The sequence below is a fragment of the Porphyromonas macacae DSM 20710 = JCM 13914 genome, from assembly GCF_000379945.1.
In the GTDB taxonomy this organism is placed as follows: Bacteria; Bacteroidota; Bacteroidia; order Bacteroidales; family Porphyromonadaceae; genus Porphyromonas; species Porphyromonas macacae.
Window position 1 is genome coordinate 1 of record NZ_KB904125.1, and the last position, 57,671, is coordinate 57,671.

Consider the following 57,671-nt stretch of genomic DNA (forward strand, 5'->3'; position numbering starts at 1 on the left):
AACGCGATAGAGACCTTGGATTGATTCTAAATTCAGCGAATCTACAATGCTGTTGACCAGGCGCACAGGGTCATTGGCATCAATATCTTGACCAAGTTCTGCAGGAAATAGCAGGATGGGGTCGGATATGTAAGGACGAAAGTGTAACTTTGTATTCATTAAGTAATTGATATTTGCTAAGTTACTCAAACTTAGTGAACGAACGAAGCCCTAGCTTGTGAAAGTTGGGGCTTTGTCGTTGGATGAGGAATAAAAAAAGGAGGCTGCCCCAAAAATGAATTTTGACACAGCCCCTTTTGTAACAGGGTTTCTATGGGGGGAGAGATGTATTTATTTTTCTCTTTTGAGATTCTATAATTAAAATGTTTGTTCCCGATTTTTCTTGTTGTTGTGTTGTTTTTTTATCTTATTTATCGTTCTTTTTGTTTGTTTTTGATGGTTTTTTTATGATGAAAGTATTCCACGCTTGCTTTTTTTCTATCAAACAACTATATTAGCTCCCAATTGTTGTTTTGGCTTGATTTTATTATTTGTTGAAAAACGCATGTGAATATTAAGAATAACCTTTTAATATGATGTTAAACTAATTAAAATGAGTATGAAAAGATTTACGCTATTCTTCGTGTGCCTGTTTTTGTCGATAGGTGCAGTAATGGCTCAGCAAAAGATCGTTTCGGGGGTGGTTATCTCGGCAGAAGATAATCAGCCTGTTATCGGTGCTTCTGTCGTAGCCAAGGGGTTTGCCGGAGTCGGAGCGCAAACCGATATCGACGGAAAATTCAGCTTCAATGCTCCTTCTGCTGCCACCACCATTGTGGTGAGTTATATGGGTATGCAGTCTCGGGAAGTTGCAATTACATCGAACATGAGAATTGTTTTGCAGCCTGACTCAAAACTATTGGAAGAGGTGGTGGTTACCGGATATGGAAATGTACGAAAATCGTCATTTACCGGTTCTGCCACAACGATTTCTTCAAAAACCATGAAAGATATTCCGACGGCAAAATTGGAGGATAAACTCTCCGGTGCCATTGCCGGTTTGAATATCAGTCAGAATTCCGGTCAGCCGGGTGGTACCGCTACCCTTAGAATTCGAGGTATGGGTTCCATTAACGCAGGCAATGAGCCTCTTTTCGTTATCGATGGTATCCCAATGATGAATGACAATGCTGCGGAATTCTCATACTCCGGTTCGGGAAGTAACATGTTGTCTATGATCAACTCGAACGATATAGAAAATATTTCGGTAATCAAGGATGCTGCTGCAGCTTCTTTATATGGTTCTCGTGCCGCAAATGGTGTGATCGTAATTACAACCAAAAGAGGACAAACGGGAAAAACAAGATTCAGCTTTAAGGCAGACTGGGGTTTCTCCGATATGGCTATCAACTACCGGCCGGTACTGGACGGTGAGAAGCGCCGGGAATTGTTGAAACTCGGTCTTGAGAATTTTATCCTTTATAAACAGGGAGGAACACCTGAGGATGCAAAAGCTTTTGCAGAGTCTAAGATCGAAAATTATGCACCCATGCCTTGGACCGGCAGTTATACGGATTGGAGAGATATACTTTTTAGAAAAGGCTTTACCAATAATTATGAGTTGAATGTTACAGGAGGAAATGACAAGACGAAGTTCTTTACCTCTCTTTCTTATATGGGACAGCAAGGTATAACCAAAGCTTCCGACTTCGATCGTTTTACCGGAAATGTGAATATCACCCATAAGGACGGACGGTTCGGTTTGAATGCAAAAACGATGTTCGCCCTGACCGATCAGAATGTAAACGGGGAAGGTACGGGATTTAGCAGTCCTATCATGGCGATAGCCATGTCCGTTTCTCCTTCTTCTTATCCCTATAATAAGGATGGAAGTTATGCAAAATACTTCCCGGCAATTAACGGGCATAATCCTTTGCAGGTATTGGATATAAATGTCAATAATAACAGAATGACCCGTATTTTGCCTTCTGTGGAGTTTACTTACGATATACTTCCCGGGCTTCAATTTAAGGAAGCTGTAGGCTACGATTATTTGTCTACCCAGCAAAAAGTGTGGTGGGATCCTCGCTTCGGTGATGGTCAAGCCGCTCAGGGGGTTATGCAACGGATAAATTCGGAATGGATAAAAACCAACACTCAATCTCAGTTGATTTTTAATAAGGATTTCGATAAGCATAATGTTAATGCTCTGGTCGGATTCGAATCTGAGGATAGAAGTTATAAATATATTTATGCTAATGGTTCCAAGTATCCTACCTATACCAAAAATGAGATAGAAAATGCGGGAGATTCAAGAGCGAGCAGCGGTACTGAAGGATTCCGAATGCTATCTTATTTGGGTAAGGTGGATTATAACTTCGATTCTAAATACTTTTTAGGTGGCTCATTCAGACGTGATGGCTCTTCGAGATTATCCAAAGATTCACGGTGGGGTAATTTCTGGTCTGTATCCGGCTCCTGGAAAATAAGCTCGGAAGAGTTCATGCAAGAGATGAAATCTGTTTTGGATGATTTGAGATTGCGTGCTTCCTATGGTATTAATGGTACATTGCCCTCCGGTAATTATGATCACATGTCTTTATATAAATTCGGTTATAATTACTTGGGAAAAGCAGGTATGCGCGAGACCGATTTGGGTAATAAAAATCTAAAATGGGAAAAAAACAATGCTTTTAACATCGGTTTAGACTTTAGCTTATTTAGAAGAGTTTCGGTTACATTCGATTTTTACAATCGTTTGACAACAGACCTGTTGATGTATAAACCCATATCTCAGACTACGGGATTTTTGAGAGAATTGCAGAATCTTGGCGAAATGCGAAATACCGGTTTTGAGTTGGAGATAAGAAGTCAAAACATCAATAAAGAGAACTTCCGCTGGAGTACGACATTTACGTTTGCTCACAATAAGAACAAACTGTTGAAATACGACGGTGAGCAGACTCGTATCAAGGATGGTCGAATCGTTCACGAAGTAGGTAAACCTTATTATGGTTTCAATCTTATAGAGTATAAGGGTGTGGATGAGAAAACAGGTATGCCTTTGTATGTAAAGAATACCGAAAATGCTGATGGAACTCTTGACAAATCTTTAACCACCAACGCAGCTGAGGCCCAACCGATCACCTTGGATAAGTATCCCGATCCTAAACTGACAGGCGGTATTATCAATACGTTGAATATGGGACCGGTGGATATGGCCTTTACTTTTACCTATTCATTGGGCGGGTATGTTTACGATAACGTACGCTGGATACACTCCGACGGCGGCGGTTTTATGTATTTTGGAAATATTCCTGATTCATACGATGTGGATAAGATGTGGAAAAAACCGGGAGACAAAGCAGAGCTTCCTGTGTTTATGTTCGGTAATCAGGATGTGCACTCCGATAGGTGGCTGTTTTCTACCAATCATATGCGTTTGAAAAACTTAACATTGGGCTATACGGCTCCGAAATCTTTGACAAACAAATTGGGTATTGAAAGCTTAAGAGTTTATACTTCGGCAAACAACTTGTTGACCTTCAAATCCAAGGGACTGAAAGCTGACCCGGAAGTGCCCATAGGCGGTTTGGTGATGTTTGAAACTCCTCCTTTGAAGACAATTACTTTCGGCGTACAACTTGGTTTTTAACATAACTTATTAAATAGAATATTATGAAACTGAATTTGAAATATATATGCTTTGCGCTGGGGGTTTCACTCATTGCTACTTCGTGCAGTGGATGGCTGGATAGAGAACCTTCGAACGCAACTCCTACGGATGAAGCGTTGAACTCGGTAGACTTGCTTGATCCTATGATCACCGGTCTTTTTGACAACCTGCAAGGCTCATCAAACTCTACGTCTTATTATGCCGCTTCATTTATCGTTTTTGGAGATGTTAGAGGCGATGATGTTCAAGCCACACAACCGGCCATGAGAACCTCTCCTCTTTATGAGATGAGATATGGAAGAAGTAACTGCCCGAATATGTGGGCAAAGCCTTATTCCGTAATCAGATCGGCTAACAGATTGCTTCAGGCATGTGATAACCTTCATAAAAAGGTGACCTTGGATGCTGATAAGGCACTCTTGAGCAATGCACGCGCTCAAGCTTTGGCAGTGAGGGCTTTGGCTCACTTTGACTTAGCCAGAATATACGCGCTGCCTTATTCTCAGACCAATGGAGAAACCATGGGGGTTCCTTTGGTTACTGAAGTTATAGAGAGTAAATCTTTGCCGGAAAGAAGTAAATTGTCCGACGTTTATAAACAAGTTATTTCTGATTTTGAGAATGCCTTGAAAGAACCCGGTTTTCCTGAAACTTCTTATGGTATGATGAGCAAAATGGCTGTGAGAGGTTTGCTTTCGAGAGTTTATCTCTATATGGATGGACAGGAGCACAATACAAAAGCACTGCAACTTGCGGAAGAGGTGATTAACAGTGGTAAATATACCTTGGCCAAAACGGTTGAAGAGTATAAAACCATCTGGAGTAATCCTGCGTCAAAAGAGATGATATTTACGATTGTTAACCAGGATACGAAGGACTGGGCAGACCGTGAGGCTTTAAGCTATTTGTATTCTCCCGACGGCTATCTTGATGCCCATATTACCAAAAAGTTTTATGATGAGTTGAATAGCGATCCTGAAGATATAAGGTTAAATGCATTCATTCCATCCGAAGGAACGGATGCCGAGGATCCTATTTCTAAATTGGGAATAGATGTTAAGGCTAAGATTTGGATTAATAAATATCCGGGTAAGGCCGGAATGGATGACGTTAGAACCAATGATGTGCCTGTAATACGTTTGGCAGAAGTTTATCTGAATGCTGCCGAGGCTGCGGTGAAATTGGGGAATACGGCAAAAGCCGAGAAATATTTGAATACAATTGTGATGCGTGCCAACCCCAAAAATAAAGTTGATGTTGGAAATGTCAATTTGGATCGTATTCTTGCAGAACGCTCTAAAGAACTCGTTGGTGAAGGATTCCGTTTCTTCGATTTGATGAGAAATAACAAGGAGGTCGTTCGTTATAAATCTATAAAAGAACCCGGATGGCATTATCCTTTGTCAAAAGAATCTGCTCAATTTGACAATAAATATTTCAGGGTAATTTTAGCAATTCCTGAAGATGAAATTAATGCAAATGAAAAACTTAAAAAGCAGCAAAACCCCGGTTATTAAATCTGTTTTTATTGAATTTGCGTAAAAAAAGATAGTATTTATAAGTCTTTATATGATCTGCAAGAATTATGTCGCTATACATAATTCTTGCAGATTTTTTTTGATGTTTGGAAAAATATCTGTTCAGTCTTGATTTGTTTAGGCAAATATATGCTCATGTTTAACTTCTGCTTGGATATGTCGAAATATTTTATATCCATGTTTGTATGTTTCACTTCAAAAGTTTATCTTCGTCCTTGCTTAAAATTATATACCATGAATAATTAGATTTTATGCACTCAAACCTTTTCAATTGCTATGAAAAAATATGTATATCAATAAGATTGTTAAACTAAATTAAATCAGTATGAAAAGATTTACGCTATTCTTTGCGTGCCTGTTCTTATCGATAGGTACGGCTTTGGCTCAGCAGAAAGTCGTTTCGGGTATAGTTATTTCGGCAGAAGATAACCAACCCGTTATCGGTGCTTCTGTTATAGCTAAAGGATTTTCCGGTGTCGGAGCTCAAACCGACATTGACGGTAAATTCAGTTTTACGGCCCCGGCCGCGGCTAAAACCATCGTGGTTACCTATATTGGGCTGCAAACACAGGAAGTTGCAATCAGTGCCAACATGCGTATTGTGATGAAGCCGGAAGCCAAATTGCTTGATGAAGTGGTTGTTGTGGCCTATGGTACGGTTAAAAAGCAATCCATGGTGGGTGCACAGTCTTCCGTATCTTCTAAACAGTTGGAGAAACGGCCGATAACGAACGTGAGCAATGCTCTTGGCGGTGTAGCTCCGGGGGTTCAGGTACTGACATCTTCAGGTCAGCCCGGTGCTTCTGCCCAAATCCGTATTCGTGGTTTCGGTTCTATCAACGCTTCTTCCGCTCCGTTGTACGTTGTGGACGGGGCTATCTATAATGGTGATATTTCCGATATTGCTGCTCAGGATATTCAGAGTATGAGTATTTTGAAAGACGCAGCTTCTACTTCTCTTTATGGTTCCAGTGCCGGTAACGGTGTTATTTTGATAACGACAAAGAGCGGCTCACGTGCTGCAAGCGGTAAACCCAAATTTACATTTACCACCAATTTGGGGGCAACCCGCAAAGGGCAGAAAAACTATGAGAAGGTAGATGCCATGCAGTATTATCCTTTGAGATGGCAACAGTGGTTTAATGAGCAGAAATACGTTCAGGGAAAGGATGATGAACAGGCTGCTTATTGGGCGAACTATTATGTTCAGGAAGATTTGAAGTATAACCCCTATGCCGGTATTTCTTCTTTGTTGGGGTTCGACCCCAAAACGAAACAATGGATTAAAACGAACGACCCCAAATATCCGGGTGGTGCAATTCCCTTGATTGTGATGCCTGACGGTTCTTTGAATCCCGAAGTTAAGGGTCTTCTGTGGGGAGATGATATGGATTGGGAAAAAGAGCTTTTCCGTACCGGATTCAGACAGGAGTATGTGCTCAGTGGCGGTTTGAATACGGATAAGATGAAGAGCTATATGTCTCTCAGCTATTTGGGTGAAGACGGTTATAAAAAACATACTTCTCTGGAACGTTATTCATCTCGTGTGAATCTGTCTTATGACATCACCAAATGGTTGACTTTGGGAACCAATACTTCTATCAGCCGTACACATACGGAGCAACCGAAAGCTGATGGAGGAAAAACCTCAAATGCTTTTAATTTTATGCAGTACATTGCTCCTATTTATCCGATCCATCAACATAACGATGATGGCAGTTATGTGTTGGACGGACTGGGGCAAAAACAATACGACTATAACCCCTTGAGACCGTATAGCGGTCGTTTCAATCCTGTTTATGAGCAGTTTCTGGATAAAAAATATGGGGATCGTGATGCCATCACGAGTCGTACTTTTGCCGAATTTAACTTGTATGAGGGTTTGAAATTCCGCACCAATCTTGCTTATGACCTGCTTAGAAAAACAGACAAAGTGAGATTTAACAACATCATGGGAGATCAGCCTCAGGGTTTTTTGAGAATCTCAAATGATAGATATACTACGATCACTTTCAACCAGTTGTTGGAATACGATACTAAATTGGGCGATCATCATATCAATGCGATGTTGGGTCATGAGAGTTATGAATACAATAGAGCACATTCTTTTCTTTCTAAAGAGAATATGTTCTTGCTTGGAATCGACGAAATGCCCAATCTTTTGAAGATGACGGATATGTCTTCTTATACTGACAAACATACCAAAGAGGGATACTTTGGGCGTGTAAATTACGACTATAAAGATTTGTACAATCTGTCGCTTTCTTATCGCCGCGATGGAACATCCCGCTTCCTTAACAACCGTTGGGGTAACTTCTGGTCTACCGGTTTGGGTTGGATTGTTTCAAATGAGAACTTTATGAAAGATGCCAAGGATTGGGTGACCTTTTTGAAGATCAGGGGCTCTATCGGCCAGACCGGTAATGATCTCATTTCGACCTATTATGCATACCAAACGCTTTTTGGCTTAGGTAACAATAATTTCGATCGAATTGGTTTGCGTGTTGCTAATCTTGGAAATCCTGACCTGAAATGGGAGAAACAAACCGCTTATGACCTGGCGCTTGAGTTCAATCTGTTTAACCGTTTTAACGGAACGGTTGAATTTTTCAATAAAGAATCCGATGATTTGTTGTTTGCATACGATCTGCCTGCATCGACCGGTGTTGCTTCAATAGATAAAAATATCGGTAAGATACGTAATCAGGGTATTGAAATGGATTTTCACTATGATATCTTCAAAAATCGTGATTTTAAATGGGGTGTTTCCTTCAACGGAACAATCTTCAAGAATAAGATCGTACGTTTACCTGAAGAGAATAGAAAAGATGGTATAGAGCTGGCTTATCATAAATATGAAGAGGGTAGAAGTGTTAATGAATATTATCTTAATGAGTTTATCGGTGTGGATCCTGAAGACGGATTGGCTATTTATCGTATCGATGATGTGAAATACCCGCAGTTGGCAGATCCGAATAATCCTGATTTTATCGGTATGGCGAAAGAGGGTGAAAAGGCCACTTGGACAAAGGATGGTCGTTATGTGAAAAAACATTTTGCCGGTTCTTCGATTCCGAAAATGTATGGAGGCTTCGGAACGGAAGCCAGTTACAAGGGCTTTGACTTCTCTATGCAGTTTGCATATCAGTTGGGTGGAAAAACCTATGATACAGGTTATCAGGGCTTGATGGGCCGAAGGTTGAAAGCAGGTAGAGCTATGCATATAGATATGTTAAATGCCTGGAAGAAGCCGGGTGATATAACCAATGTTCCCCGTTTGGATGCAACTTCTACCAATTACGATAATCTGACTTCAGACCGTTTCCTGATTTCTTCTAATTCTTTGTTGTTGAAGACTGTCAGTCTCGGTTATACATTGCCGCAGAAATGGGTTCGGCCGTTGGAGCTTTCCGGTGCCAGATTCAGCATTGTGGCGGAAAACCTCTTTTTCCTGTCCAAGCGTAAAGGTTTGAACCCCATGGGTAAGTACTCCGGGATAGCTTCAGCCATTGATTATGGCTTTGCAAAAGTAATTACAGCGAATATTACATTGTCTTTCTAATTTGATAAATCAGATATTATGAAAAGAATATCATATATAATTGCAGCCGTTTTTTTACTGGCTTTTGCCTTCGGTTGTAAAAAAAGTTTTTTGGATACTGCTCCCACCGATTCGTTGTCTGATGAAACTTTGAAGCAATCGTTGAAAGGTATCGAAGGTGTTCTTGACGGGATACATAACATGTTTTACATGTATTATTTTGGTCAGAGATTCGGCGATGGATCGGGTTGTTTGAATGTTCAACTCGATATGTTGAGCAACAGTCATGTTAACTCTTTGACGGCTCTTTGGATGGGCGTTTACCGCTGGACGGATCATCGTAATCCTAATGGTAATATAAACTATGTTACGTGGGACTATTATTATACGCTTGTTCAGCATGCCAATACCGTTCTTAAAATGAGTGCTGAAGCCAAGACGATCGCCCCTGAAGATATGAACCGCCTGAGAGGTGAAGCTCTTATTGTTCGTGCGTTTTGCTTCAATAATCTGGTACAACTGTTTGGCAAGCGCTATGTTCCGGGTGGCGACAACTCTTCTTGGGGTATTGTTTTGCGCTTGGAACCGAATATCGATCCGATGCCCAGGTCTACGGTGGCAGAAACTTATGCTCAGATCAATAAGGATATTAAAGAAGGTTTGGAACTTTTTGCCAAAGCAAAGATATCGGGCAAGAAAAATCGTCTTACTATGGGCACAGCCTATGGAATTGCTGCCAGAATAGCTATGGCGCAGCAGGATTACCCTCTGGCAGAGAAATATGCCAATGAAGCGATGAAAGCGACTAAAGCCAAGTTGCAGAGTGGAGACGAACTTTTGAATGGCTTTAACAATTATGAGGCTTCGGAATGGATGTGGGGCTATCGGCAGGCTGCAGATCAAAATAGATATTATGCCGGTTTCGGGGCGCACTACTCCTATAACTTCAAAGGAGGATGGAATGAAAGCCTCAGATATGCCATAAACCGTTCTTATTATGATAAAATGAATAAAACCGATGTTCGTAGAAAATGGTTTGTAGCCTTGGATCAGGGGGATAAAATACCTGATGATGCAGACCCCGGATATTTCCTGGTAGATAAAAATACAGGAGAAAACAAGTGGGAAACGACCGGTCAATGTATCAAGTTTGCTGTGGCTAATGACAAATCATCTTTTATCGATCAAGTGCTGATGAGATTGGGTGAGATGTTTTATATCAAGGCCGAAGCTCAAGCAAGACAAAATAATATACAGGGTGCTGTTGCAACGCTTGAAGAAGTTATGAAGACCAGAGATCCTCAATATACTGTTTCTCAAGATATGAAGACTGCAGATAAATTGGCAGAAGAGATTTTGAGGAATAAGTTTATTGACTTGTATTTTGAGGGACAGGCTTTCTATGACATCAAACGTTTGGGTATTGTTCCTAATCGTTTGGCCTCTACGAATGACAAGTACATGAACGAAAAGCAAAAAGCGATGTTCAAACAACGTAACAGCGGCAAGAATGTCGAAGGCTTGCCTAAGGATGCCAATGATAAAGTCTGGGAGTTTGTTATCCCTTACAAGGAGTTGGTAGGAAATAAGTTGTGCCAGCAAAACCCATTGTAGGTTCTTTCCTCTTTTTATAATCGACTGCCTCCACACAATCGTGGGGGCAGTTTTTTGTTTCTATATCTCTGTGTTTGTTTAACTTTGTGGTCATTAATAAAATATAAGAAAGTATGAGTCCGGTAAGAGTGCGTTTTGCGCCCAGCCCTACAGGACCTCTTCATATCGGAGGTGTGCGTACGGCTTTATATAACTATCTGTTTGCCAAAAGACTTGGCGGTACCATGATTTTACGTATAGAAGACACCGACAGCAACCGTTTTGTGCCCGGAGCCGAAGCTTATATCATAGAGGCTCTTCAATGGCTGGGTATCGGGATCGATGAGGGTGTCGGCCATGGAGGAGATCACGGCCCTTATCGTCAGAGCGAAAGGCGGGATATTTATCGTCCCTATGTACAGCAATTGCTGGATGCGGGCAAGGCTTATATTGCATTCGATTCGGCCGGGGAGCTGGATGCCAAACGTAAGGAAAACGGAACATTTCAATACGACGCCTCTACGCGTATGACCATGCGTAATGCGCTTACAATGTCTGCCGGAGAAGTGAAAAAACTTATCGATTCCGGTGAGCGCTATGTGGTGCGTTTCAAGGTGGAGCCGGGGGAAGATATCGTTGTAAACGACCTTATCCGGGGCGAGGTGGTTATCAATTCTTCCATACTTGACGATAAAGTTCTTTATAAAAGTGCAGACGATCTTCCTACCTATCATCTGGCTAATATTGTCGATGATCATTTGATGCAGGTGTCGCATGTAATCAGAGGTGAAGAGTGGTTGCCCAGTGCACCGCTGCACGTTCTTCTTTATCGTGCTTTGGGGTGGGCGGATACGATGCCTCAGTTTGCACACCTCTCTTTGCTGCTGAAGCCCGAAGGCAATGGCAAGCTGAGTAAACGGGACGGAGACCGGCTGGGGTTTCCTGTATTCCCTTTGGAGTGGCATGATCCCGAAACCGGTGCTATCAGCAGCGGTTATCGTGAGAGCGGTTATTTACCCGAGGCTGTGGTTAATTTTCTTGCTTTACTGGGTTGGAATCCGGGTGATAATGATGAGGTGATGGGCATGGCGGAGTTGATAGAGAAATTCCGTTTAGAAAAATGCAGTCGCAGCGGGGCGAAGTTCGATTATGAGAAAGGACTTTGGTTTAACCACCATTATCTGCAGGAGATGGATAATACGGAGATTGCAAAATTATTCAAACCGGTTCTGCAAACACATGATGTTACTGCCACAGATGAATATGTTGCCAGGGTGATTGCTTTGGTCAAGGAGCGTGTCAATCTGATCCCCCAACTTTGGGAAGAAAGTTCGTTTTTCTTTGAAGCACCTGATGTGTATGATGAGGCTACCGTGAAAAAACGTTGGAAAGAAGACAGTGCAGAACAGATGACAAAGTTGGCTGCCCTGCTCGGTGAGCAATCTTCCTGGGATGCCGAATCTTTGGAGGAGCATGTCAAAAGTTGGATTGAAGCCGAGAATTATGGTATGGGGAAGATTATGAATGCTTTCCGGCTAGCTCTGGTCGGCGAGTCGAAAGGGCCTCATATGTTTGATATTGCAGCTTTGCTGGGGCGGGAGGAAACGCTTCGTCGTTTACAACGTGCCGTAGAGATACTTGGATGAAGTTTTTGTATAGAATAGCCGGGCAGCTTTCCGGAGCTGCCATAAAGCCGGCTTCTCCGTTTAACCGTAAAGCCCGGAAGATGATTGCCGGACGAAAGGAGACTTGGGCGAGAATAGAGCAAAGCTTTGCCCGTAATACAGCTCCTGTCGTTTGGATTCATGCCGCTTCCTTAGGAGAGTTCGAACAGGGACGCCCTCTCATTGAGAGAATCAAACAGGATTTTCCGGATTATAAAATCCTGCTTACCTTCTTCAGCCCGTCAGGTTATGAAGTCCGGAAAGATTATGAGGGAGCCGATTGTGTGGTCTATATGCCTTCTGATACGGAGAGGAATGCTCGTCGTTTTGTTCGTGTCGTGAATCCTTCGGCAGTGTTGTTTATTAAGTATGAGATTTGGCCGAATTTTTTGCTGGCATTAAGGAGGCAGTCCGTTCCTGTTTTTTTGGTTTCTGCGATTTTCAGCAAAAAACAATTGTTCTTTAAGCCTTACGGTTTTTGGTATCGAAAACTTTTAACTCTTTTCGATTATCTGTTTGTACAGGATGAGGCTTCACGGGATTTGTTAAACGAATATGGCATTACTCGCGTTCGTGTGACGGGCGACACTCGTTTTGACCGTGTCTTAGCCATTCGAAACCAGCGGAAAAGGATAGATACCATAGAGCATTTCATTCAAAAAAGATCTTCCGAAGAGGTTATATTGGTAGCCGGCAGTTCCTGGCCGATAGACGAGGAGTTTATAATCCCGTATTTCAATAGCCATCCGAAGCAAAAGCTGATTATCGCTCCTCATGAAATTCATGAAGCTCATTTGTGTGCTATTGAACAGACTCTGGAACGAAAAAGCATACGCTTTTCGCAGATTGCCGGTTTGAGTGTGTTAGAAGGGGTTGATTGCATCATTATAGATTGCTTCGGTCTGTTGTCCTCTATATACAGATATGCAGATATCGTATATATTGGCGGTGGTTTCGGCCGGGGTATTCATAATACGGCAGAGGCGGCGGTTTATGGTGTTCCTGTCCTTTTTGGGCCGAACCATAAGAAGTTTAAGGAAGCTGTTGATCTATTGGCATCGAACGCTGCAAGGGCATTAAAAGTGCCTGAAGATTATGCTGCTGTAATGGATGTTTTTATGGAAAATGAGGGCTTGAGAAAAGAAATGGGACGGCAGGCAAGTGAATACATCGAAAACCGGGGAAATGCCACATCTCGAATTATGAGAACTTTAGGAGGTTATCTGAAACGTCATTAGTTTTACCGGTTATTTTTATTTGTTTTACGCATTTATAACAGAGGCAAATTTGTCTCTGTTTTTTCGTTTTAATCATGCTTTTTCTCTCAATATATTGATATACTTTTCTTTCTATGGATCTTATTTTTATTGGAAAGATGAAATTTATTAAATGGCCTGTTCTTTTATTCTTTATTTGATTATTCTTTGTTGTTTTGTGTTTCTATATAAAAATGTGTTTTGCTTGTCATTATTTTGTTAAGTGTCTCGTTTTTAATTTGTATTTATTTATAATTGTTTGTCTTATAGGGTTTTGTGTGATTTTTTCTGTTTCGGTTTCAATCTTGTTTTTTGATTATATCTCTATTCTTGAATTAATTGTTGTTGTTTATTTCAAATATATGTTATACTTTTAGACAATAGAAATCCAAAAAGAAACACAAAATAATTTTCAGAAGCTTTAATTGGTTTACATTTTGAATAAATTGAGGTGCACGTCTTAAGGGTTCAGCCACCCGGATAGAAAAAGCCTTTTTTATTTGTCTTATATTTAATAATAGCCGGCTGATTGAATGAGTTTTTTATTTTTTGAGGGTGTGTTTATATCTTTCCCTCGCGATTGTGCCTTTTCTATATGATAATATAGATCCCCTGAAGAGAATAAGAATAGATGATTCGAACGAAATGAATGCTATTCTGATTTGAAAGTTCATTATTTGTTTATTTATGTTTCTCCTACCCCAAGGAATAATACCAGAGAGAAACATTCACTTTAAAATAATATCTTATGAAATCGAAATTGTACATTTTACTGGGGTTGATTGCCATGCTGTTTGTGGCTCCCTCATGTGACAAAGGCAATGACTATGAAGAGGCAGAATTGAAAGTCTCTGAAACCTCATTGACTTTTGCAAAGAAAGGTGAAGAAAAAGTAGTAACCATTGAGACCAATAAGGAAAAATGGAATGCTATGGCAGGTGTTGAGTGGTTAACTTTGGTCAGAGAAGGAAAATCACTGAAGATTAAGGCTGCTCCTAATGCTCAACCCGTTGAGCGTAAGGGTGAGGTTTTGGTAATGTCCGGTGATGCTTCTGTTACGATTGCAGTAACACAAACCGCTACTGATATTATCTTCGATATAGATCAGACCGAAATTTCTTTGCCGCAAGAAGGGGGTGGTGAAATGGTTGCCGTAACAACCAACTCCGAAAATTGGAGTGTAGAACTTGAGAAGCCTACTGATAATTGGGTTAAATTCTCTTTGAATAAAAAAGCCGGAACCATCAATATCAAGGTTGATGCCAATGACGGTGCTCTGCGTGTGGCTAAACTGATTGCCAAGAATGGTGCAGTACTCAAAGAAATTATTGTTAAACAACAAGGTGTTGCATCTGTTAAGTATATTCTTCCTTTGTTCAAAAATCCTGTTGGAAAATATGAGTTGATAAGTTTTGAACAGAAGAGGGGTTCATTCTTAACCGGTCATTCCAATGCTTTGCCCGGTTGGGGTATTTATGAAGAGTCATATTACTTCTGTACACCTTCTACGGTATTCCCCGATCTTGAATATGCAATCAATGTGGTTTCTAAAAAAACGGTCTATATACGTATGACCGGTAATGATATAGAGGCTGTTAAATCTCCTGACTATAAAGCTATGCTTAAGGAAAACGGTTTCACCATAACAGATGAAAACGAAGCCGGATTTATGGGTGAAAACGAAGAGCTCGGGTTTGATGTAAAAGTTGAGTATGATGTAAAAGGTTTTTCTGTGGTGACATTTAAGTCTGTGCTTAAACAGCCTAAAGATTATCCTACTTTCAAAGAATTCCCTTATGGACCTTATGAATGGTTAAATAATCCTAAGTGGAAGTATGCCCAAATTAAAGCTGAGGAATTGAAAAATGGCTTTGAGGTTGTTTCCGAATCTAAAGCTCAGGATTTCCCTAAAGAAATATATTTCTTGCTTTTAGAGGAGAAGAAAAAAGAAACGGATATTACTTTCAGAGGTTATTTCTTCGATTGGAACAAGAGCACTCCGGAAGCTAAAAGAGGTTTGAATATGGAGCGTATCGATATTTTTGAGAATCTGAATCTCGGTGCCTGGGAAGAAGGTGGAAAATACTACCTCACAAAAGAGTTTAAAGCTCTGCTCAAGAAAGAAGGCTTCGTATACTTGAAATCAGGTACGGGTATTGAATTCTATCTCCACAAAGAGAAGAATCTGGTGGCCGCCGTTCGTGGCGTTAGCTTCAGTGATATCTTGGATGGAGCGCCGGTGTTCTCGATCAACTTCTTCCTGCATGAAAAGGATGGAAGTGCAGCTGCTTTGTTAGCTCCTACAAAGAAAGCTTCAGAGGCTCGTAATAAGTTTGTTAAAGAATTGAATGATCGTATTTCGGAGACAGACCGATATCTGAAAAGAAAGTAATTTGTTTCTTTTATATATTAAGAAACCAATTGCCTTATTTCAGCTAAATCTATAATTTATGTGAAGTCACACTCTTTCTTTTCTTACTTATAATGTTTGGGAAGAGTGTGACTTCTTTACCATTTGATCTTACGTTAAACCTTGAATTATATGGGATTTTCCGCCCATTCTTTTTAATAAGTTTTAATGTGTATGTTTTGTGGGATGTTTATTGTGATAAAATCATTTTCAGGTTTTAACACTCTAATGCTTTCCTGGATTGCAGTATTTGGGCAGATGCGAAAATCTCGATCGGATTATGCATCAGTCTTACAAAAGATCAAATAACACAGTTTACAAAATCTAATATTAATAGTCTTTATGAATAAATTTTTCCTGTTTGCCTTTGGTTGTGCTATGCTTTTGGGCGGATGTGCTCAAGATCGTGAAGTAAACTCGGCAAATGAAGTAAAAGATCTCACAGAGTTGAATACCAGTCCTGAGCTCTTGTCCGGAAACGGTATCTCGGGTATCGCTTATGTGAAGGTTTCTGAGAATCTTGCCGCTCAGATGGCAAAAATGGCCCAAAGCGATATTTCTATGAACAGTATCCCTTCCACTATGGCTGCTACATTGAGCAAGATTAATACTACTGATATAAAACCGTTATTTCCGATAGACCCTCGCTTTGAGGAGCGGATGCGCAGAGAAGGTTTGGATCGTTGGTTTATTGTTCGGTTTGATGAAAAACAGGACCTTAACACTTGTATTGCAACTCTCGCAGCAAATTCAGAATTTGACGTCGTTGAGAAGTCTTACGAGATAGAGTATGATAAAGATTACACACCTTTCGCCGTAGCACCTCCTCAACCGATTCAAACAGACGAGAATTTGCCTTTTGATGATCCACAGTTAATACTGCAATGGCACTATAAGAATTTTGGTAAATATCCAAAGTCTGTAGCCGGTGCCGATATCAATCTGTTCGAGGCCTGGAAAACAACAACCGGTACCCCTAATGTTATCGTTTCGGTTGTCGATGGAGGGGTGGATTATGAGCATGAAGATCTCAAAGACAATATTTGGATAAATACCAAGGAAATACCGGGTAATGGTATCGATGATGACGGTAACGGTTATATAGATGATATTACCGGTTTCAACTTTACCAATAATACCGGTGTTGTGGAGCCCGATAACTATAGTCACGGTACACACGTAGCCGGTACTGTGGCAGCCAGAAATAACAATGGCATAGGTGTGTGCGGTGTTGCCGGAGGAGATGGAAGTGCGGGCTCGGGTGTACGTCTGATGAGCTGTCAGATATTTGGTGCCGGCGGTGGTGGCGGTGGTGTTGACAGTGATGCTGCTGCTATTGTTTACGGTGCCAATAATGGTGCTGTCATCAGCCAAAACTCTTGGGGCTTCAGATATCCGGGACCCGGGTATTTGCCTGAGAATTTAAAGGTCGCCATCGATTATTTTATTAAGTATGCCGGTTGCGATAATAAAGGTAATCAACTGAAAGATTCTCCAATGAAGGGCGGTATTGTGATGTTTGCTGCGGGTAATGACGATAAGGATTTCTTATCTTATCCTGCCGCCTATGAAAAGGTGATTGCTGTAACTGCGATGGCTCCGAATTGGAAGAAGGCTTGGTATTCGAACTTTGGTACGTGGGCTGATATTATGGCTCCGGGTGGAGATCAATACTTCGCTAAAGGACAGGTTCTGAGTACGGTTTCTCCTAAAGTGAAAGAATTTGCAGGGAAAAAATATGCCTATATGCAGGGAACCTCAATGGCATGTCCTCACGTTTCCGGGATAGCAGCGTTGGCTGTATCTCATTTCGGTAAACAGGGATTTACCAATGAAGATCTTAAAAAACGTCTTTTGACCTCTTTGCGTCCAAAGGATATCAATGCGGAAAACCCTAAATATAAAGGACGTCTTGGTGCCGGTTATATAGATGCCGGTTTGGTGTTTGCTATTAATCAGAATAAACATCCCGAAGATGTTAAGGATATTGTTGCCGAAATCGATTATGTTGAAATGACCCTTACCTGGTCTGCCGTTAAGGATGAAGATGACGGTAAACCGGTGATTTACAGACTGTATTTCTCGGATAAGGAATTCACGGCTGAAAATCACCTTGCAGTTCCTTTTGTTGATATAAATGGATTTGGTTTTGAAGTCGGAGAAAAGATTTCTCACAAACTTAAAGACTTAACCGATGATACCGATTATTATGCCGGTGTTATAGCTATAGACCGCTGGGGTTTGGAGTCTAAAATGCATGTTAAGAAGTTTAAGACTAAAAAGAATAATCCCCCTGTAGCTACGGGCCTTCCGACAGAAGAGATTGCGATAAGTGGAGCCGATACTTATAAGTTTGCTCTGAATATTTCCGATCCTGACAGTCATAAGTGGACTTATAAAATTTCCGGTGAAAACCGTGGCGTATCTGTTTATCGCATTGATGATAAATTAGAGTTTACCATTCGTGCCATTGCTCCTATTGGCAAATACAAAATCATTCTGGAGTTGACTGACGAGCTGGGAGCTTCTGTTAAAATCGACATCCCGTTTGAGGTATATTTATATGAACCTCCGACACTGAAAGAACCGATTAAGTCCACTATTTTAGGTATTGATCAGGGAGCTTTACAGTTCGATCTTACAAAACATTTTACCTATCAGAAAAGACGTAAAGTAACCTTTACAGCTTCTTCTTCAGATGCCGGAGTTATGACAGCCTCTATTAAAGATGATTCCAAATTAGAGATCAAAGGCCTTAAAACCGGAGTTTCTGTAGTTCGTGTAAGCATCAGTGATGGAATCAGCGATCCCGTGGAAACTCAATTTGAAGTGCGTGTCGTTCCTAATATTAACGACCCCGTATATATGGTTTATCCTATCCCTACCCGAGATAAACTGAATATTTTGGTTAATCCGGCAATGAACAGTGCAAACTTTGAAGTACGTACGCTTCGAGGAGAATTGGTGCTGAATAAGAACTATAATGTAGGCATCTCATCTCTGGTTGTTCTCAATGTGAAAAAATTGTCGGCCGGTACTTATGTATTGTATGTTTCCGGTGATAAGGGTTCTTATAAGAAGACTTTTGTTAAACTCTAAATCTTGAATAATCTATGAAAATTAGAAATATAGTATTGTCTCTCATTCTGTTGGCTGTACCGGCTTCTTTATTGGCCCAGGAAAGCCGTGCCCTGCCGATTCTTGAAATTAATCCGAGTGCCCGTGCTATGGGCATGGGAGGCAATCAGTTAGGTGAGGCAAAGGATATGTTTATCTACTCCAACCCTACTTCCCTGCTGTATGGAGAGTCTGTATGGCATGTTTCCGGATCCACTCAGATTTATAAATCCCTTGAAGACGCCGGACGTCAAATGTTCTATGCAGCCGCTGCTTCTGTTCGTTTGGGCAGACATGGCATTAATGCCGGTTTCCGTTATCTCGGTGGTTTGTCTATAGCACCTGATACCGGAAAAGATATCAAGCCCGTAGACTGGACAGTGGATCTGACTTATGCTCTTCGTCTTTCAGATCATTTTTCTGTTGCTGTCGGAGGGTCTTTTATCCAAAGTCAGATTAAGGACACAGGCAATGCACCGGCATTTAATGTTTCGGCGTATTATCGTAACTCATTCGATATGAATGGAGTTGATGCCAGTTTTGTGATTGGTGCCAACGGAGCGAACATAGGTCCTGAGTTGGATTACGGTAAGGGTTCAAAGGTAAAACTGCCGACAAGCTGTGGCCTTGGTGGTGAGTTTGATATGAACTTTAATAATGAACATCATGTTGCCTTGTCATTGGCAGGTCAGTATTATTTCCTGCCTGAAAAGGCTTCTATGTTTACCGGAAATGTGGGTGCGGAATATGTTTATGCGAACATGCTTTCGGCTCGTGCCGGCTTTGTTTATGCAGAGCACGACCATACTCGCTTGACAATCGGTGGAGGGTTCAAGTATAAAATAGCCCATGTAGACGCTGCTTATGAGTTTAACCCTTCTTATCTTTCCCGTTCAACTACATTTGTTACACTCGGTGTGACGTTCTAAACGAAGGTCTTAATTGTTTTTAATTTATAAAGAGCGATCGGTTTTTTTCCGGTCGCTCTTTTTGTGGTTTATAAGGTTGGTTTAATTAATGTGAGTTTGATAAAAGGCGTTTTCTTTACATCGAACTCATGTTTGTGAAAGTCTTTTCACTTAATCGCACCCTATATTTTGAAACCGTATGATTTTTTGTATTGATAGCTTGTTTTTAGAGATTTTGAAGTGAGAATAAGACTTTTAATATGAATTTTTGTTATAAAATGTCATTGGAGAGAGCATATTTATGGCATTGTTTGCTGTTTTTGTAATATCTATATTGCATTTAATAAAATCTTGCGTTATCTTTGCTACCCGTAAATGGCTAATAACGTGGACTATTTTTACCGAACACATGATTATTTATTGAGGAATCATAAGCCTTTGGTGCGTCGTCAGTTGATGGACAGAATCAATTGGCAAGACCGACTTATCGGTATCAAAGGTCCCCGCGGTATAGGTAAAACCTCTTTTTTACTGGACTATGCCTGCGAGAACTATGGAGCCGGAAATCGCCAGTGTCTTTATATCAATTTGAACCAGTTTTATTTTACTACGGAAACGTTGGTCGATTTTGCCGGTGAGTTTGTTCGTGAGGGTGGTCGGGTTTTGCTCTTGGATCAGTTATTCAAGTACTCCGATTGGAGTGCAGAGCTTCGTGCCTGTATGGAGCGTTATCCGCAGCTGCAAATTATATTCAGCGGTAGCAGTGTGATGCGCTTAACGACAGAGAACCCCGATCTTAACGGACTGGTTTCTGTTTATACATTGCCCGGTTTTTCTCTCAGAGAGTATATCAACATTCAGAGAAATCTGGCTTTGCCTTCATTTACTTTGCAGCAGATTTTGGAGAATCATCAAGCAATTGCCCGTGATATTCTGAAAGCTGTTAATCCCAATGACCTTTTGCAGGACTATATGCATCATGGTTATTATCCTTTGTTTTTGGAAGATGCCAATTATTCTGAAAACCTGCTTAAAACCATCAACATGACTCTTGAGGTGGATGTGCTTTTTATTAAGCAGATAGAGCAGCGTTTTCTTTACAAGATTCGCAGGCTGATGTATTTGTTGGGGTTGGAAGCGCCCGCTACACTCAATGTGTCGCAGTTGGCCGGTCAGATCGAGAGTTCGCGCGCTACAGTGATGAATTACCTGAAATACCTTAATGATGCACGTCTTATCACTCTTTTGTATAAACCCGGTACGGCTCAATTTTCGAAGAAGCCGGCTCGTGTTTATCTCGATAATACCAATCTCTCTTACGTTATGCATCCGGAGGTTATGATCCAGGAAAATAATTTGCGGACGTTCTTCTTGAATCAACTCCGTTACAGCGGTCATCATGTCGATGTGGGCGAATGTGCGGGAACTGATTTCTTGCTGGATGGCCGTTTGCCGTTTAAGGTGCAGGAGCAACCCGGTACGCGCTTAGGTGCAGGCTGTTATTATGCGGTGCATAACTTGTTCGATGGTCGTAGCGCAGAAATACCTTTATGGTTATTCGGTTTCTTATATTAAAAAGGAAACTGAAGTAACAGAATTAGAAAAAGATAAAATCACTTATAAAAAATCCAAAAGGAGTTTAATTAAAATGGCAAAAGAAAAGAAGTATCTTACCTGTGATGGTAATCAGGCTGCAGCACATATTTCTTATATGTTTAGCGAAGTGGCTGCTATTTATCCCATCACTCCATCTTCTACAATGGCTGAGTATGTAGACGAGTGGGCAGCACAAGGCCGTAAAAACATGTTCGGCGAAACGGTTCTTGTTCAGGAAATGCAAAGTGAAGCCGGGGCTGCTGCGGCTGTTCACGGTTCGCTTCAGACCGGTATGCTCACCAGTACTTATACTGCATCTCAAGGCCTTTTGTTGATGCTTCCCAATATGTATAAGATTGCAGGAGAGTTGCTGCCCTGTGTTTTTCATGTGGCGGCCCGTACGCTTGCATCTCATGCTCTTTCTATCTTTGGCGATCATCAGGACGTTATGTCTGCCCGCACCACCGGATTTGCCCAACTGGTCACCGGCTCGGTACAGGAGGTTATGGACTTGGCCGGAGTAGCTCATTTGGCCACTCTGAAGAGCTGTATTCCTTTTATTCATTTCTTCGATGGTTTCCGTACTTCCCATGAGATACAGAAGATCGAAGCTCTGGATACCGAAGATCTTGCTCAGTTTGTAGATCAGGATGCCCTTGTGGCGTTCCGCAAACGTGCTCTCAATCCTGAAGCTCCTGTAACACGCGGTACGGCACAAAACGGAGACGTGTTCTTCCAAAACAGAGAAGCCTCCAACCGTTTCTACGACGCTGTTCCTGTCATCGTTCAAGAGTATATGGACAAGGTGGCTACCGTTACCGGTCGTCAATACCACCTCTTCGACTACTATGGAGCGGAAGACGCCGAGCATGTAATTATTGCCATGGGATCGGTAACCGAAACCATTCGTGAGGTAGTCGATCACTTGCGTGCGGAGGGTAAGAAAGTCGGATTGTTGGCCGTTCACCTTTACCGTCCCTTCAGTGTAGAGCATTTTCTCGGAGCTTTGCCCAAAACGGTTAAACGTATTGCCGTATTAGACAGAACGAAAGAACCGGGTGCTAATGGCGAGCCTCTGTATCTCGATGTCAAGGACGCTTTCTACGGCAAGCCCGATGCTCCCGAAATTGTGGGTGGTCGTTACGGTCTTTCTTCTAAGGACACCACACCGGCTCAGATCATGTCCGTGTACAGGAATCTGGATATGAAGATGCCTAAGAATCGTTTCACCATCGGTATTGTGGACGATGTCACTTTCACATCTCTTCCGCTTGAGCAGGACATACACTTCGATAGCGATGTGGTCGAGGCCAAATTCTTTGGTCTGGGTGCCGACGGTACGGTAGGTGCAAACAAGAACTCTGTAAAGATTATCGGTGACAACACCAATAAATACTGTCAGGCCTATTTTGCTTACGACTCTAAGAAGTCAGGCGGTTTCACCTGTTCTCACTTGCGCTTCGGTAGCGAACCCATCCGTTCCACATACCTTGTGGTAACCCCGAACTTCGTAGCCTGCCACGTGCCTGCATATCTGCGTATGTACGATGTTTTGGCCGGTTTGAAGAAGGGGGGTACGTTCCTGTTGAACTCTCTTTGGGGTGAAGATGAAATCGAAAGCCATCTGCCTGTACATATCAAAAAATATCTGGCTCAGAACAATATAAACTTCTATATCATCAATGCCACGAAGATTGCCCGTGAAATCGGTTTGGGTAATCGTACCAATACCATTCTGCAATCTGCATTCTTCAAGATTGCCAATGTTATCCCTTATGAGCTGGCAGTGGAGCAAATGAAGAAATTCATTGTCAAGAGCTACGGTAAGAAGGGTGAAGATGTGGTAAACATGAACTACGCTGCCGTTGATCGTGGCGGGGATGTGGTTAAGGTGGAAGTTAAGCCGGAATGGGCTAACCTGCCTGATGAAGAACCGGTTCGTCACCCCGAGGATACGGACTTCATTCACAATATCGTACGTCCTATCAACGCTCAGCGCGGAGACTCTTTGCCCGTTTCTGCTTTTGTAGGCCGTGAAGACGGCACCTGGGACAATGGTACGGCTGCCAGCGAAAAGCGCGGTGTGGCTGCTGTGGTTCCCGAGTGGCAGGCAGATAACTGTATCCAGTGCAACCAGTGTGCTTATGTCTGTCCTCACGCCACCATCCGTCCGTTCGTTCTGACCAAGGAGGAAGAAGAGAAGACCGGCGTACGTACGCTTAAAGCTATAGGCAAGCAATTCCCCGATATGGGCTTCCGTATTCAGGTTAACGTATTGGACTGTCTCGGTTGCGGTAACTGTGCCGATGTCTGCCCGGGCAATAAGAACGGAAAGGCTCTGATCATGAAGCCGATTACCGAGCAGTATGACGAACAGAAGAATTGGGATAAAGTTTTTGCCAACGTAACCAGCAAAGCTCATTTGGTAGACGTAAAAGCCAATCCCAAGAATTCTCAGTTTGCTCAGCCACTGTTCGAGTTTTCCGGTGCTTGTGCCGGTTGCGGTGAAACGCCTTATGTTAAACTGCTTACACAGCTCTTTGGCGATCGTCAGATGATTGCCAATGCTACCGGCTGTTCTTCTATCTATTCTGCCTCTGCTCCTGCTACTCCGTATACCACCAACAGTCGTGGCGAAGGTCCGGCCTGGGCTAACTCGCTCTTCGAAGACAACGCTGAGTTCGGTTTGGGTATGTACATGGGTAACAAGAAGATGCGTGAGCGTTTGGTGGCTACTGCAGAAGAAGCTCTGGAGAGCGACAAGTGCTCGGACGAATTGAAAGCTTTGCTCAAGGAGTGGCTGGAAAAACGCAACGACTCCGATGAAGCCAAGAGACTGGGCGACCTCATTAAGCCTATGGTTGCTGCCTGTGATTGCGACCTCTGCAAACGTATGGACAAGATGAAGAGTTACTTCATGAAACGCTCTCAATGGATCATCGGCGGTGACGGTTGGGCATACGATATCGGTTTCGGCGGTTTGGACCACGTTCTGGCATCGGGAGAGAATGTAAATGTTTTGGTACTCGATACCGAGGTTTACTCCAACACCGGCGGACAGAGTTCCAAGAGTACGCCTATCGGCGCCATTGCCAAGTTCGCAGCTTCCGGTAAGCGTGTCCGCAAAAAAGACCTCGGTCTTATCGCCACCACTTACGGCTATGTTTATGTGGCACAGATTGCCATGGGTGCAAATCAGGCGCAGACGCTCAAAGCCATTCGTGAAGCGGAGGCATTCGATGGTCCTTCGTTGATTATTGCTTACTCTCCCTGTATCAACCACGGTCTGAAAGTAGGTATGGGTAAGAGCCAAAGAGAAGCCAAGGGCGCTGTGGAGTGCGGTTACTGGCACTTGTGGCGTTATAATCCTGAGTTGGAAGCCAAAGGTGAGAATCCGTTCACACTCGATAGCAAAGAGCCGAACTGGGATGAATTCCACAACTTCCTTAAAGGTGAAGTTCGTTACAACTCGTTGGCCAAAGTCTTCCCCAAGGAAGCCGATGAACTTTTCCAGGCTGCTAAAGACAATGCCCAATGGCGTTACAACAATTACAAGAGAATGGCAAATCAGGTTTGGACCAATGATGTTCAACAGGTACCCACTGATAAAGCTCTTTAAACTGCCGGTATATTGAATACGAAGATTATTCGTTTGGTGCAGTAATCTTGCAGATACCATAAATTCAAATCCGTCTGTTTTTCGTGTAAACGGAAAGCAGGCGGATTTTTATTTTTGTTCAAACAAGCTTGTCTTGCATATTGGTCAAAAAAAGTTCGGGCAAAGGATAGAAATTCTTTGCCTGATGGATTTTCAACGAAGTTAACTTGGATTTTTTTTCTTTGCCTGAAGAATTTTCAACCATCAGGCAAAGAATTTTTTCTTCCCGATTTTGAACAGTCGGAATAAACCCGAAACTTTCTGTGGGCTTGGTTTTCGCATTCTTTCATCGGGCTTTTTCAGCATTTATGGCATGGCTGAAAAATCGGTGTTTTATTTTATTATGGAAAAAAGTATCTAAATAATTTGGTGAGTATAAAAAAGCTTCATACCTTTGACACCGTTATGGTGAATGTATCGCCAATCAAGCGATACGTTTGAAAAGGGAATCCGGTTAAAATCCGGAACTGCCCCCACAGCTGTAACCTCGTTTAGAGAGCAACTTTCTTAGGTCACTGAGCGAATGGAAATGCCGGTTAAGACGTATTTCCGATGTTCTTGGGAAGACCGTTGCTTTGAAGAGGAAGTCAGAAGACCTGCCATAATGCGCTGCCCGCCTATTCCGGGGGAATAGGAGATGGTGGGTGAACGATTATTCATAGGATATACCCCAAAAGGTATCGGCATGATATGCCGGTCAGAAGACTTCTGTAGCTACGGTTATTACACTTTGGCACAAATAAGTCCGGATAATGTTGAGCGTAAAGTTCAATAGGCTTTGGCTTGTGTCCCTTTGTCCGTACACCACCCACTTTCGGGCATCAGGTTTCGTAAGATGGTCTAATCCATAAAGATAACAACTATGATGACGAAAGAAGAGTACATTGAGAGTTTAAGAAAACTCGACCTTAAAGTCTATTTGATGGGAAAACGTATTGAAAATCCCGTCGATCATCCTATGATTCGCCCGTCGCTCAACTCGGTGGCCATGAGCTATGAGTTGGCACAAAAAGACGAATACAAAGATCTCATGACTGCCACGTCCAATCTGACGGGCAAAACTGTGAACCGTTTCTGTCATTTGCATCAAAGCCCGGAGGATTTGGTGAAGAAAGTGAAGATGCAGCGTCTGATGGGACAGAAAACTGCAGCTTGCTTCCAGCGATGTGTGGGTATGGATGCTTTCAATGCTATTTTCTCTACAACTTACGAAATGGACCAGGCGTTGGGCACGGAGTATCACAAACGTTTCCGCGACTACATGGTTTTCGTACAGGAAAACGATTTGGTTGTGGACGGAGCCATGACCGACCCTAAGGGCGACAGAGGTCTCAGCCCTTCGCAACAGCCTGATCCCGATATGTATATGCACGTGGTAGAGGTGCGTGAAGACGGTATTGTGGTTCGTGGAGCCAAAGCTCACCAAACCGGAGCCGTTAACTCTCACGAGCATCTCATTATGCCCACCGTGGCCATGAAAGAGGCCGACGCCGATTATGCCATATCTTTTGCAGTGCCCAGCGATGCTCCCGGTGTGATGATGATTTATGGCCGTCAGAGCTGCGATACCCGCAAAATGGAAGAAGGTGCCGATATCGATTTGGGTAATAATACTTTCGGCGGTCACGAAGCACTTGTTGTTTTTGATAACGTATTCGTGCCGAAAGAGCGTGTTTTCATGTGCCGTGAATACCAGTTTGCCGGTATGATGGTAGAGCGTTTTGCCGGTTACCACAGACAGTCTTACGGCGGTTGCAAAGTCGGTGTGGGTGACGTGCTGATCGGTGCTGCTGCTCTGGCTGCCGATTATAACGGTGTGCCCAAAGCCTCTCATATCAAAGACAAGATCATCGAGATGATGCACCTCAATGAGACGTTGTATGCCTGCGGTATTGCCTGCTCTGCAGAGGGCACCAAAACGGCTTCCGGCAACTACATCATAGACCTGCTCCTGGCCAACGTTTGTAAGCAAAACGTTACCCGTCTGCCATACGAAATAGCCCGTTTGGCCGAAGATATTGCCGGCGGTTTGATGGTAACAATGCCTTCAGAGCAAGACTATCGCGATCCTTATCTGGGTCCCATTGTTCGTAAATATCTGCAGGGGGCACGCGGCAAGGATACCGAAAACCGCATGCGTGTGCTTCGCCTGATCGAAAATATTACGCTCGGTACTGCGGCCGTAGGCTATAGAACGGAGTCCATGCACGGAGCCGGTTCTCCGCAGGCACAGCGTATCATGATTTCCCGTCAGGGAGATTTGGAAGGTAAAAAAGCATTGGCGGCAGCTATTGCCCACATAGATCCTTCTAAAGACAAGAATGCGTAAAACTTCATAATTTCAATTCATCCTGTAAAAATCTATGCTTATGAGCTTTACATTCGATTCTGTAAAAGAGGTGCTTGAACGGCAGGTACAACCTCGGCTTGCACAGCATGGCGGCGGGGTGAAACTTTGCGATGTTTCCGAGGAGGGCGAAGTGCGGATTTCTTTTACGGGTCATTGCTGCACTTGCCCTGCTCAGGAAGCTACGCTCCACAGCATGGTTTCCGAAACATTGAAAAATGCTTTTCCACAAGAAAGTTTAACCTTGATAGCTGTGAATACGGTCGATGACGATTTGTGGAATATGGCTAAAACAATACTTCAACATAAGACAGAAGTATAATTAGAAAGATATATGAAAGATTTGATGAACAAGGTGGTCACGGCCGATGAAGCCATCCGTTATATCAAAAACGGAGATACCGTGGTACTGTCGCATGCGGCAGGCGCTCCGCAGCTTTGTATAGATGCTCTTAAACGTCATTATCAGGATTTTAAGAACGTCAGCATCTATCACATGTTGCTTTTGGGCGATGCTCCCTATGCACAACCCGAGTGTGAAGGCCATTTCAGACACCTTACCAATTTTGTGGGTGCAAACACGCGTGATGCCGTAGCAGAGGGACGGGCCGATTTTATCCCGATGTTCTTTCACGAAGTGCCTCGCTATTTTGCCAATGGCATGATACCGGTCGATGTAGCTATTGTGCAACTCTCTTATCCCAATAGCGAAGGTTATTGCAGTTTTGGCGTTTCTTCCGATTATTCCAAGCCGGCTGCCCGGCATGCCCGTATCGTAATCGGTGAAATCAACAGCCGGATGCCGTTCATTCAGGGAGACAACCTTATCCATGTGTCAGAGCTGGATCATGTGGTACTGGGCGACTATCCGCTGTACGAGATACCCCGTCCCCGGATAGGGCCGGTGGAAGAGGCTATCGGGAAAAATGTGGCTTCGCTCATCAAAGACGGAGACACGTTGCAGTTGGGTATCGGTGCCATACCGGATGCGGTGCTGATGTTCCTGAACGAGAAGAAAAATCTGGGTATCCACACCGAAATGTTTTCGGACGGTGTCCTCGATTTGGTCAAGGCCGGGGTAATCAATGGCAGCAAGAAGGAGATAGACCGTGGAAAACTGGTAGCCACTTTCCTGATGGGAACCAAAGAATTATACGATTTTGCGAATAACAACGATACCGTTCGCCTGTTCCCTGTGGATTATGTAAACAATCCGTTTACCATTATGCACCTGGAGCACATGGTCAGCATCAATAGCTGTATAGAAATAGATCTTTTCGGGCAGGTTTGTTCCGAGACGCTGGGTTCGAAACAGTTCAGCGGTACCGGTGGACAGGTGGATTTCGTACGCGGTGCTGCCATGTCCAAGGAAGGTATCAGCATTATGGCCATGCCCTCTACGGCCAAGAAAGGAACGGCCTCCCGTATTGTGGCGGAGCTTGCTCCCGGAGCAGCCGTTACCACATCCCGTAATGACGTGGATTATGTGGTTACCGAATATGGTGTGGCGCGCCTCAAAGGCAAGAACCTCAGGCAAAGGGCCGATGCGTTAATCGCTATCGCTCATCCCGATTTCCGCGAAGAACTCAAGGCGGTAAGAAACAGTCGATTCGTCAGGTATAGATAACCTTAATAAAGTGTGATATTATGCAACTTTTTAAACTGAAAACCACAGTCCACTCTTTCGATCATTTCGGAGAGTTTGCCAAGGATTTTGAACTTGGAGCCAATGATTTGGTGATCACCCAGAGCTTCCTTTACGAGCCGTTTATGAAAGCTCTCAATCTGCCCTGCGTCTTTATTATGCAGGAGAAATACGGTATGGGCGAGCCATCGGACGAGATGATGAATGCCATGCTTCATGATCTTAAGGGAAAGGAATACAATCGTGTAATTGCTATAGGCGGTGGTACGGTGATCGACATTTCCAAACTTTTTGTATTGAAAGATCTGGAAAACGTAGTCGATGCTTTTGAGCGCAAGTTGCCGTTGATCAAGAGCAAGGAACTTATCATTCTTCCCACTACCTGCGGTACCGGTAGCGAGGTTACGAACATCTCTATTGCCGAAATCAAGAGCAAGCATACTAAAATGGGACTTGCCGACGATGCTATCGTGGCAGACCACGCTGTGCTTATTCCGGAGCTGATTGCCGGATTGCCCATGCGTTTCTTTGCTGCTTCGGCCATCGATGCGCTTATTCATGCTGTGGAGGCTTATGTTTCTCCAAAGAGCAATGAATATACACGCATGTTCAGCAAAGAGGCTATCGTAATGATCATGAACGTATTCTCTGCTATTGCTGCACGCGGTGCGGATGAACGGCTGAAATACCTGCGCGAGATGGCTGTAGCCTCCAATATGGCCGGCGTGGCGTTCGGCAATGCCGGTGTGGGTGCCGTGCATGCGCTGTCTTACCCGTTGGGCGGTAACTACCATGTGCCTCACGGCGAATCCAACTATCAATTCTTTACAGAAGTTTTCAAGAAATATTTTGCTAAAAACCCTAAGGGTCTGATTCAAGAGGTTAATGGCATACTGGCCGATTCAATGGGTTGTCCGGTTCGAGATGTTTATGAAGAACTGGACAACCTCCTCGGTGCCTTGATGGAAAAGAAGCCTCTGCGTGCCTATGGCATGAAAGAAGAGGAGGTAAGAGGTTTCGCAGAAAATGTGCTGGTTACCCAGCAACGACTGCTGCAAAACAATTACGTGCCCTTGAGTGTGGACGAGATCGAGGAGATTTATCGAAACCTTTATTAAAGCATTAACCTGATAATACGGAAATAAAGCAATGGAAATTAAAGAGATGGTCGAGCTTGCCAGAAAAGCTCAGAAGATTTATCAAAATCATTACGATCAAAAAGGCGTAGACGAAATAGTACGTACTGCAGCCAAAGCTATCTATGACAATGCCGAAGTGTTGGCACGCGAAGCCGTGGATGAAACGGAAATGGGCGTATACGAGCACAAGGTGGCTAAAAACAAAAACAAATCCAAAGGTGTGTGGTACAATCTGCACGATAAAAAATCCATGGGTGTTCTTTCCATTGACGAAAGAACCGGTTTGATAGAAATAGCCAAACCAATAGGAGTCGTAGCCGGTATTACCCCGATGACCAATCCGGTCGTTACGCCGATGAGTAAGATTATTTTTGCCCTGAAAACGCGTAATGCCATTATCATTGCTCCTCATCCCAAGGCAAAAAAATGCTCTGCTCATGCTGTTAAGCTGATTCAGGAGGCTATTGCCAAATTCCATGTACCGGAGGGTATGGTTCAGGTGGTTGAGGAACCTTCTATCGAGAAGACGCAGGAGCTTATGGCTGCTGCCGATGTTGTGGTGGCCACCGGCGGTATGGGTATGGTTAAAGCGGCTTATTCATCCGGTAAACCTTCTTACGGTGTGGGTGCCGGTAATGTGCAGGTGATCCTGGACCGCTACATCGATTTCGATGATGCTGCAGAAAAGGTTATTACCGGTCGTTCTTTCGACAACGGTATTATCTGTTCCGGCGAGCAAAGTTTCATCTATCATGAGAAAGATAAGGAAGAAGTTTTCAGGGCTTTCAGAGATCACGGCGCTTACATCTGCAACGATGAAGAAGGTGAGAAGATTCGTCATGCTATCTTTGAAAACGGCTCTATCGCCCGCGATATAGTCGGTAAAGGTGTGGATGTGATTGCCCGTAAAGCCGGTTTCTCTGTACCTGAAGGCACTCGCGTTATTGTGGTTGAAGCCAAGGGTATCGGCCATGCCGATCTGATTTGCAAGGAGAAAATGTGTCCTGTGATGGCAGCTTTCTCTTACTCGAATTTTGAAGAGGCTTTGGATATTGCCAAGACAAACCTGTTCCTCGAAGGCAATGGACATACGGCAGGTATCCATTCCAACAATCAGGCAAATATTATTAAAGCCGGCACCGAGATTTCCGTATCGCGTATAATCGTGAATGCACCGTGTGCTACTACGGCAGGCGGTTCCATACAGAACGGTCTGGCTGTAACCAATACTTTGGGATGCGGATCATGGGGTAATAACTCCATTTCGGAGAACTTTACCTATAAGCATCTCCTGAATATATCCAGGGTCGCACCTCTTTCTGCACGTATTCAAGTGCCGCAAGACTGTGACATCTGGTGTCTTTAATTCATAGCTTGTTGCTTTCTCCGGGGGGTGGAATTTTTTCACTTCCCGGGGTTAGTTTTTCACAAGACTGCGGATTTTTTTATACCTTATAATGATTATTACATCAATTATAAACGACTTAACATAGTAACAGCATGAATTACGCAGAGTTATGCATCATCAAGCGTGATGGCAAGAAGGAGGATTTCTCTTTCAGTAAAATAAAGAATGCCATAGCCAAAGCTTATGTGGCAACGGGAAAGCACGAAGACGATAAAGAAATCGCTCAAATAACTTCGAGAGTTGCCGAGCGTTTCAAATCGACTACCATTTCGGTGGAAGAAATTCAGGACATGGTCGAAGAAGAGTTGATGCGTGTGGAGCCTGAAGTGGCCAAAAAATATATCATCTATCGCGAGTGGCGTAATCGGGAACGAGAACGTAAGACGAAGATGAAACAGGTCATGGACGGTATCGTCGCCATAGACAAGAATGATGTTAATCTGAGTAATGCCAACATGTCTGCCCATACGCCTGCGGGGCAGATGATGACTTTCGCCTCCGAAGTCACCAAAGATTATACTTTCAAGTATCTTTTATCCAAACCCGACGGAGAGGCACACCTTCTGGGTGATATTCACATTCACGACTTGGACTATTATCCCACCAAGACGACTACCTGCATCCAGTATGACCTGGGCGATCTGTATAAGCGCGGATTCCATACGAAGAACGGCAGTATTCGTCCGCCGCAGAGTATACAGAGCTTTGCCACTCTGGCCACAATTATATTCCAGACTAACCAAAACGAACAGCATGGCGGTCAGGCTATTCCGGCTTTCGATTTTTTTATGGCTCCGGGTGTCAGGAAAACTTTCTGCAAACAGCTTGCCGGTGCTATTGTATTTTATGGTAAGATTAGTAAACAGGAAAGTCCTGACAATAAGCAGGTGCGCCGTATCATCGAGAAATGTTTGTGCTCGATAGAACCCACGGCTGCGGAATTGTCTTTCCTTAGAGGCTGTTTGAAGGAAGAGGGTATCGATCTGAGCGAAGAGACCTTGTCGCTGCTGGTACAGCAAGCCTATGACAATACCCGCCGGGATACTCATCAGGCCATGGAAGGATTTATACATAATCTTAACACCATGCACTCCCGTGGCGGTAATCAGGTGGTATTCAGTTCGGTCAATTACGGTACGGATACCTCACCCGAGGGGCGTATGGTCATCCGTGAATTGCTGCGTGTAACGGTAGAAGGATTGGGAAATAACGGTGAAGTGCCGGTCTTTCCCATTCAGATTTTCAAAGTCAAGGACGGCGTTTCTTACTCCGAGAGGGATATGGAGCGTGCGATGGAAAATTTTGATGCTGCCGTAGCCGGAGAAATACCTTTTGAGGCCAGAAACTTCGATCTTCTGTTGGAGGCTTGCAGTACTACGGCCAAGGCTCTTTTCCCTAACTTTATGTTCCTCGATACGCCATACAACAGGCATGAGTTGTGGAATATCGAAGACCCCGAGAGATATAAATACGAGGTTGCAACCATGGGTTGCCGTACTCGTGTATTTGAAAACCTTAATGGACCTAAAACTTCGTTAGGTCGTGGAAATCTTTCTTTTACAACTTTGAATATGCCCCGCCTGGCCATCGAAGCGAAGATCAAGGCGCAGCAGCTTGCTGTGGAGCGGGACAATGAGAATGAGGTGCAGCGTAAAGCCGAAGAGCTCTTCTTCGAGGGCGTGGAGCGTATGGCGCGTCTGATTGCCGAGCAGCTTAAAAGACGTTATGACTACCAGCGCACAGCTCTGGCACGCCAATTCCCCTTTATGATGGGTAATGATGTCTGGAAGGGCGGAGGAGCGCTTAATCCGTCCGATGGAGTAGGTGATGTAATCAATAGCGGCACTTTGGGTATCGGATTTATCGGAGGCCATAATGCCATGGTTGCTCTTTACGGAGTCGGGCACGGCTCTTCCGATAAGTCATGGCAGACTCTTTATAAGGCGGTGCAGATTATGAACGCCGTTGTGGAAGAATACAAAGAAAAATACCGGTTGAATTATTCTGTCTTGGCTACACCCGCCGAAGGGCTTTCCGGGAGGTTTACGCGTTTGGATAAGAAGCGTTATGGCGTTATTCCCGGGGTCAATGACAATGATTATTATGTAAACTCTTTCCATGTCGATGTGAAAGAGCCGATCGGCATAGTCGATAAGATTAAGCGCGAAGCCCCTTTCCATGCCATTACACGTGGAGGACATATTACCTATGTGGAACTGGACGGAGAGGCTAAAAAGAATGTACGTGCTATTGCTAAAATTGTACGTGTGATGCACGATGAACAGATCGGATACGGGTCTATCAACCATCCGGTAGACTCTTGTTATAACTGTGGCTATAAGGGGGTGATCTATAACAGATGCCCTATTTGCAACAGTGAGAATATTAAGCGTATGCGCCGCATCACCGGCTACCTTACGGGCGATTTGAGTTCATGGAACTCGGCAAAACAGGCAGAAGAACGAGACCGCGTTAAACATCATTAACGCTACCTTTGCGATTCACAGGTCTTGAATCTTCTGCGTAGATGAATTATTTATTTACTTATCCTGAAACGATAGTAGATGGAGATGGCATTCGCTACTCCATCTACCTGGCAGGATGCAGACATGCGTGTCCGGGATGCCACAATCCTGAAAGCTGGAATCCGCAGGCCGGATATTTGCTTACGGAGGAAGTGCTCGATGGAATGATTCGGGAAATAAATGCCAATTCCCTGCTGGACGGTATTACTGTCAGCGGTGGAGATCCTTTTTACAATCCGAAAGAATTGCTTTGGCTGGTACAGACACTCAAAGTACGTACCGGATTGAATATCTGGTGCTATACCGGTTATACTCTGGAGCAATTGCAGGCCTCAGAGGAGCTTCGTGCACCCTTATCTTATATCGATGTGCTGATAGATGGGCCATTCGTACAGCATCTGGCCGATCCGAGGCTGACTTACCGTGGCAGTACGAATCAAAGAATAATAAAGCTGAAAAAAGGTATAGCTGCAAACGATTAATCGTTTCGCAGCTATATTTCTATACGGTTATTTTTGAAAATCGGAGACACCTTTCGGATTAGTGTGCGGCCTTCCTCAAGTCATGTGGCGAAAATTTTGATTTCTAAGCCGGAAGGAGCGACGCATTTACAAACCGTTGTACATCTTCGGTGGCATCCGTTTCCAGCGTTTTGCTGGATCCTATCCAACTTTTCTGACCATGTCTGAGATACAGGATTTTATCGCCGATGGAACGCACGGTGTTCATGTCGTGCGTGTTCACAATCGTAGTGATTTTTTCTTCGTGTGTGATTTGTGCAAGCAACTGGTCGATTGAGAGTGAAGTCTTGGGGTCTAACCCGGAATTCGGCTCGTCGCAGAAAAGATAGCGGGGTTTCAATGCTATGGCGCGAGCTATGGCCGTTCGCTTCATCATGCCTCCGCTGATTTCGCTCGGGAATTTTCGCCCTGCATCGGCCAGTCCCACACGTTCCAGAAGTTCTTTTACCCGTTTCTTCTGGTTGGAGCGTGTTTCTTTGGAAAAAAGCTCCATCGGAAACAAGACATTTTCAAATACGTTCATGCTGTCGAACAATGCCGAACCTTGAAACAGCATACCCATTTCCTGCCGCAGTTTGCGAAGCTCTTTTTTCTCCATCTTTACGATATCCCGTCCGTCAAAAAGGATTTGTCCTTCGGTGGGGGCTATCAGGCCGATCATACTTTTCATAAACACCGTTTTGCCGGCTCCACTGCGTCCTATGATCAGGTTAACTTCTCCGGTATTGAAGGTGCAGTCAATACCTTTAAGTACATCTTTATCCTCGAAACTTTTTTTCAGGTTGATTACTTCTATCATAAGGTTGCTGTATTATCCTAGCAGGAGGTTAGTAAGAATAAGGTCGAAGAAGAGAATGAGCACACTGCTGTTTACCACGGCTTTTGTACTGGCATTACCTACTTGCAGTGCACCGCCTTTTACCGTGTAGCCGTAGTAAGCTGCCACGGAAGAGATGATAAAGGCATATACCAGCGATTTCGTAATGGAATGCCCCACAAAGGCGGGTTTGAAGAAAAGTTGGATACCGTATATATATGAGTCGGGCGGTACGCTGGGTATGAATAAACAGGCCAGATAACCACCTAAAATACCGATAAACATGGAGAAAATGCTTAGCACCGGAATGAAAAGCATGAATGCCGTGATGCGCGGAGCCATCAGGAAGTGTGCCGAATTGATACCCATGATTTCCATGGCATCGATTTGCTCCGTTACCCGCATCGTACCCAGTTCCGATGCCACACTCGAACCTACTTTGCCGGCAAGGATAAGACACATGATGGTGGAAGAAAACTCCAATAAGATGATTTCCCGCGCGGTGAAACCGATTGTAAAACTCGGGATAAGCGGGTTGGTCATATTTATGGAAAGCTGGATGGTGATGACCGATCCGATAAAGAAAGAGATAATCAGTACAATGGGGAGTGAATTCACACCCAGTTTGATAATCTCTAAAATGAGTTGCTTGGCAAACATCCGTATTTTTATCGGCTTGTCCACTGCACGCAACATCAGGGTTGTGTAGTTCCCCAATGTTTCAAGGTAACGTTTAATCATTTGTCAGAGAAATCTTTATTGACACAAATATAACATTATCTTTGTAGTTATAAATTGCGAAAAAGGCTGTTATTTTAATAAAGCAGAGACATTTTCATATAATGAAGCTCAGAACCGAAGATTTGGTGAAAAAATATGGCAGGCGTACCGTGGTAAACCATGTATCCATCGAGTTGGAACAGGGTGAAATCGTGGGCCTCCTGGGGCCTAACGGAGCCGGTAAAACCACTACGTTTTATATGGCCGTGGGGCTGGTGGTACCTAATCAGGGACGCATCTTCCTTGAAGGAAAGGATATAACCCAATTACCCGTTTATCAGCGCGCCCGTTCCGGCATCGGTTATCTGCCTCAGGAAGCTTCTATTTTCCGTAAAATGTCTGTAGAGGACAATCTGCTTTCGGTTTTGGAGATGACATCACGCAATAAACAGCAGCAACAGGAGCGACTGGAAGAATTGATCAGCGAGTTTCATTTGGAGAAAGTACGGAAGAATCAGGGTAACCGCTTGAGCGGCGGTGAGCGTCGACGTGCCGAGATTGCCCGTTGTCTGGCTATTGATCCGAAGTTTATCATGCTGGATGAACCTTTTGCCGGTGTAGACCCTATTGCGGTGCAAGATATTCAGGGCATTGTGGCAAAGCTCAAGAATAAGAATATCGGCATCCTGATCACGGACCATAATGTATATGAAACGTTGAGTATTACCGACCGTGCATATCTTCTTTTTGAAGGCAAAGTATTGTACGAAGGTACGGCAGAGCAGCTCGCTGAGAATGAAGTGGTGCGTGAGAAGTATTTGGGAAGAGACTTTAAGCTGCGCCGGCGCAGTTTTGAATAGCATGTAATGGTGCTGTTCTTTTTATGAAATATCCCCGGGTATTTTTGATGACTTATCCCGATGTCGTCATAACCTGATCTGTTTTCTGTTACAAATTATACCAGACTGTCTCAGATTAAGTCTTGACTTTCAGCTTATCCGATACTCGCAAAATTCTTCTTAAAAACCGGTACCTCTGCCATCTTGCCGATGCCCGGCAAAGACATGCTGTACTCTTTGTCCGGAGTACAATTCTCTTGCAGTCTGTCTCTATCGACCCGCAGTTCATGGTATCGCATTGTTTAATGTGATATCCTTCATCTCAAAACAACGTTTCTTAAAAACGCTGCATTTCGCTTTTGTTGCCCTTTGATGCTTTGTTTGTAGTGCGCACATTGTTGAAAGTGTACTTAACCGTTAGCCCGACATACCGATTGACCGTGTCCCACAGCTGGTCAATCCGGATATTATCCAGCTCTGTGCGCATACGATTGATTTTCTGAATATACTGGCCTATGTTGAGGCTGATGTATAATTTTCGGTTAAAGAAAAATTTGTCTATCGAACCTGAGATACCACCTGTTCCTAATGACTCTTCAATACCGGATAGAGACCTGAAATAACCCGAGTAAAGATTTATGGTAAAGTCATGTGGGAGTGTAAATGTATTGGTAACATCTGCAAAATATGATACCTTCTTGAAATAATCTCTGCTTGGTTGACTTCCCCAGGAGAAGTTGGCATAACCAGACTCACCGTAAAAGTCGATTGTCCAAAAACGGAAGGGCTTCACTTGATAAATTAAGGATAATCCATACTCCCAGTGTGTTGGTTTATTTTCAAAAGTTTGTCTTATGGTTTGTGTTGCTTCATCAAATCGATAAAATGAGCTTATACCATTAGAGATATGTTTCGCACTGGTTTGTATCATTAATTCTTTGTAAGAAAAGTCTAAATTGAAATTATTGACCCGTGTCGATTTCAGGAAGGGGTTACCATTTTTGTATAAAAAGGGATATGTCTGGGAGGCTATTCCGGAAAGAACAAAATATTGTGGTCGTGCGGTGAACGTCTGCCAGTTGAGACTGCTGTTTATGCCATTGGAGAAACTATAATTAATACCGATTTTAGGATTGTAATAGATATGATCAGAGTTGAACCGGCTTTGATGCGGATACTCTTTCTTTTCCCACTCCATACGCAATCCGGCAGAAACAGAGAGTTTTTCATTCGTCCAGTTATAAGAAAAGAAAGGACCCAGCAGATTTTGTAAAGCCAGTACATCATCTCCTTTTATCTCGCCTTTATGAATGACTGACTCATCTTTCCTTCTGGTGTAGGTCCATTGTAAACCGTAATTGAGATTGCCGCCTAAACCGTCATTCGCAAATTCCAGTTTGGTGTCATTCATAAAAGAGTTGCTTTTGTTGTCCATGCCGAAGTAATTGTCACGAGCCAGCATAAGCGACCGGTTTTCTTTGTTAAAAGAGTAATAGAGAAAGTTTTGGAAGTTGATTTTAATCCCTCCGATACTTCCTATATAGTAGAGTGTACCGTTGATTCCGTTTCCTTTTTTCTTTACGGTTGAAGTATGGTCGCCCATCGAGGTATCATTTTTGCGATAGGCATTATCATAAACAGATGTTTTCTCCGGGTTGAGCGATGCACTCACATAGTAACCCAGAGATTGATTATCATTGATGTCATAGTTCAAACCGTTGTCAAAAGAATATCTAAGTCTATTCAACTTACTCCGGCCTGCCACACTGAAGGTGAGGTCTCCCTGAGGTCTGTTCACTTTATATTTGATGTCTGATTTAGGGTCCAGTTTTGAATCTTCCATTCGCAAAAGAGTGATGACCGAGAGATTGTTTTTAGTGTAGTTGGCGCGCAGGGTGTGGTATTCGGAAAACCTTTTGCGTTGGTAGAGTTCGGACTCGATAGTTACACCGAAATGTCTCTCACGAGGTTTTTTGACCGTGATCTGAATTACCGCTTTCGTACCGATGGGATACGAAACTCCCGGATCGGTAATAATTCTTACGGATTCTATTTGTGAAGCATCGATATTCTGTATTTCTGAAGGGTCATGCACCTCGCGGCGGTTGATATAAATGAGAGCCTGTCCGCGTCCTCTCACAGAGAAAGCCCCTCTGTCTCCGGTGAGTAAGGGGAGTCTTTTGAGCACATCATTGGCAGACGAGAGTTTGGACAGCGAACTGCCGGAGATTTTGGCTAAATAGGTACCGCGCTCGAATTTAAACGGTGCACGCCGTGCCACCACTGTTACTTCTTGCAGGTTTTGTACCGATTCTTCCATGGGAACGATACCCACATTATGAGATTTTGTAACGGGTACATTTAAGGTTAGAGGGTCGAACCCCAAGAAGCTGCATTGCAGAATCAGTGAATCGGTTGCATTATTGATTTCACCCTGCCAGGTGAGATTGAAATTTCCGTTTTTTTCGCTAATGGTGCCCGTGAGCAGTACGCCCTTGGCCGTCTGCAACGTTATGGTGGCTCCGGCCAGAGGTTGCTTTGCCTTAGCCTCAATCACGGTACCCTGATAGCTAACCGTGGTTTGATTGCCGGTCTGCGAAAAAACCACGAATGTATAGAGAAAAAGAAGAGAGCAAAAAAAAGCAATTTTGTGAAGTTTTGTCTGCTTTAGAATTGTCATACGAATGAGTCTCATTATTATGGAATTTGATACTCTATTTGTAAATGTAAAGGAGAGGACTGATCTTCTGATTTATATTACAGTTCGGAGCCAATAATTATTTTACAAAAAGGATTGAATGAATTTGGATCTTTTTCACAGATCATATTAGCATTGTAAGCGGCTTTTTAAGGTTACGTTATAGTCTGTGGAATGAAATGCTCCGCAATCTGTAAGATATCACGATATTCACATTGTTTACAGACCTCAATGTCCGCTGTATAAATCCTGTAGTTTGCCATCATTGTACAATTTAATTTTGGAATTCGGAGAAATCATACATTGAGTTGGGAATATGATAGTACTCATGGTAGTGAGTATCCATAAAAAAGAATGATGAATCTTCTTTGTATGGACAATACTAATATAATAATATAATCGGATTTTTCTATTTTCATGGTAAGATTCGGTATCAATTGTTTTGCTTGCGAATAATATTTAGATGGATTTGCTTCAGGATAGATATTTTTTCAATTTTCGTATGCTCAAGTTTTCTCAATATATTTATTATGAAAATGAAGTCATCTTATGTTGAATCTACGCTTCTTTGATGAATGGTTTTGTGTTGAAAAAGAGTATTTTTGCAGGAGAAAAAGGATGGGTAACTTGCACAAGAACAAAAATTTCGTTTACTTTGCACCCTGATTGCGTGCGTGCCGAATGATGCTAATGGTGTCGTGCCGTCAATACATTACTCTATTTCGAAAAAGAATAATAAAAACGATAAAGAAATGTCTAAGATCTGTCAGATTACCGGCAAAAGGCCTATGGTCGGCAACAACGTTTCGCACTCTAAAAGACACACGAAACGCAAGTTCGACGTAAACCTTTTTACGAAAAAATTTTATTGGCCGGAACAGGACTGCTGGATCGAGCTGAAGCTCTCGGCCGCAGGTCTGCGCGTGATTAACAAAATCGGCCTTGACGCTGCCATCAAGCGTGCCGCTGAAAAAGGCTACTTAAACGCTTAAAAGAACGGAGGACTTAAAGAATGGCAAAGAAAGCAAAAGGCAATAGAGTGCAAGTGATCCTCGAATGCACTGAGCACAAAGAAAGTGGTATGCCCGGCACAAGCCGTTATATAACCACCAAAAACAGAAAGAATACACCCGAGCGTATGGAGTTGAAAAAATATAACCCCATCCTGAAACGCATGACGGTGCACAAAGAAATCAAGTAATTGGGTAGGAGACGATAAAAAATGGCAAAGAAATCAGTAGCAACCTTTAAAACAGGTGACGGACGTACCTACACTAAGGTTATCAAGATGGTTAAGTCGCCTAAAACAGGTGCATATACCTTCCAGGAAGAGATGATTCCTAACGATGCCGTTAAGGAATACTTCAAGTAGTCGGAGCATTTTATCGAAGGATAGACAAAAAGAGAAGTATGCTTTTTCGTAGCATACTTTTGTCGACTTCGTAATCGAATATTTATGCAGTCTCGAAGGCCGGTGGCTTTCGAGACTTTTTGTTTAATTCCTGAAGTCTTGTTATCTTGTAATTCAGCAATGTTGTTAAACTCTGTTTTTAGTTTTTTGCAGTCTATTTATTGCATCTTTCGGTTCGGATTTTCTAATTCAAATAACAGACATTCTTATGGGTGAAGTTACAAATGACTATATACTCTATGGGCAGAATGAGAAAGCGTTATTCTCTTTAAAAGTGTATCGAGGCGAGGGTATGGTTCTGCTTGCCATGAATTGGAAGAACGGAGAACCACCAAGGGATTTTGTGGGATTTTCCATCGAATACAAAGAACCCGGCGGAGACCGTTATTATACTTTGAAAAACAGACTTTCTTTTTTGAATAAAGACGGCTCTGTCTGTATGGAAAGTAAATCGTCTCTTCTTTCTCCTTTTCAAATGTTTCGTTGGGTGCATTTCCCGCGTAATGCTGCGATGAAAGGCTTTTTTGCTTATAAGGTGAAGCCCGTATTTATGAATTACTTCGAGGAGTTGAGCTATGGGGATCCTCAGGAGGTGGAAATAGAGTTATGGCATGAGACTTATAAGGATGCTTTGGACGTTGCATTTACTCGCGGATTCGTATCATCGCAGGCTTTTGTTGATAAGTATGCCGTGCATGGAGGTATCGATACTCTGCTTCCTGCCAATTCAAAAGAGGGGCTGCGTTATATACCCACACACCCGAAAGCTGAGAAGGCCCTTCAATGGATGGGCTTCGATGCCGTAAAAGTCATACTCGATGTCCTGGATGAGGCAATAGCCGATCAGGAGGCAGAAGTAAAAGTTGTCGCCTATGATCTGAATCATCCTTTGATTGTGGAGAAATTGGAGAAATTGAAAGATCGCCTGAGCATCATTATAGACGACAGTGCCGAGCATGCCGAGGAGGATTCTGCCGAAACTCATGCAGCCGAGCGACTCATACGGTCTGCCGGAGGTAAGGTAAAACGCCAGCATATGGGGCAGCTGCAGCATAATAAGACTATTGTTGTCGATGGCCCCAAAATAAAAGCGGCGGTATGCGGGTCTACCAATTTTACATGGAGAGGTTTTTATGTGCAGTCCAATAATGTGGTTGTTGTCCGTGGAGAAAAAGCCATCCGGCCTTTCTTGCTTTCTTTCGATAATTATTGGAACTCCACTGCCAATGCTTTTGGCAAAACAGATTCTGCCTGCTGGACTGATCTAAACGTACCGGGAGTAGATGCCAAAGTTTCTTTTTCACCGCATAGTAAGCAAAATGCCTTGTTGGATGTCATAACGGCCGATATTGCTCAGACCGGTTCGAGTCTTTTCTATTCATTGGCATTTTTGTCGATGACTTCGGGTGCTCTGAGAACAGAGATTGTGAAGATGCTGGAAAACGATCAAATCTTCGTGTATGGTATCTCGGATAAAAGAATGGGAGGATTGAATTTGCAGAAACCCAACGGTAGCCTGGCTCCGGTGTATCCCGAGATTATCAGTCAGAAGTTGCCCGAGCCGTTCAAATCGGAACCTACGGGAGGCTTCGGCACGCGCATGCACCATAAATTTTTGGTGATAGATTTCGATAAACCTACGGCTCGTGTTTATTTGGGTTCGTATAATTTTTCTACGACGGCAGACCGCAAGAACGGCGAGAACTTATTGCTTATCAAAGATCGCAAGGTTGCTGTCTCTTATATGATCGAAGCTCTCCGTATTTTCGACCATTATCATTTCAGGGTTAATCTCAAAAAAGCACAGGAGACGGACGCTGTTATGTGTCTTTCCAAAGCACCGAAGAATAAAAGCGAAGAACCCTGGTGGAAAAAGTTTTATACCGATCCGAAGAAGATTAAAGACCGGGAGTTGTTTAGCGGCGTTTCGTAACAGGCCTTTGGGGGTTGTCGTTCGATATTGTCTATTATGCGATAGACTTTGTTTGTTGGGGCATGTAAAGGTTTGTCATACTTTTACAAACAGAAAATCAATTGCAGATCGATTGAAAAGCTATTTCTGTTATTTCATACTAAACAATAATACAATATATCCTATGACACCAATGATCAATTCTCAAATGCCTGAATTCAAGTTGCAGGCATACCGTAAAAGCGAAGGTTTTGTAACTATCGGCAATGAAGACCTTAAAGGCAAGTGGGCTGTGCTCTTCTTTTACCCTGCCGACTTTACATTTGTTTGCCCCACGGAGTTGGCAGACATGGCAGATAATTATGAAGAGTTCCAGAAGTTGGGGGTAGAAGTGCTTTCTGTTTCTACAGACACTCATTTCGTACACAAGGCTTGGGCCGATGCTTCTGAAACGATCGCTAAAATCGAATACCCCATGCTGGCAGACCCCGTGGGTAACCTGTGCCGTAATCTGGGCGTAATGATCGAAGAAGAAGGCGTGGCTTACCGCGGTACTTTCCTTTTCAATCCGGAAGGTCAGTTGAAGATTGTGGAGATTCACGACAATGGTATCGGGCGTGATGCACAGGAGTTGCTCCGTAAGGTTAAGGCTGCTCAGTTTGTGCACAATAATCCCGGAGCCGTATGTCCTGCCAAGTGGAAAGAAGGTGAAGCAGTCTTGAAACCCAGTATCGATTTGGTTGGTAAAATTTGATTGCAGACAACTATTGAACTTATAACAACAGAGCCGGTGATGAGCCGGCTCTATTAAATTAAAGAGACTATGTTAGACCAATCAATGCTTGACAGCATCAGAGGCATCTTTGCTTCCCTGAAAGCGCATTATACCCTGTCTGCTTCCGTTCGTGACGACAGTCACGGAAAACAATTGGAAGAGATGTGCCGTGAGGTCGCTTCCGTTTCCGAACAAATAGATTATACGGTCGAACAGGCCGATTTCATTGCTCTATCTCTGCTTAAAGAAGGCAAACCTACGGGTATCGTGTTCAGAGGGATACCGGGCGGACATGAATTTACAAGCCTGCTGCTGGCCGTTTTGAATGCCGATGGGCAGGGCAAGAATTTACCCGATGGATTGTTGCAGCAACGTATCGCTTCCCTTAAAACACCGATAAAATTGACTACCTATGCTTCTCTGAGCTGTACCAACTGTCCTGAAGTAGTGCAGAGTCTCAATCTGATGGCTTTGTATAACCCTGGTATAGAACATGAAATGGTAGATGGTGCTATTTATAAAGATGAGGTGGAGGCTTTGGGCATCAATGCCGTACCTGCGGTGTATGCCAATGGAGAACCGCTTCATGTGGGGCAGAGCAATTTGGGAAATCTGCTGATCAAATTGGAAGAGAAAATGGGTGTAACAGAGCAAGCTGCCGTGACCTCCGAACCTCAAATTTTCGACTTGATTGTGGTCGGCGGCGGGCCGGCCGGTTCTGCATCCGCTATCTATTCGGCTCGCAAGGGGCTGCGTGTGGCTCTCGTAGCCGAGCGTGTCGGCGGGCAGGTAAACGAAACCACGGGTATAGAGAACATCCCTTCGGTGAATTATACCACCGGTATGCAGCTTGCAGCCGACTTGCGCAAACATGTGGAAGACTATTCCATAACTCTGTTCGATGGTCGGCGGATAGATGAAATTTCAGCTTTGGACGATCATCTCTATCAGGTGAAAACAATCATGGGGGAGCAACTTCGTGCCATGCAGGTTATCTTGGCTACAGGCGCTCGGTGGCGAAGGCTGGATGTCCCGGGCGAGGAGCAGTATATCGGACGTGGTGTGGCTTTCTGTCCTCACTGTGACGGCCCGTTCTTTAAGGGAAAATCGGTGGCTGTTGTGGGTGGAGGAAACTCCGGTGTGGAGGCTGCCATAGATTTGGCCGGTATCTGTTCCAAGGTCACCGTGCTGGAGTTTATGCCGGAACTCAAGGCCGATAAAGTACTTCGTGAGAAGCTCCGCAGTCTGCCTAATGTGGAAGTTCATACCAATGTGGCAACTCAGGAGGTCCTCGGTGATGGGCAGAAGGTAAATGGCGTGCGCATAAAAGATCGTACGACCGGTGAAGTACATGAATTAGCTCTTGACGGAGTATTTGTACAGATCGGTTTGGCTGCCAATACAAGTGTCTTCGATGGCTTGGTGGAGCGCAACCGTGTAGGAGAGATTATCGTAGATGAGCGTTGCCGCACCAGTCGTTTGGGGCTTTATGCTGCCGGAGACTGTACAACCGTTCCATACAAGCAGATCGTGATAGCCATGGGCGAAGGAGCCAAAGCGGCTCTTACCGCTTTTGACGATCGTATCCGCCAGGCATAATTCAAAAAAACATTTTAATCGCACGACATAAAGGCTGTTCTGTAATGAAGCAGAGTAGCCTTTTATATTTTATTCCCGCTCCGATAACGAAACATAATGTCTTTAATTTGAACATATATGCCGAAGAGCCAATCTGTAAGGAAGATTAAAGCAAAGATGCTTCTTTCCGGAGTGTTACGCCAGGTTGCATATTATCCCGGTTTTCCTCCCATGTCGAAGCGTTAAAGGAATTAAGGAATTTTGTGTGGAATTAAAAGTATTTCTTAACTTTGGGGCGTCTTGCCATGGGATAAGAAAAAGGCATATTGTCTTGCTTCTGTACCCGTACTCCTGTTTTTAATGAAAAGCACAGACGGAGCGGATATGGAAGCCTTTGTTTTGTGGCATTTGGGGAAGTGTCTTTGGGCTTTAATAAATCGCTATACAGCTAAAATATTGTGATAGAAGTTCGAAAATAGAGACACTTGAACACAGGAGAAGGCAAAGTAATATTGATACATAATTTTTATACCATGGACAAATTGATAACAGCAAAAGAGGCCGCCTCTAAACTGAAAGACGGTATGACTGTGATGATTGGCGGATTCCTGGCCAATGGAACACCTGAACGTATTGTAGATGAGTTGGTTAAGTCTGGAGTAAAAGATCTGACTTTGATCGTTAATGATACCTCTTATACGGACCGCGGCAATGGCCGGTTGGTGGATAATAAACAGATAAAGAAAGTTATCGTATCTCACATTGGAACCAACCCCCGTACGGCGGAATTGATGAACAGCGGTGAAATGGAAGTAGAATTTTGTCCTCAGGGCAGCCTGGCCGAGCGTATTCGCTGTGGCGGCGTGGGCTTGGGCGGAGCACTGACTAAAACCGGCATGGGTACTATCGTGGCAGAAGGAAAGCAAATTGTTGTCATAGACGGTGAAGAGTGGTTGCTGGAGAAACCGCTGCATGCCGATGTAGCATACATCAAAGCCAACAAAGGCGATAAAATGGGTAACCTTGTTTACTGGGGAACTACACAAAATTTTAACCCTTTGATGGCCATGGCTGCCGATTGTGTGATTGCCGAAGTGGATGAATTGGTGGAAGAAGGAGAAATTCTGCCGCATGAAGTACATACCCCTTCTTTGTTTGTAGACTATATTGTAAAATAACCTTTTAATATCTCTTGATTATTATGGAAAAAACGATGATCAGATTGCGTATGAGCTCGCAGGACGCCCACTATGGCGGAAACCTGGTGGATGGAGCGCATATGTTGGTGCTGTTTGGCGATGTGGCAACGGAACTGTTGATTATGCACGATGGAGACGAAGGTCTCTTTGTGGCTTATGACAACGTCGAATTTCTTGCCCCTGTGTATGCCGGCGACTATATCGAGGCCTTGGGTGAAATCACACACGTTGGAAACTCTTCCAGAAAGATGACTTTTGAAGCCCGGAAAGTAGTTGTCGCCCGTCCCGATATCTCTGCTTCTGCTGCCGATGTGCTGGAGGAGCCGGTCGTGGTTTGCCGTGCCAGCGGTACCTGTGTAGTTACTAAAGATTGTCAGAGAAAGAAATAATTAAGAGTTTAACAACAAGCTATGGAAAAATTAATAATTACGGCTGCTATATGTGGAGCAGAGGTAATGAAAGAACAAAATCCTGCCGTTCCTTATACAGTAGAAGAAATCGTTAGAGAAGCAAAGTCTGCCTATGATGCAGGTGCTGCCGTGGTGCACGTGCATGTACGTGAAGACGACGGCACGCCCACTCAGAGCCGTGAACGCTTCAAAGTTTGTTTGGATGCCATTAGGAAAGAGTGTCCTGACGTAATCCTCATCCCTTCCACCGGAGGTGCCGTGGGTATGACGGCCGAAGAAAGACTTCAGCCGACAGAGCTCTACCCCGAAATGGCCACGTTGGATTGCGGTACATGCAACTTCGGCGATGAAGTGTTTGAAAACACGATGCCCATGATGCGTGCATTTGGTAAAAGAATGATTGAAAACAATATCAAACCCGAATACGAGTGCTTTGAGATGGGACACCTGGATACCATCGTGCGTATGGCTGCCAAAGGTGAGGTTCCCGGAGCTCCCATGCAGTTCAATTTCGTGCTGGGCGTACCGGGGTGTACGCCTGCCACTGTGGAAAACCTCGTATGGATGGTGAAAAATATACCTGCAGGTTCTACCTGGACGGCTACCGGTATCGGGCGCAATGCTTTTACGCTTGCCGCTCCCGCCATTGTGATGGGCGGACACGTTCGTGTGGGTTTTGAAGATAACCTTTATATCTCCAAAGGCGTTTTGGCCAAATCCAATGGAGAGCTTGTGGAAAAAGTGGTCCGTCTGGCCAAAGAACTCGGTCGTGAAATCGCTACGCCCGAAGAAGCTCGCAGAATTTTAGGCCTTAAAAAATAATTCTAATCATATAATACTATAAATCATTTTACAAATGCAAAAGAAAGGAAATAAATACGGAACACACCGTGTATTGGACCCTCTGGGCGTATTGCCGCAACCTGCAAATAAAATCGATAATAACATGGATGAGATCTACGACAATGAGATACTCATCGATGTGCAAACTCTAAATATAGACTCTGCCAGTTTTACTCAAATACACGAACAAGCCGGCGGCGATAAGGAAAAAATTGCCGAAATCATGCTGTCTATTGTTGAGAAGCAAGGTAAACACCGTAATCCCGTGACGGGTTCCGGCGGTATGTTGCTGGGTACGGTGGAAAAAATCGGTGATGCCCTGAAAGGTAAAATCGATTTGAAAGAAGGGGATAAGATTGCCACTCTCGTTTCTCTTTCATTAACTCCGCTTCGCATCGATAAGATTAAGGAAATCCGTGCCGATGTAGATCAGGTAGATATCGACGGGAAAGCCATCCTGTTCGAAAGCGGTATCTATGCAAAGATCCCTTCAGACCTGCCCGAAAAATTGGCGCTCTCTGCTTTGGACGTAGCCGGCGCGCCTGCTCAAACAGCCAAATTGGTGAAACCGGGCGATACGGTATTGATTATCGGAGCCGGAGGCAAGAGCGGTATGCTTTGCTGCTACGAGGCAAAGAAGCGCGCCGGTGTAACCGGTAAGGTAATCGGTCTCTGCCACTCTCAACGCAGTACCGATCGTTTGAAAAACCTCGGTTTTTGCGACTATGTTTTCTCTGCAGATGCCACACAGCCCGTACCTGTTATGGAGGAAATTTCCAAATTGACTAATGGCGAGATGTGCGATGTAACCATCAATAACGTAAATATTACGGATACGGAGATGACCAGTATTCTGTGTACGAAGAACGATGGTGTTGTTTACTTTTTCTCTATGGCCACGAGCTTTACCAAAGCAGCTTTGGGTGCCGAAGGTGTGGGTAGCGATGTTACGATGATTGTAGGTAACGGATATACCAAAGGACATGCCGAAATCACGTTGCAAGAATTGCGTGAGTCAGAAGCTCTCCGTAAAGTCTTTACAGAACTTTACGCATAACCGTATTTCTCTGTAAGGAGTGTCTTGTCTTCTGTTGAGAGACTCCTTGCGGTGTTATATGGAATCGAAGCTTAGGTAGAAAACTGTTTAACAACGACACACTGAAAGCAAATGTTTGAGAGTAAAAGAAAGCTTTATTTTCCGAATGTTTCGGATGAAGATTGGAATAACTGGCAATGGCAGGTACGCAATCGTATCGAAACTTTGGACGAGCTGAAGAAATATGTAAAGTTAACGCCTGAAGAAGAGAAAGGCGTACGTGAGTCTCTGAAGACTTTGCGTATGGCCATCACTCCGTATTACCTCAGTCTGATAGATCCGGACGATCCTAACGACCCCGTACGCAAGCAGTCTGTTCCCACTGCCGATGAACTGGTGATTTCCGATGCCGATCAATTAGACCCTCTTAGTGAAGATGAAGATTCGCCTGTTCCGGGGTTGACGCACCGTTATCCCGATCGTGTGCTTTTCCTCATCACCGATATGTGCTCCATGTATTGCCGCCATTGTACGCGCCGCCGTTTTGCCGGGCAAAAAGACTCGTCTTCTCCTCGTGAAAGGATTGATGGAGCGATCGATTATATAGCCCGTACACCGCAGGTTCGCGACGTGTTGTTATCCGGGGGCGATGCCCTTCTGGTATCGGATAGCACGCTGGAGTATATCTTTAAGCGTCTGCGCGAAATTCCTCATGTGGAGATTATACGTATCGGAAGCCGTACGCCGGTTGTTTTGCCACAGCGTATTACGCCGGAATTGGTGGAGATGATGAAGAAATACCACCCCGTTTGGTTGAATACTCACTTCAATCACCCTAATGAAATTACGGCGGAGTCCAAACAGGCTTGCGAAAGACTGGCTAATGCCGGCGTTCCTTTGGGCAACCAGTCAGTATTGTTGCGTGGTATCAATGACTGTACTTATGTGATGAAAACCCTGGTACACGAACTCGTTAAGATACGTGTACGTCCTTATTACATTTATGTTTGCGACCTGTCCCGCGGTATCGGTCACTTCCGTACGCCGGTTTCCAAGGGTATCGAGATTATTGAAAACCTTCGCGGACATACTTCGGGATATGCTGTGCCTACATTCGTGGTCGATGCTCCGGGTGGCGGCGGAAAGATACCTGTAATGCCGAACTATGTGGTTTCACAGGCTCCTCATCGAGTGGTTCTGAGAAACTATGAAGGCGTTCTTACTACATATACCGAGCCTGAGGAGTATCATGAAGAATGTCACTGCCCCGAGTGTGAACGCCAAAAGAAAGAAGGCGTTGCTGCATTGCTCGGTGGTCAGCAGCTGGCTATCGAACCGAAACATCTGGCTCGCAAGGAACGTAACAAACACAATAATTGATAATTGAGCAGGGCTGCCGGAAAGCTGCTTTTGGGCACCCCTGCTCTTTTACGAAAAATTTGCGTACCATGCCTTTCATTCCGGAATTGCTTAAGTTGAAAACAGTATCCATTGTGGGTACGGCTAAGAATACGGGAAAGACGGAGACGCTGAATTATATCATAGCCCGTTTGGGAGAACACGTGGGGCACGTTTGCCTAACCTCCATCGGTGTAGATGGTGAGAAAACCGACCGCGTGACTCAAACGGAAAAACCGGAAGTGATGATTCCTGAAGGGATGAAGTTCGTTACTTCCGAAACACATTACCGGCAAAAGCGTTTGCCGGCGGAGATACTGGATGTCAGTACCGAACGTACGGCCTTGGGGCGGCTTATCGTTTCCCGATCTCATGGAAACGGTAAAGTGCTGCTTTCCGGACCTTCAACCACCGGAGGTTTGCAGAAGATGATAGCCGATATGCCCCGGTATGGAGTGGAGCTGACCATCGTTGACGGAGCTTTATCGCGGCTTTGCCCTGCTTCTCCCTCGGTTACGGAGGGAATGGTGCTGGCCACGGGTGCCGCTTATTCGGCAAATATGCCCGAACTGATAAGGCGTACGCAGTATCTGCATGATTTGATAAAAATGCCTGAGATCGAAGACCGCAGTCTGGCCGCTATGCTGTCTGACGTGGAGCAGGGGATGCGTGTGTTAGCTTCGGGCGGAAAAGTGGAAGACCCCGGTTTTATGTCGGCATTGTCGGCATCCGCCTGGAAGGATACGAAATGGCTTAAAGGCGTGGAGCGTTTGTATGTATCCGGCGTTATCAGCGATAATCTGCTGGAGCGACTGCGTGTAATGCCGGATTTTAAGAGCCTGATAGTAAGAGATTTTACACGTGTCTTTGCTGACTACAAGGTTTTCAGGCGTTTTATCGACTCGGGGCATCAGGTGATGTCTTTGTATAATACCAAACTGGTTGCCATTACCATAAACCCAATGGCGCCATCGGGATACAGGCTGGACTCCGATATCCTGCGCGACAGGCTTCAGGAGAGTTTGCAAATTCCGGTGTATGATGTGAGAAAACTGCAAGATGCATCTTTTAAGAAATGAAATAGGACGTATCGACGGGCTGCGATATGTGGTGGATCAGATGGATTTTTGTTCGTCTGTGGGCAGGCGCGCTTTGCTGGATACGCCTTGGATGGTCGAGAAGGGCCGGATAGAAGATGCACTGTCGAGTGTAGAACTGTATATTTCCTACCTCTCCGACAGCAATAAGCAGCGGGCAATGTCCGAACTGGCCATCGCTCTTTCTTATTTGAAGGATGTCAATGGCTCCATAATGCGGTTGAATGCGTCCGGAAAAGGTTTGACGGATATAGATCTTTTTGAGTTGAAAGGTCTTGCTTTGATCAATGAACGAGTCTCTGCCCTAAGATCCGGTTATGCTCTGGATCTCCCGGAGTTGCCGGATTTGTCCGCCATGCTGGATTTGTTGGATCCGGATGGTGCTCGTGTCTCTTCATTTTATGTGGCAGACAGCTATGATCCTCTGTTGGCGGGTTTGAGGAAACAGTTCAGAGAAGCGGAGTCTGACGACGAAAGGGAAAAACTGGCCATTGCTTGCAATGAGCGCGAAGATTTTATCCGTATCAGACTGGGTGGTGAGATTTATCCCTATAAAGACAGATTGTTATGCTCGCTGGAGATATTAGCCGCTAATGACTTTAATTTGGCTAAAGCGAGATTGGCTGTGAGCAGAAGGTGGAAAAGGCCGTCCGTAGCGGACTGTGGTAAAACCATCCTGCGGCGGATGCAAAACCCCGAGCTTGCCTCTTTATTACAGGAAAAAGGAGAACGTTTTCAACCGGTTTCCATTGATCTTGAGGCAGAACCGACCGTTATTACAGGGGCGAATATGTCCGGAAAGAGTGTTTTGCTAAAGACCATCGTTTTGATGCAGACACTCACGCAATTCGGTTTTTATTTGCCGGTCGATGATGCTCAAATCGTACCGGTGGATGAAATAATCGTTTCTATTGGCGACTCGCAGGATATTTATTCCGGGCTTTCGAGCTACGGAGCAGAAATGAAGTGTTTGGATTATTTGATAAAAACGGTTAAGAACGGCGCGAATGTATTGGCTGTAATCGATGAACCGGCGCGTACTACCAATCCGACTGAAGGGTTGTGCATTGTTAACGGACTGATAACCATTTTGGCAAAATATAATGTGCGTGCCGTTATCAGTACCCATTACAGCGGTATCGTATGCAAGGGAGCCAGATGGCGGGTAAAGGGTTTTATGGAAGACCGTGTGTCTTATCCGCTGGAGGTTAATAATTTGAATAAGTGTATAGATTATACCCTTGAAAAGGATACGGACTGTCAGGTTCCGCATGAGGCAATTCGTATAGCAGAGATTATGGGCATCGAGCCGGAGTTAATAGAAAATTGTAAGTATTTTTTGAATAAAGGATGAATAAAAGCAAAGTAGGTATCGACTTTACAAAAGTCGATTACGCACGGCATGCCGCAAAGGAGATTGCTGATGAAGTACAGGAGTTCGTCAAGCAATATACCACTGTGGCTGTGGAACGAACCTTGTGCCGTTTGATCGGTATCGACGGTGTGGATGCCAATGGGGTGCCACTGCCGAATATTGTAGTAGATTCGTTAAAGGAAAAACAGGTATTGCAGGATGGTGTACTTTTCTACCTGGCCAATGCCATGGCTGAAACGGGTATGGATCCGCAACAGGTGGCTGAGGATGTGGAAGCCGGAAAGATAGATCTGACTCGCATGAAGCCGCTACCCAAAGAGCGGGTTGCCGAAGTGATGGCGAAGCCCATTGCCGAAGGTATGAGAAGAATTGCAGCCAAGCGTGCCCGCCGTGAAGAATATTTGCGTACGATAGGCGAGGGAGAGAGACCTTACTTGTACGTTATCGTGGCTACCGGTAATATCTATGAAGACGTGGTGCAGGCTCAGGCTGCTGCCCGTCAGGGAGCCGATATCGTTGCCGTAATCCGGACCACGGGACAGAGTCTGCTCGACTATGTTCCTTTTGGAGCTACCACAGAAGGCTTCGGAGGTACGTTTGCCACACAGGAAAACTTCCGCATCATGCGTAAGGCGCTTGATGAGGTGGGTGAGGAAGTAGGCCGTTATATCAGACTTTGTAATTATTGTTCCGGATTGTGTATGCCCGAGATCGCCGTTATGGGTGCTCTGGAAGGGTTGGATGTGATGTTGAACGATGCTCTGTATGGCATTTTGTTCCGCGACATCAATATGCAGCGTACACTGGTAGACCAGTATATGAGCCGTGTGATTAACGGCTTTGCAGGCGTTATTATCAATACAGGTGAAGATAACTATCTGACTACGGCCGATGCTGTGGAAGAAGCTCACACGGTATTGGCTTCGGATTTGATTAACGAACAACTGGCTTTGCAGGCCGGACTGCCGCAGGAGCAAATGGGACTGGGGCATGCCTTTGAAATGGATCCGATGATCAAAGACGGTTTCCTTTACGAACTGGCTCAGGCTCAAATGACCCGGGAGATATTTCCGAATGCACCGCTGAAATACATGCCTCCTACGAAATTTATGACCGGAAACATCTTCAGGGGGCATCTCCAGGATGCTCTGTTCAATATGATCGGCATCTGGACACATCAGGGATTGCAATTGCTCGGTATGCCCACCGAAGCTATTCATACCCCTTTTATGAGCGACCGCTTCCTGTCTATAGAGAATGCAAAATATATCTTCAACAATATGCATTCTATCGGCGATGAGATGGAGTTCAAGAAAGACGGTATTATTCAGACCCGTGCGAAAGAGGTGCTCGACAAAACAATCGCTTTATTGGACGAACTTCGTACCGAGGGGTTGTTTACAGCGCTGGAGAAAGGTATCTTTGCAGGAGTTAAACGTCCGAAAGATGGAGGAAAAGGTTTGGCCGGAGTTTCACCGATCAGCGAAAATTACTATAACCCGGTACCTGAGTTGATGAAATCATTTAATATGGGAGGAATATTATGAGCGGCGGACTTTACTCGATGGAAGATAAGGACTTCGATCGCACGTTAGACCTAACGAAGATCAAGCCCTACGGAGATACGATGAATGACGGTAAAGTACAATTGAGTTTTACTTTACCTGTGCCTGCCGGAGATGAAGCCGTGGAGGCAGCGAAGCTGCTGATAAAAGAGATGGGGATGCAAAATCCTCAGGTGGTTTTTTACAGGGAACTGACCGAAGGGTTTACTTTTTTCAACTGTTACGGCAGTTGCACGAAGACTGTGGATTACTCTAATATCTATGTGCCCAAAGTGGAAACAACCAAATGGGATATGGATGAGACCAACGAGTTTATCAAGGAACATATCGGTCGTAAAATCATCGTTGTGGGAGCCAGTACGGGTACTGACGCTCATACTGTGGGCATCGATGCCGTGATGAATATGAAAGGCTTTGCCGGTCACTACGGTATAGAACGCTATGAGATGTTTGAGGCTTATAATCTGGGAAGCCAGGTACCCAACGAAGAATTTATCGCCAGAGCCATCGAACTTAATGCCGATGCTCTGCTGGTTTCACAGACGGTTACGCAAAAGGATATTCACATCAAGAACCTGACCGAACTGGTCGAGCTCCTGGAAGCGGAAGGGTTGCGCGATAAAGTAATCCTTTGTTGCGGCGGTCCCCGTATTACGCATGAGTTGGCCAAGGAGTTAGGCTATGATGCCGGGTTCGGGGCGAATACGTTTGCCGATGATGTGACATCATTTGTAGCTCAAACGTTGGATAAAAAAATAAACGGATAAAATATAAATAATATAAAACCACTATTGCCATGGACAAGAATGAAATCAGAGAGACCATCGCCAAGCGCGTGGCCTTTGAATTGAAAGATGGTGACGTCGTAAATTTGGGCATCGGTTTGCCTACGATGGTTCCTAATTATCTGAGTGAGGGTGTAAGAGTATTACTTCAGTCCGAGAACGGAATGATCGGTATGGGACCCGCACCTAAAGAGGGAGAAGAAGATGCCAACTGGGTGAATGCCGGCGGAGGTTCGATCTCTGCTATTCCCGGTGCTGCTACGTTTGACAGTGCCACCTCTTTCGGCATCATTCGTGGAGGACACGTTGATGTCAGTGTGCTTGGCGCCTTGGAAGTAGATGAGAATGGCGACCTGGCTAACTGGATTATACCCGGAAAGAAAGCCCCCGGTATGGGTGGAGCCATGGATTTGCTGATCGGTACGCGTCTCGTTATTTTAGCAATGGAGCACACGGCTAAAGGAAGTCCCAAAATCTTGAAAAAATGTCATTTACCTTTAACTGCGCAAGGTCAGGTCGATTTGATCATCACCGAAATGTGTGTTATAGAGGTTCGTAAAGGGAAAGGACTTTATGTGACCGAAATAAATCCGGCTTTCAGTAAAGAGGATATTATCGCCGCTACTGAAGCTGAGTTGCACTTTGTTGAGGATCTAAAACCTATGCGTCAATAATTAATATTTATTTTAATATCCAATCTAAATTATGGACTTTTCACAAACCCCTCAGGAGAAACTCTTCTTGGAGATGATTCGTGCGTTTGCAGAAAAAGAGGTAAAACCTTTGGCTGCCGAAATCGACGAACAGGAACGTTTCCCGATTGAAACAGTAGAAAAGATGGGTAAAATTGGTATTATGGGTATACCCATCCCCAAGGAATATGGTGGTGCCGGAGGTACCAACCAGATTTACAGTATGGCTGTTGAAGAACTGAGCCGTGTGTGTGCTACTACCGGTGTGGTCGTTTCTGCCCATACCTCTCTTTGCTGTGCTCCTATTCTTGAATTCGGTACAGAAGAACAAAAGCAAAAATATTTACCGAAACTTGCTACCGGCGAGTGGATCGGTGCTTTCGGTTTGACCGAACCTAATGCCGGAACCGATGCTTCTTCTCAGCAAACGTTTGCCGTAGAAGAGGGTGATCATTGGGTGCTGAACGGTAACAAGATTTTTATTACCAACGCAGAATATGCGCATGTATACATCATCTTTGCCATGACTGATAAGAGCCAGGGTAACAAAGGCATTTCCGCTTTTATCGTGGAGAAAGATATGCCGGGCTTCAGCGTGGGTAAAAAAGAGTTGAAGATGGGTATCAGAGGTTCTGCTACCTGTGAGTTGATTATGGAAAACTGCATTGTGCCGAAAGAAAATCTTTTGGGTAAGTTGGGGCAGGGCTTCAAAGTGGCCATGAAGACGCTGGACGGCGGCCGTGTAGGTATTGCTTCTCAGGCGTTGGGTATTGCCAGAGGAGCAATGGACGAAACGGTGAAATATACCAAAGAGCGTAAGCAATTTGGCCGTAGTATTTCCAAATTCCAGAATACGCAGTTCCAGCTGGCCGATTTGCAAACCCGTATAGATTGCGCTTCTCTGCTCGTTAGAAAAGCATCCTGGCTGAAAGATATGAAGATGCCTTACAGTGTTGAAGCCGCAGAAGCCAAACTGTTCTGTGCGGAAACAGCCATGGAAGTGACCACAAAAGCCGTACAATTCCATGGTGGTTATGGCTATACCCGCGAATATCCGGTGGAACGTATGATGCGCGATGCAAAGATTACCGAGATTTATGAAGGTACCAGCGAAGTACAACGCATGGTTATTGCTGCTAACTTATTAAAGTAAAAGGAGGACATATCACATGAAAATAGTTGTTTGCATTAAGCAAGTTCCCGATACGACGGAGATTAAATTGGACCCTGTAAAGGGTACCCTGATTCGTGATGGTGTGCCCAGTATCATGAACCCGGACGATAAGGGCGCTTTGGAGCAGGCTCTCCGTTTTAAGGACAAGTTCGGAGCCGAAGTAACGGTTATTACCATGGGACCGCCCCAGGCGGAAGCTATCTTGAGAGAGGCTTATGCAATGGGTGTGGACCGTGCCATTTTGGTGAGCGACCGCAGATTCGGCGGTGCGGATACCATTGCTACCAGTTATACTATTTCTCAGGCTATTAAAGCTTTGGATTTCGACCTTATTTTAGCCGGTCGTCAAGCCATTGACGGCGATACGGCTCAGGTGGGGCCTCAAATTGCCGAACAACTCGATCTTCCTCAGATTACCTATGTGGAGAATGCCGAGTTCGATGGTATGAAAACTTTCACCGTGCGTAAGAATACGGAAGAAGGCCATGAGATTTTGGAAGTAGATATGCCGTGTATGCTTACGGTGCTGGCTTCTGCTTACGAGCCTCGCTATATGTCTATTGAGGGTATTATGACCTGTTTTGATAAGGAAGTGACTACATGGACGGCCGATAGCTTCCCCGTAGACTTCGACAAACTTGGTCTTAAGGGATCTCCTACCAGTGTGAAAAAATCGTTTACAAAGGGCGCAAAAGCTATGGGTAAACTTCATGACGAGATAACCCCGGAAGAAGCTGCCGAGATCATTTTCAACAAACTCAAAGAAAAATTCATCATCTGATATGGACAAATCATTATTTAAGGGAATCTTCGTGTTTGCAGAGCA

42 protein-coding genes and 1 riboswitch (1 of these 43 running past the window's edge) are annotated in these 57,671 nt (G+C 44.2%); of the genes, 38 read left to right on the top strand and 4 right to left on the bottom strand.

Translation table 11 applies throughout. The features are described 5' to 3' along the window. Positions 1–592: 592 nt before the first annotated feature. The 18 genes from A3GI_RS0103120 to nrdG all read left to right on the top strand — a co-directional run bounded on the left by A3GI_RS0103120 (position 593) and on the right by nrdG (position 34,482). The gene (locus A3GI_RS0103120) at positions 593–3,634 is read left to right on the top strand and encodes a SusC/RagA family TonB-linked outer membrane protein (RefSeq protein ID WP_018360016.1); all 3,042 of its coding nucleotides are present in this window, start codon (positions 593–595) and stop codon (positions 3,632–3,634) included. A gap of 23 nt (positions 3,635–3,657) precedes the next feature. Further along, a complete protein-coding gene (locus A3GI_RS0103125) occupies positions 3,658–5,172 on the top strand; it encodes a RagB/SusD family nutrient uptake outer membrane protein (RefSeq protein ID WP_018360017.1) in 1,515 nt (504 codons plus the stop codon). 346 nt (positions 5,173–5,518) lie between these two features. Then, positions 5,519–8,755 carry a SusC/RagA family TonB-linked outer membrane protein gene (locus tag A3GI_RS0103135; protein ID WP_018360019.1) on the top strand — a complete coding sequence of 1,079 codons (3,237 nt, stop codon included), beginning with the start codon at positions 5,519–5,521 and terminating at the stop codon, positions 8,753–8,755. 18 nt (positions 8,756–8,773) lie between these two features. Further along, positions 8,774–10,348, top strand: a complete 1,575-nt coding sequence (locus tag A3GI_RS0103140) for a RagB/SusD family nutrient uptake outer membrane protein (protein WP_018360020.1) — start codon at positions 8,774–8,776, stop codon at positions 10,346–10,348. A gap of 113 nt (positions 10,349–10,461) precedes the next feature. Beyond that, complete coding sequence (gene gltX / locus A3GI_RS0103145) at positions 10,462–11,973, top strand: glutamate--tRNA ligase (RefSeq protein ID WP_018360021.1); 1,512 nt, start codon at positions 10,462–10,464, stop codon at positions 11,971–11,973. Beyond that, complete coding sequence (locus tag A3GI_RS0103150) at positions 11,970–13,229, top strand: 3-deoxy-D-manno-octulosonic acid transferase (RefSeq protein WP_018360022.1); 1,260 nt, start codon at positions 11,970–11,972, stop codon at positions 13,227–13,229. The genes gltX and A3GI_RS0103150 overlap by 4 nt, the downstream gene beginning before the upstream one ends. Before the next feature lie 766 nt (positions 13,230–13,995). Then, on the top strand, positions 13,996–15,639 hold the full coding sequence (locus tag A3GI_RS0103160) for a BACON domain-containing protein (protein WP_018360023.1): 1,644 nt from the start codon (positions 13,996–13,998) through the stop codon (positions 15,637–15,639). 360 nt (positions 15,640–15,999) lie between these two features. Continuing rightward, the gene (locus A3GI_RS0103165) at positions 16,000–18,756 is read left to right on the top strand and encodes a S8 family serine peptidase (RefSeq protein WP_018360024.1); all 2,757 of its coding nucleotides are present in this window, start codon (positions 16,000–16,002) and stop codon (positions 18,754–18,756) included. A 14-nt stretch (positions 18,757–18,770) separates the two neighbouring features. Further along, positions 18,771–19,703 carry a PorV/PorQ family protein gene (locus A3GI_RS0103170; RefSeq protein WP_018360025.1) on the top strand — a complete coding sequence of 311 codons (933 nt, stop codon included), beginning with the start codon at positions 18,771–18,773 and terminating at the stop codon, positions 19,701–19,703. A gap of 366 nt (positions 19,704–20,069) precedes the next feature. Then, positions 20,070–21,257, top strand: coding sequence for an AAA family ATPase (locus A3GI_RS0103175; RefSeq protein ID WP_025079512.1), 1,188 nt, complete (start codon positions 20,070–20,072; stop codon positions 21,255–21,257). Positions 21,258–21,330: 73 nt separating this feature from the next. Further along, positions 21,331–24,897: a pyruvate:ferredoxin (flavodoxin) oxidoreductase gene (nifJ, locus tag A3GI_RS0103180; RefSeq protein WP_026215903.1), complete on the top strand. Its 3,567-nt coding sequence runs from the start codon at positions 21,331–21,333 to the stop codon at positions 24,895–24,897. 428 nt (positions 24,898–25,325) lie between these two features. Further along, positions 25,326–25,554, top strand: a riboswitch (cobalamin riboswitch). A 244-nt stretch (positions 25,555–25,798) separates the two neighbouring features. After that, positions 25,799–27,265, top strand: a complete 1,467-nt coding sequence (locus A3GI_RS0103200; RefSeq protein WP_018360031.1) for a 4-hydroxyphenylacetate 3-hydroxylase family protein — start codon at positions 25,799–25,801, stop codon at positions 27,263–27,265. A 40-nt stretch (positions 27,266–27,305) separates the two neighbouring features. Beyond that, positions 27,306–27,605, top strand: coding sequence for a NifU family protein (locus A3GI_RS0103205; RefSeq protein WP_202898680.1), 300 nt, complete (start codon positions 27,306–27,308; stop codon positions 27,603–27,605). A gap of 12 nt (positions 27,606–27,617) precedes the next feature. Then, positions 27,618–28,910, top strand: a complete 1,293-nt coding sequence (locus tag A3GI_RS0103210; protein ID WP_018360033.1) for an acetyl-CoA hydrolase/transferase family protein — start codon at positions 27,618–27,620, stop codon at positions 28,908–28,910. 20 nt (positions 28,911–28,930) lie between these two features. Next, complete coding sequence (locus A3GI_RS0103215) at positions 28,931–30,046, top strand: 4-hydroxybutyrate dehydrogenase (RefSeq protein ID WP_018360034.1); 1,116 nt, start codon at positions 28,931–28,933, stop codon at positions 30,044–30,046. Positions 30,047–30,077: 31 nt separating this feature from the next. Beyond that, complete coding sequence (locus A3GI_RS0103220; RefSeq protein ID WP_018360035.1) at positions 30,078–31,433, top strand: aldehyde dehydrogenase family protein; 1,356 nt, start codon at positions 30,078–30,080, stop codon at positions 31,431–31,433. A 134-nt stretch (positions 31,434–31,567) separates the two neighbouring features. Continuing rightward, the gene (locus A3GI_RS0103225) at positions 31,568–33,961 is read left to right on the top strand and encodes an anaerobic ribonucleoside triphosphate reductase (protein ID WP_018360036.1); all 2,394 of its coding nucleotides are present in this window, start codon (positions 31,568–31,570) and stop codon (positions 33,959–33,961) included. Between the two features lie 41 nt (positions 33,962–34,002). Further along, complete coding sequence (nrdG, locus tag A3GI_RS0103230) at positions 34,003–34,482, top strand: anaerobic ribonucleoside-triphosphate reductase activating protein (RefSeq protein WP_018360037.1); 480 nt, start codon at positions 34,003–34,005, stop codon at positions 34,480–34,482. 103 nt (positions 34,483–34,585) lie between these two features. Here nrdG and A3GI_RS0103235 read toward each other — a convergent pair whose 3' ends face one another. After that, on the bottom strand, positions 34,586–35,320 hold the full coding sequence (locus tag A3GI_RS0103235) for an ABC transporter ATP-binding protein (protein ID WP_018360038.1): 735 nt from the start codon (positions 35,318–35,320) through the stop codon (positions 34,586–34,588). Positions 35,321–35,332: 12 nt separating this feature from the next. After that, positions 35,333–36,079 (bottom strand): MlaE family ABC transporter permease, encoded by a 747-nt coding sequence (locus A3GI_RS0103240; RefSeq protein WP_018360039.1) that lies wholly within the window; start codon positions 36,077–36,079, stop codon positions 35,333–35,335. 101 nt (positions 36,080–36,180) lie between these two features. Between A3GI_RS0103240 and lptB the strand changes: the two genes are divergently transcribed. After that, entirely contained in the window at positions 36,181–36,918 is a 738-nt protein-coding gene (lptB, locus tag A3GI_RS0103245; RefSeq protein WP_018360040.1) for an LPS export ABC transporter ATP-binding protein, read from the top strand. Between the two features lie 134 nt (positions 36,919–37,052). On the opposite strand, the gene A3GI_RS11590 is transcribed toward lptB, so the two are convergent. Continuing rightward, a complete protein-coding gene (locus A3GI_RS11590; RefSeq protein ID WP_018360041.1) occupies positions 37,053–37,196 on the bottom strand; it encodes a hypothetical protein in 144 nt (47 codons plus the stop codon). 38 nt (positions 37,197–37,234) lie between these two features. Continuing rightward, on the bottom strand, positions 37,235–39,577 hold the full coding sequence (locus tag A3GI_RS0103255) for an outer membrane beta-barrel protein (RefSeq protein WP_018360042.1): 2,343 nt from the start codon (positions 39,575–39,577) through the stop codon (positions 37,235–37,237). Positions 39,578–40,347: 770 nt separating this feature from the next. On the opposite strand from A3GI_RS0103255, the gene rpmB reads away from it, so the two are divergent. The 19 genes from rpmB to A3GI_RS0103355 form a co-directional block, all read left to right on the top strand. Continuing rightward, positions 40,348–40,587 carry a 50S ribosomal protein L28 gene (gene rpmB / locus A3GI_RS0103265; RefSeq protein WP_025004804.1) on the top strand — a complete coding sequence of 80 codons (240 nt, stop codon included), beginning with the start codon at positions 40,348–40,350 and terminating at the stop codon, positions 40,585–40,587. Positions 40,588–40,607: 20 nt separating this feature from the next. Beyond that, positions 40,608–40,796 carry a 50S ribosomal protein L33 gene (gene rpmG, locus A3GI_RS0103270; RefSeq protein WP_018360044.1) on the top strand — a complete coding sequence of 63 codons (189 nt, stop codon included), beginning with the start codon at positions 40,608–40,610 and terminating at the stop codon, positions 40,794–40,796. Positions 40,797–40,817: 21 nt separating this feature from the next. After that, on the top strand, positions 40,818–40,967 hold the full coding sequence (locus A3GI_RS11355; protein ID WP_018360045.1) for a DUF4295 domain-containing protein: 150 nt from the start codon (positions 40,818–40,820) through the stop codon (positions 40,965–40,967). Positions 40,968–41,214: 247 nt separating this feature from the next. Next, positions 41,215–42,939, top strand: a complete 1,725-nt coding sequence (locus tag A3GI_RS0103280) for a phospholipase D-like domain-containing protein (protein ID WP_018360046.1) — start codon at positions 41,215–41,217, stop codon at positions 42,937–42,939. Positions 42,940–43,102: 163 nt separating this feature from the next. Continuing rightward, on the top strand, positions 43,103–43,672 hold the full coding sequence (gene ahpC, locus A3GI_RS0103285; RefSeq protein ID WP_025079514.1) for an alkyl hydroperoxide reductase subunit C: 570 nt from the start codon (positions 43,103–43,105) through the stop codon (positions 43,670–43,672). A gap of 69 nt (positions 43,673–43,741) precedes the next feature. After that, on the top strand, positions 43,742–45,292 hold the full coding sequence (gene ahpF, locus A3GI_RS0103290; RefSeq protein ID WP_025079515.1) for an alkyl hydroperoxide reductase subunit F: 1,551 nt from the start codon (positions 43,742–43,744) through the stop codon (positions 45,290–45,292). A 512-nt stretch (positions 45,293–45,804) separates the two neighbouring features. Further along, on the top strand, positions 45,805–46,449 hold the full coding sequence (locus A3GI_RS0103295; RefSeq protein ID WP_025079516.1) for a CoA transferase subunit A: 645 nt from the start codon (positions 45,805–45,807) through the stop codon (positions 46,447–46,449). 23 nt (positions 46,450–46,472) lie between these two features. Further along, entirely contained in the window at positions 46,473–46,859 is a 387-nt protein-coding gene (gene kal, locus A3GI_RS0103300; RefSeq protein WP_018360050.1) for a 3-aminobutyryl-CoA ammonia lyase, read from the top strand. 21 nt (positions 46,860–46,880) lie between these two features. Then, positions 46,881–47,702: a 3-keto-5-aminohexanoate cleavage enzyme gene (kce, locus tag A3GI_RS0103305; protein ID WP_018360051.1), complete on the top strand. Its 822-nt coding sequence runs from the start codon at positions 46,881–46,883 to the stop codon at positions 47,700–47,702. Between the two features lie 34 nt (positions 47,703–47,736). Continuing rightward, a complete protein-coding gene (gene kdd / locus A3GI_RS0103310; RefSeq protein WP_018360052.1) occupies positions 47,737–48,780 on the top strand; it encodes an L-erythro-3,5-diaminohexanoate dehydrogenase in 1,044 nt (347 codons plus the stop codon). Between the two features lie 111 nt (positions 48,781–48,891). Next, the gene (gene kamA / locus A3GI_RS0103315; RefSeq protein WP_018360053.1) at positions 48,892–50,139 is read left to right on the top strand and encodes a lysine 2,3-aminomutase; all 1,248 of its coding nucleotides are present in this window, start codon (positions 48,892–48,894) and stop codon (positions 50,137–50,139) included. Then, positions 50,136–51,236 carry a lysine 5,6-aminomutase reactivase subunit KamB gene (gene kamB, locus A3GI_RS0103320; RefSeq protein ID WP_018360054.1) on the top strand — a complete coding sequence of 367 codons (1,101 nt, stop codon included), beginning with the start codon at positions 50,136–50,138 and terminating at the stop codon, positions 51,234–51,236. The genes kamA and kamB overlap by 4 nt, the downstream gene beginning before the upstream one ends. After that, positions 51,217–52,608 carry a lysine 5,6-aminomutase reactivase ATPase KamC gene (gene kamC, locus A3GI_RS0103325; RefSeq protein WP_018360055.1) on the top strand — a complete coding sequence of 464 codons (1,392 nt, stop codon included), beginning with the start codon at positions 51,217–51,219 and terminating at the stop codon, positions 52,606–52,608. Before kamB ends, kamC begins: the two co-directional genes overlap by 20 nt. Beyond that, the gene (kamD, locus tag A3GI_RS0103330; RefSeq protein ID WP_018360056.1) at positions 52,605–54,176 is read left to right on the top strand and encodes a lysine 5,6-aminomutase subunit alpha; all 1,572 of its coding nucleotides are present in this window, start codon (positions 52,605–52,607) and stop codon (positions 54,174–54,176) included. Before kamC ends, kamD begins: the two co-directional genes overlap by 4 nt. After that, a complete protein-coding gene (gene kamE, locus A3GI_RS0103335; protein ID WP_018360057.1) occupies positions 54,173–54,961 on the top strand; it encodes a lysine 5,6-aminomutase subunit beta in 789 nt (262 codons plus the stop codon). The genes kamD and kamE overlap by 4 nt, the downstream gene beginning before the upstream one ends. 29 nt (positions 54,962–54,990) lie before the next feature. Next, the gene (locus A3GI_RS0103340) at positions 54,991–55,653 is read left to right on the top strand and encodes a 3-oxoacid CoA-transferase subunit B (protein ID WP_018360058.1); all 663 of its coding nucleotides are present in this window, start codon (positions 54,991–54,993) and stop codon (positions 55,651–55,653) included. A 31-nt stretch (positions 55,654–55,684) separates the two neighbouring features. Continuing rightward, positions 55,685–56,824 carry an acyl-CoA dehydrogenase gene (locus A3GI_RS0103345; RefSeq protein WP_018360059.1) on the top strand — a complete coding sequence of 380 codons (1,140 nt, stop codon included), beginning with the start codon at positions 55,685–55,687 and terminating at the stop codon, positions 56,822–56,824. A gap of 16 nt (positions 56,825–56,840) precedes the next feature. Continuing rightward, complete coding sequence (locus A3GI_RS0103350) at positions 56,841–57,626, top strand: electron transfer flavoprotein subunit beta/FixA family protein (protein WP_018360060.1); 786 nt, start codon at positions 56,841–56,843, stop codon at positions 57,624–57,626. A gap of 1 nt (position 57,627) precedes the next feature. Beyond that, a protein-coding gene (locus A3GI_RS0103355) for an electron transfer flavoprotein subunit alpha/FixB family protein (protein WP_018360061.1) crosses the window boundary here: on the top strand, positions 57,628–57,671 show its start. The gene runs 970 nt beyond the window's last position; 44 of the gene's 1,014 nt are visible here — the first part of the coding sequence; it begins with the start codon at positions 57,628–57,630; its stop codon lies beyond the right edge, outside the window.

Bases quoted from the DNA above. Each gene is read 5' to 3' on its own strand.
- kamD (WP_018360056.1), top strand. From the start codon at position 52,605: ATGAATAAAAGCAAAGTAGGTATCGACTTTACAAAAGTCGATTACGCA.
- A3GI_RS0103225 (WP_018360036.1), top strand. From the start codon at position 31,568: ATGAATTACGCAGAGTTATGCATCATCAAGCGTGATGGCAAGAAGGAG.
- A3GI_RS0103160 (WP_018360023.1), top strand. From the start codon at position 13,996: ATGAAATCGAAATTGTACATTTTACTGGGGTTGATTGCCATGCTGTTT.
- A3GI_RS0103215 (WP_018360034.1), top strand. From the start codon at position 28,931: ATGCAACTTTTTAAACTGAAAACCACAGTCCACTCTTTCGATCATTTC.
- A3GI_RS0103255 (WP_018360042.1), bottom strand. From the start codon at position 39,577: ATGACAATTCTAAAGCAGACAAAACTTCACAAAATTGCTTTTTTTTGC.
- kamE (WP_018360057.1), top strand. From the start codon at position 54,173: ATGAGCGGCGGACTTTACTCGATGGAAGATAAGGACTTCGATCGCACG.
- A3GI_RS11355 (WP_018360045.1), top strand. From the start codon at position 40,818: ATGGCAAAGAAATCAGTAGCAACCTTTAAAACAGGTGACGGACGTACC.
- ahpC (WP_025079514.1), top strand. From the start codon at position 43,103: ATGACACCAATGATCAATTCTCAAATGCCTGAATTCAAGTTGCAGGCA.
- A3GI_RS0103125 (WP_018360017.1), top strand. From the start codon at position 3,658: ATGAAACTGAATTTGAAATATATATGCTTTGCGCTGGGGGTTTCACTC.
- kal (WP_018360050.1), top strand. From the start codon at position 46,473: ATGGAAAAAACGATGATCAGATTGCGTATGAGCTCGCAGGACGCCCAC.
- A3GI_RS11590 (WP_018360041.1), bottom strand. From the start codon at position 37,196: ATGCGATACCATGAACTGCGGGTCGATAGAGACAGACTGCAAGAGAAT.
- A3GI_RS0103200 (WP_018360031.1), top strand. From the start codon at position 25,799: ATGATGACGAAAGAAGAGTACATTGAGAGTTTAAGAAAACTCGACCTT.
- kce (WP_018360051.1), top strand. From the start codon at position 46,881: ATGGAAAAATTAATAATTACGGCTGCTATATGTGGAGCAGAGGTAATG.
- nifJ (WP_026215903.1), top strand. From the start codon at position 21,331: ATGGCAAAAGAAAAGAAGTATCTTACCTGTGATGGTAATCAGGCTGCA.
- kamC (WP_018360055.1), top strand. From the start codon at position 51,217: ATGCATCTTTTAAGAAATGAAATAGGACGTATCGACGGGCTGCGATAT.
- A3GI_RS0103345 (WP_018360059.1), top strand. From the start codon at position 55,685: ATGGACTTTTCACAAACCCCTCAGGAGAAACTCTTCTTGGAGATGATT.
- A3GI_RS0103135 (WP_018360019.1), top strand. From the start codon at position 5,519: ATGAAAAGATTTACGCTATTCTTTGCGTGCCTGTTCTTATCGATAGGT.
- A3GI_RS0103205 (WP_202898680.1), top strand. From the start codon at position 27,306: ATGAGCTTTACATTCGATTCTGTAAAAGAGGTGCTTGAACGGCAGGTA.
- kdd (WP_018360052.1), top strand. From the start codon at position 47,737: ATGCAAAAGAAAGGAAATAAATACGGAACACACCGTGTATTGGACCCT.
- A3GI_RS0103220 (WP_018360035.1), top strand. From the start codon at position 30,078: ATGGAAATTAAAGAGATGGTCGAGCTTGCCAGAAAAGCTCAGAAGATT.
- A3GI_RS0103350 (WP_018360060.1), top strand. From the start codon at position 56,841: ATGAAAATAGTTGTTTGCATTAAGCAAGTTCCCGATACGACGGAGATT.
- gltX (WP_018360021.1), top strand. From the start codon at position 10,462: ATGAGTCCGGTAAGAGTGCGTTTTGCGCCCAGCCCTACAGGACCTCTT.
- rpmG (WP_018360044.1), top strand. From the start codon at position 40,608: ATGGCAAAGAAAGCAAAAGGCAATAGAGTGCAAGTGATCCTCGAATGC.
- A3GI_RS0103170 (WP_018360025.1), top strand. From the start codon at position 18,771: ATGAAAATTAGAAATATAGTATTGTCTCTCATTCTGTTGGCTGTACCG.
- A3GI_RS0103295 (WP_025079516.1), top strand. From the start codon at position 45,805: ATGGACAAATTGATAACAGCAAAAGAGGCCGCCTCTAAACTGAAAGAC.
- A3GI_RS0103280 (WP_018360046.1), top strand. From the start codon at position 41,215: ATGGGTGAAGTTACAAATGACTATATACTCTATGGGCAGAATGAGAAA.
- kamA (WP_018360053.1), top strand. From the start codon at position 48,892: ATGTTTGAGAGTAAAAGAAAGCTTTATTTTCCGAATGTTTCGGATGAA.
- A3GI_RS0103340 (WP_018360058.1), top strand. From the start codon at position 54,991: ATGGACAAGAATGAAATCAGAGAGACCATCGCCAAGCGCGTGGCCTTT.
- A3GI_RS0103120 (WP_018360016.1), top strand. From the start codon at position 593: ATGAGTATGAAAAGATTTACGCTATTCTTCGTGTGCCTGTTTTTGTCG.
- ahpF (WP_025079515.1), top strand. From the start codon at position 43,742: ATGTTAGACCAATCAATGCTTGACAGCATCAGAGGCATCTTTGCTTCC.
- A3GI_RS0103165 (WP_018360024.1), top strand. From the start codon at position 16,000: ATGAATAAATTTTTCCTGTTTGCCTTTGGTTGTGCTATGCTTTTGGGC.
- A3GI_RS0103150 (WP_018360022.1), top strand. From the start codon at position 11,970: ATGAAGTTTTTGTATAGAATAGCCGGGCAGCTTTCCGGAGCTGCCATA.
- nrdG (WP_018360037.1), top strand. From the start codon at position 34,003: ATGAATTATTTATTTACTTATCCTGAAACGATAGTAGATGGAGATGGC.
- lptB (WP_018360040.1), top strand. From the start codon at position 36,181: ATGAAGCTCAGAACCGAAGATTTGGTGAAAAAATATGGCAGGCGTACC.
- A3GI_RS0103235 (WP_018360038.1), bottom strand. From the start codon at position 35,320: ATGATAGAAGTAATCAACCTGAAAAAAAGTTTCGAGGATAAAGATGTA.
- rpmB (WP_025004804.1), top strand. From the start codon at position 40,348: ATGTCTAAGATCTGTCAGATTACCGGCAAAAGGCCTATGGTCGGCAAC.
- A3GI_RS0103210 (WP_018360033.1), top strand. From the start codon at position 27,618: ATGAAAGATTTGATGAACAAGGTGGTCACGGCCGATGAAGCCATCCGT.
- A3GI_RS0103240 (WP_018360039.1), bottom strand. From the start codon at position 36,079: ATGATTAAACGTTACCTTGAAACATTGGGGAACTACACAACCCTGATG.
- A3GI_RS0103140 (WP_018360020.1), top strand. From the start codon at position 8,774: ATGAAAAGAATATCATATATAATTGCAGCCGTTTTTTTACTGGCTTTT.